This is a genomic window from bacterium SCSIO 12643 (assembly GCA_024398135.1).
Lineage (GTDB): Bacteria > Bacteroidota > Bacteroidia > Flavobacteriales_G > Salibacteraceae > CAJXZP01.
Genome location: CP073750.1, coordinates 3,575,628 through 3,633,298 on the forward strand (window position 1 = coordinate 3,575,628; position 57,671 = coordinate 3,633,298).

Below are 57,671 nucleotides of genomic sequence, written 5' to 3' on the forward strand. Positions count from 1 at the left end.
ACTCCGGACTTCATAATGTTATTGTTATGGTATCTGATAGTAATGGATACTGTTCCAAATCTGACACTATAATACTCAAAGTACGCGCAACTAATCCTCCTGATGTAACGAGTGAATTGAATTACTGTGATAATAATGAGGATGTTGTAATCAATGTTATTCCTAAACTATTTAATCCAGGGATGTCCTTCCAACAAACAAGCCTTCCTCCGTTGACGATAGCTGATACCTTACAGATCTTTAATACTAATAATCAAGGTATGTTTAACCCTTCTGTTCAAGGAATTGGTAGTTGGGAAATTAAGATTGACTTTGAAAATGTACTTGGTTGTATTGGTACGACAATAGATACAATTAATGTTTATCCAGGCATATATAATGATACGGTATTAAAAACTGATACAAACCTATTGGCAGCTTTATCAGGACATACATATCAGTGGTTGGATTGTGATAATAACATGAGTTATATAACAGGAGCAATTTCGCAATCTTTTTCACCAGCATTATCAGGAAAATATGCTGTAGAAATTAGTAACGGTTATTGTTCAGTAGTTTCTGATTGTTATCATTTTTGGCCTTTGGGAGTAGAAGATAACTTTATCGAAACTGGACTTAAACTATATCCAAATCCTACAAACGATGTTTTATACATTGATAAAGGTGTGAATGCAGAATTGAATATAGAAATATTGGATTATACAGGAAAAACCATTTACAATGCAATTTTGAGAGATCAGATAACCGAATTTAAAATGCAGGATTTAGCATCTGGTATATATTTCGTTAAATTGAGTAATGAAAATGGGAGTTTTATCGATAAAGTTGTAAAGTATTAATCGAACTTAGTTATTTAATAATGAAACCATCAGAGTTAATCTGGTGGTTTTTTTATACCCTGATTTTTAAGTTTTCATTTACATTTGACCCTCACAATAACCGAATAATATGATCAGACGTTTCTTTCGTAATTTGTCGTTGTCAACCCGAGTATTGATCGGGGTCCTATTAGGAGTCGCTACCGGACTATTTTTTGGTGAGATGGTAGGCTGGATGTCCGTTGCCGGGGATGTCTTTATTGGTCTATTGCAAATGACTGTACTTCCATACATTATGATTTCGCTTATTGTGAATATTGGAAGACTGAGCATGGAGAATGGAAAGAAACTCATCCGATATGGGTTGATGTTTTTAGGACTTTTACTTGGGATAGGCTTATTAGGTTTATTTGTATTTCCATTGGCGTTTCCGGAGTGGGGAAGTGGTAGTTTTTATTCTAATGATTTTATCCTTCCGGCACATGAGTTTGATTTTGTAAAACTATATATACCAACAAATCTCTTTGAGTCTTTAGCTCTAAATGTGGTCCCTGCTGTGGTGTTGTTTAGTATTTTCTTAGGATTGGGAATCATGAAATTACCCAATAAAGAAGTATTGCTTCAGCCTTTAGAAGTTATTAATGATGGATTGAATCAGGTAAATAAAATGGTAGTAAAAATCACTCCAATTGGTGTATTCGCTATTGGAGCTGGAGTGGTTAGTCAGCTGAGTTTATCCGATTTAAGTAGGTTACAGGGGTACTTGCTGGTTTATTTACTGGCAGTGTTGATTCTAACATTTGTGATTTTACCGTTTGTCATTTCCGTATTTACTCCGTTTTCTCCAAAAGAAGTTTTACGAATTACCAGACCTACTCTGATCACCATTTTTGCAACTGGAAAGATTATCGTGGTTTATCCGCAATTGATTGAAAACATTAAGGAAATTTTAGCTTCCAGGAATCAGGATTCTGAAGTAGCCAAATCAGAAGTGGATATTCTAATGCCTTTGGCTTATCCTTTTCCAAATCTGGGGACATTCATGATTTTCGTATTTGTCCCATTTGCGGGATGGTATACCGGACATGCTTTTATGCTCAATGATTACCCATTATTTCTGAGCTCAACCTTGTTGAGTTCATTTGTAGCCCCAATTACGGGTTTGCCGTTTAGTTTAGATCTAATGGGAGTTTCGAAAGAAACCTTTCAGCTATTTGTAGTTTCAACCGTTTTGACTGATCGAATTCGGGTGGTATTGGGAGCATTTCATTTAGTAACGTTAACCTTATTAACGATCAGCGCCAGTAATGGTTTTATGAAAATCAGGTGGGGGAAACTATCTCAAACGATATTGGTTACAGCATTAATTATGGGAGGTTCCATATTTGGTCTAAACAAAATACTGGATAAAAGTATGGGAAGTATACCAACTAACGCTGAAATTTTAGACAGCTTTGAGTTGGTAAATCATACCGTTGATTATACAGTAATAGATAAGCCTACTCGAAACCCGAATTGGTTGAGAAAGTCTGAAAATATTATGGGAAGACTTAAAAGACGTAATAAACTACGTGTTGGATATTATCCGAATAGTATGCCATTTGCCTTTGAAAATTCAAAAGGAGAACTGGTTGGATTTGGAGTGGATATGGCACATCAATTGGCTACTGATTTGGGTGTAACATTAGAGTTTGTTCCCATAGAGAAGGGAAAAATTGTGGCGTGGTTGAATAAAGATTATTATGATATCGTCATGTCAGATATATTCTTATCCAGCGAATATGCAGAGCAAATGAGTTTGTCGAAATCATATATGGAGATTTCATTGGCATTGCTTACAAAGAATGATTACAATGACTTAAATACGTTTGAATCAGCATCAGCATTAGATTCATTCACTATAGCCTATTTTGTTAGAAAGGAGATAGCAGAAGACTATGTGTCATTTTTCCCTCAGGCTGGGTTATATGATATAGCCAATTATGATTCTTTATTCAGTATATCAGATACCGATTCGATTCAGATTGATGGTTTATTGACATCTGCTGAACGTGCTTCAGCGTGGACAGTATCTCATCCGGATTATAAAGTAGTCAACCCGCTGCCATATCACTTATATAATACTTTAGTGTATCCTTTAGCCAATGATGAAGTATGGAGAGAGTATATCAATAGATGGATTGATTTTAGAAAGAATGACGGGACTTTTGATCGAGCGTATAAGCAATGGATTTTAGGAAAGGAATATCGACAAGATACAGGCGTGTGGTGTATTTACAACGATGTTTTAGGTTACGGGCAACACAAAAAACATGCTCCGGAGAATTCAAATAAATAGCAAATAAAAAAGGTCGCACAATTTGTACGACCTTTTTTAATATTCTTGAAGAAAAGAGGATTATTTACCCTCTCCACATTTTCCTTCACCACATTTGTGCTCACCTTCTGCAGTAGAGTCAGCAGAATCGCCACATTTTCCTTCGCCACATTTGTGCTCACCTTCTGCAGTAGAATCAGCAGAATCACCACATTTTCCTTCTCCGCATTTACCTTCACCACATTTGTGATCTCCTTCTCCTTCAGCGTGTGCATCTGCAGCATCAGCCTCAGCGTTTGCTTCGTCAGCAGCTGGAGCTGCCTCATCATGTTGCTCTGTGTGTGCTTCTTCACCATGAGATTCTCCACCACCTCCACAAGAAGTAAGTGCAACAGAACCTGCAAAGAATAAAGACGCAGCAACCATTGATAGTAATGTCTTTTTCATAATTAGTTGGATTTAAATTTAAATAATGGTGCAATTAACTTAAATTTTATAAAATAGAAAAGCGAAATAGTAATTATTTAATTAAATAGGGACTGTTGATAACAAATAAGCCTTATTTAAGCGCTTTAAACAGTAATTCTACGGGATGATATGCCGTTTCGTTCACCCCATCTTTTATTTGATGCCTGCAACTTGTACCAGGTGCTGCAACCACAGTTTTCTCGTTTTTATTTCGAATAGTAGGAAATAAAACAAGTTCTCCAATTTTCATAGAAACATCATAGTGCTCATATCCAAATGAACCAGCCATACCACAACATCCGGAAGGGATTGTAGAAACTTTGTATCCTGAAGGAATAGAAAGCATCTTTTTTGTATAGGTAATAGACGATAGCGCTTTTTGATGGCAATGACCATGTAACGAAATATCTAAATCAGAATCATTAAATAACTCCGAAGAAATATGACCCTGATCAAATTCATTGGCAATAAACTCATCAATCAGAAAAGAGTGCTCTTTATTGATATTTGCCTTTGATTGTAGTTCTTTCTTTACCAGTTTAGGATATTCATCTCGGAATGTAAGTAGCGTGGAAGGTTCAATACCGATTATAGGAATTTTTGATTTCGCGTAATAATAAAAAAGTTCGGTATTCTCATTTGCCAATTCATTAGCTAATTTCAGAAATCCTTTGGAAATAGCCGTACGACCGCTTTCCCTATGCTGGATGATTTCAGCATCATATCCTAATGCCCACAGTAATTGTAATGACTGGACACCTTGTTGGACATCCAAATAATTGGTGAATTCATCACAAAAAAAGAGTACTTTCTTGATGGGACTTTTCAACCATTTTGTTTTTTCAACCTGGTGATTGATTTTGTACCATTGAAACAATGATTGTTTTTGAGGCATTGGAATTTCTCGCTCTTTCGCAATCCCCATTTGTTTTTTTACCCAGTTTTTTAACGGGCCGTCAACCACCCAGTTGGAAATTGGATAAAAATTTTGGGCCAATTTCATGTTATCAGAGAAATGTGCCATTTTATGTTTGGCAAAGGAAATAGGCTCCGTTAAACTCTTCTGATATAAATATTCACTTTTATATGTAGCCATGTCCACATTACTTGGACATTCTTGTTGACAGCCTTTGCACATCAAACACAACTCCATAGACTGATTCAGTTCAGGGGAAGAAAAAGCTCTTTCTTCACGTTGTGTCATGAGTTCACGTAACAAATTCGCACGAGAACGGGTAGTGTACATCTCGTCTCTGGTAGCCATGTAAGAAGGGCACATGGTACCTCCGGTTAGTTCTGTTTTTCTACAATCCGCAGAACCATTGCACAGTTCTACGGATTCTAAAAAACCATTGTGTTTTGAAAAGTCAAATACGGTATCAACAGGTTTAGGATTTTGCCCTGGAGCATAGCGTAATTGGGTATTCATAGATGGTGAATTCACAATTTTACCCGGATTAAAAACTCCGTTTGGATCCCAAACATTCTTTAAACGTTTAAAATCATCATAAATCTCTTTCCCAACCATTTGAGAAATAAACTCGCCTCTTAATCTACCATCACCATGTTCGCCACTTAATGATCCTTTATGTTTTTGAACCAGATCGGCAATATCCTGAGCAACTGTTCTAAACAACTGATTCCCTTCTTCAGTTTTTAAATTGATCATTGGACGTAAATGCAATTCTCCGGAACCAGCATGTGCATAGTGGACACAGCTTAAGTTGCGTTCTTTAAGCTTTAGATTAAACTCTTCAATATAATCAGGTAAATCTTCTACGGAAACGCAGGTATCTTCAATTACAGGAACTGCTTTTTCATCACCGGGAATATTCGCCAACAATCCCAATCCTGCTTTTCTGAGTGCCCAAACTTTTGAAATATCAGAGGTTACCAGTGGAAAATGATATCCATAATTATTCTGATTCATTTCTTTTCGGATGTCATCTGCGACTTGTTCTAGTTCCTCATTAGAATCTGCATGAAGTTGAATTGCTAAAAGTGCCTGTGGATCACCTTGAATAAAAAAGCGGTATCTACTATATAACGGATGGTCCTTGGTACATTCCAAAATGTGATGATCCATTAGTTCAACAGCATATGGATGATATTTTAAGGCAATTAAATTGGCTTTTAAAGCTTCATTTACTGAGGTGTAATGACCCACCAATAATCCCTGAACAGAAGGGGGAAGTGGATTGATTCCAATTTTTATTTCAGTGATAAATGCAAGTGTTCCTTCGCTACCTGCAATTAGATTACAGAAGTTAAATTTCCCTGTTCCTTCGTTGAAGACTTCAGATTGCATCAAAATGTCTAGTGCATATCCTGTATTTCTTCTTTTGATTTCCGGTTTAGGGTAATTGGCTTTGATTTGTGATCTTTTGGATGAATCGCCAAGTAGATGATAAATATGTCTGTAGATATTCCCTTCTAAATTATCCTCTGGTAATGCAAGTTTTTCCTGAAACGCGTTTGCGTCTAATTCTTTAAAAACAACTTGAGAACCATCACTTAAAAAAGCTTTAACTTCTAAAAGATGATCTCGTGTACTACCGTAAACAATAGAATTTGATCCGCACGAGTTATTCCCGATCATACCTCCAATCATGGCACGATTGGAAGTGGAGGTTTCTGGGCCAAATAAAAAGCCTTTTGGTTTTAGGAAATAATTAAGCTCATCACGAATCACTCCAGGTTCTACCCGCACCCAATTTTCATGAGTATTAAGCTCTAAGATGGAGGTGAAGTATTTCGAAACATCAACTACAATTCCCGATCCTACAACCTGACCTGCAAGAGAAGTTCCAGCGGTCCGAGGAATCAAGCTGACTTTATTTTTTTGCGCAAATTGAATCAGCTTTTGAATATCTGATTCACTTTTTGGAATAGCAACGGCTAACGGGATTTCTCTATATGCAGAAGCATCAGTGGCATAAATGATTTTGACCGCTGCATCTGTATGAAATTCTCCTTGAAGTTGAGAAGAGAGTATTTCTAAATCCTCAATCAATTGGCATTTTTGATGGCACGAAGTGCTTGTAAAACATGACGCTCATTGTGATAAATATTCACGCGCAAAGCGTCTCCTAATTTAAGTTTTACAAATTTAGAAATGCTAATTCTAATTTTAGGTTTGTTAAGATTGATATTCTCTGATTTTTTGATCAGGTCCAAATATTCCTTTTGTTGATCAATAAATGTATTGATAATTTCTTTGTCATAAGAACTGTGTAGAGGGACCTTATCACCAGGAGATTGCATTTTGGTCATGCCCGGTTTATGTAACATGGAATTGGCAAACATATTCCCAATAAACCCGGATTTAAATGCTTCAACAGGAAGAGATTCCTCTTCCTGTATTTTAGATGTAATTTCAGGTAAGTAAAAATCACCGTATTGAACTAAATGGTCCAGACATTGTGCAGCACTCCACGTTTCAGGATTTGGCCTGTAATTCAAAGTATCCAAATCTTGCTTCAGAAGTTTTTTTGCTTCTTTGATGCAAAATTCGGTTTTACCCTTTAAGTCTGAGATTAATTCCGGTGTTTTAAATTTTGACATACCTTAATTCTTATATTTTACTAAATGCCTAAATCTCTTTTGATATCCTCAATTTGAGATAATAAGCCTTTTAGTAAGTGGTCGTAATCAGCGGTATTTTCCAATTTACCTTTCACACTAAAATAGAACTTGATTTTAGGTTCGGTTCCAGATGGACGGGCAGTAACTTTACTACCATTTTCCAGATAAAATTGTAAAACATTAGATGAAGGAAGAGATAGAGTAGATGTTGCTCCTGTTGTGATGTCTGTAGAAACTCCAGATGAGACATCATCCCATTTAACGACTTTATAACCACCTAATTCTTTTGGTGGATTATTTCTAAGGTCGTGCATCATTTGCGAAATTTCTTCACTACCTGATTTACCTTTCTTTACGATAGAAACTAAACCTTCATGATACAAACCAAAGTTCTTGTACATTTCTAGTAATTCTGCATAAAAACTACTTCCTTTTGATTTAGCCAGAGCTGCAATTTCTGAAACGATCATTGCTGATGAAATAGAATCTTTATCTCTTACAAAGTCACCGATCATAAAACCAAAACTTTCTTCACCACCTCCAATGAATTTCTTTTGACCTTCGTACTTTCTGATAATATCAGCAATCCATTTAAAACCTGTTAATGTAGTTTCAGTATCAACGTTATACGCATTTGCAATGTCACGCATCAAATCCGTAGTCACAATGGTTTGACAGATGAATTCTTTACCGGTTAGTTTTCCCTGTTGTTTCCATTGTTCCAAAAGGTACCAGGTCAACATAGATGCGGTTTGATTCCCATTCATAATTTGCATTTCACCCTGAGCATTTCTCACAGCAATCCCGATACGGTCCGCGTCCGGATCTGTTCCTATAACCAAATCAGCATTGATTTCATTGGCTTGATCAATCGCCATTTTTAATGCTGATGGTTCTTCTGGATTTGGTGACTCTACGGTAGGGAACGTTCCATCTGGTGTTGCTTGTGCCTCTACAATATGAACATCAGTAAAACCAGCTTTATTTAGTGCCTGTGGCAATCCATTGATAGATGTTCCATGCAATGAAGTAAAGACAATTTTTAAGTCTTCTTTACCGGCATTCGTTAAAGATTGTTGAACTACTGCATCCAGAAAAGCTTCATCTAAATCTTTACCAATGATTTGAATTAAATCTTTATTGGCCTCAAATTGAATATTTTCAATTTGGATGTTTTTGGCTCTATCAATGACCCCTTTGTCATGCGGGGGAACTAATTGTGCACCATCATTCCAGTATACTTTATATCCGTTATATTCTTTTGGATTGTGGGAAGCAGTCAATACGATACCTGCCTGACATTCTAGATGTCTTACCGCAAAAGATAATTCGGGAGTAGGTCTTAATGCTTCAAATAAGTATACATAGATTCCATTTGCTGAAAGTACGTCTGCGACTAACTGTGCAAATACATCTGAATTTTGTCTGCAATCAAATGCGATCGCTACAGAAATTCTCTCTTCAGTAGGAAAGGAAACTTTTAAGTAATCACTTAAAGCTTGTGTTGCTCCACCTAAAGTATATTTATTAATTCTGTTAGTACCAACACCCATGATACCACGCATTCCTCCGGTACCAAATTCCATATTTTTATAAAAGGCATCTTCCAGTTCAGGGCCACCTTTTTCAATGAGTTCTAAAGTTGCTTGTTGGGTGTTTTCATCAAATGGTATTTTTGTCCATTGATGTGCAATATCTATAAAGTTTTGAGGGGTTGTTACGTTCATATTTTTATTTTTAAAAAGGAGGTCAAATTTAGTTGTTTTTGTGACTTACACGAATATAATTTTTAATAGATGAGTGCTTATAAATCTTCAAGTTCCTTCAGTACTTTTTGAATTTCTTCATCGGTTTTATACAACTTGGTTTTACAGATTTTAATCAATTCAGTTGCCCTTTTAACTTTGGATGAAAGTACATCAATAGAAATGTTTTCTTCCTCAATGCCAGAAATGATATTTTCCAGTTCTGTCATTGCTTCTTGATAAGTCATTTTTTTACTCATGCGTATTCGTTTTAGTAATTTTTGATTCTACAGTACCATTATGAAATACGGTAGTAATGAGATCGCCCTTTTTGATCTGTTTTACATCGTCAATGGTTTGATGATTAATCATAGTCATACTAAACCCGCGTTTCAATGTGTTTTTAGGATCTAGGATTTGAAGTTTCGCCTGGATGTACTGTAGTTTATTTTGTTCGCCAGAGATTATAGTTTTTGTAAGATAGTTCATCTTAGGAACGATATTGAGCAAAATATTAGATTGTTCTCTGGAAATTTTAAGTTGCGTTAGTCGATTGAGGTTAGACACGTTTTTTTGAACCTTGATTTTTCCCAGGTGAAGGGGATAGGTAGCAGAGACTTTAAGCTGTTGAGATAAATCAATTAGTTTTTGTCTTTGAGGATCAATGCTGATTTCTCTGATATTCGAAATAGTATCAAAAGCATTTTGCCAATTATTTTCCAAATCTTTGAAAATATCTACTAACGTATCTGCAACAGCTGTTGGTGTAATTTTATTGGTATGTGCGACCATTTCAACCACTGTTTCGTTGGTAGAATGACCAATTCCAGAAATTACGGGGATAGGGAAGGTCGCAACAGCTTTAGCCATTTTTAAGTGGTTATAGCAATGTAATCCAACATCACCGCCACCTCCACGAATGATGAGAACTAAATCAAATTGATTAGCTTGTTCCCGAATAATTTCTAATTGTTCTGAAATGCTATTTACAGCAGTATCACCTTGCAAGATGGCTGGGAATAATTCCATATCAATATTAAATCTTGCGGCTTTAGCGTATATCGTGGTTAGGAAATCATGATACCCTTTACTGGTAGATACAGAAATGATGGCTAAACGCGATGGAAAATATGGGAAGGGTAAGAGTCTATTACAATTATATAGACCTTCCTTTTTCAAAGTATCAATAGTGTTCTTTTTTTCTCTGGCCATTTCTCCAATGGTGAAGGAGGGCTCGATATCCAGAATATTTAAAGATATTCCGTGCGTTGGAGCATATTTAACCTGTACTTGAAAAAGAACCTTCATACCTTCCTTGAGTTCTTCACCAGTTTCATTTTTGAATTTGGTAGAGATGGTTTGAAAGGTATTTCTCCAAATAGTAGATCTGATTTCAGCTACAATCTTTCCATGTTGTTTTTCAACAAGTTCAGGATAACAATGACCGCTTTTAGGATAGAAATTTACACGAGAAATCTCAGCACGTACCCAGTATGCATTTTTAAAAGTATGTGAAATAACCCGTTCTATACTTTGAGATAATTCTAGAAGCGAATGAGATTTCACAATATGATTTTAAGTTTAATGAGATTCGTTTATAAATGGTCTTCGTAATCAACTAATGCATTTTTCCAGAATTCAGGAACTTCAATGCTCTTATTATCGGTGTGGTTAAAACATACCAGAACGTTAATACCATTGGCTACTTCCATATCCGTACCATCAATGGTTCTAAATATTTTGAATTCAAATTCCATACTTTTCGTACCGATTTTTGTACATCGCATACCACATTTGGCATCATCTTTAAAAAGTAATGGTTGTATGTAATTGATTTCAGTTCTGGCCAGTAAAACACCCCATTCGTCCCAGTTGTGTCTGGCTCCAAATACTGTGTCAAAGTATCTTACACGCGCTTGTTCAACATAGGTGAGATACACCACATTATTCACATGCGCTAAAGCATCCAAATCTCTGAATCGAATATCTATCGGTGAAAAGAATTTCATGATCTATGTTTATTGATCCAATTTAGAATAAACCGAGTTTTTACTGACGTATTCTGGAACAATTTTTTTCATTTGCGATACGATATCAAAATTGTTCTGACTGTTATACAAACCAATCAGACTCTCAATTTCTGTAGAAATAATGTTGAAGTCAGCTTCACGAACTTTGGCAATCATGATCTGCGAATGGTGCGTTTTCATGGTATTTTCTTCGTTGGCCAATAACTCTTCATAAAGTTTTTCTCCCGGACGTAAACCGCTGTATTTTATTTGAATGTCACGTCCTAATGTTAGCCCGGAAAGCTTAATCATTTTTTCTGCCAGAGAAACGATTTTCACAGATTCACCCATATCGAAGATGTAAATTTCTCCACCATGTCCCATCATTCCGGCTTCTAAAACCAACTGACATGCTTCAGGAATGGTCATAAAGAAACGAGTAATATCCGGATGTGTAACGGTTAGCGGTCCACCTTCTTCAATTTGACGTCTAAAGATTGGAATGACAGAACCATTTGAACCTAATACATTTCCAAATCGCGTAGTGATAAACTTGGTTTGGCTCTGACTGTTTTTCGATTGGGTATATAACTCAGCAATTCTCTTGGTAGCCCCCATAACATTAGTAGGGTTAACCGCTTTATCGGTAGAGATCATTACGAATTTCTCAATTTCAAACTCTTCAGATAAATCCGCTATAATTTTTGTACCGTGAACATTGGCTCGAATGGCTTCAGACGGATTGTCTTCCATCATAGGTACATGCTTGTATGCGGCAGCATGATAGACAAAATCCGGGCGAAATTCCCTAAACATATTGCGCATTCGGTTTTCATTTCTAATATCTCCGATCACGATCTCGGTCATATTGGTACCATACTGTTCTTTCATGCGTAACTCCAGTTCGTATAATGGAGTTTCAGCCTGATCTAACATGATAATCTTTTCAGGAAAATACTTAGCGATTTGATCTACCAACCCAGAGCCAATAGAACCAGCAGCACCTGTAACCAATACGGTCTTACCCTGTAGCTGACTTTTAATTTTATCCTGATCCAACTGAATCGGTTTTCTGCCTAAAAGCTCTTCAATTTTTACGGACTTGATTTGTTTCGCGCTTAATTCGCCATTGATCCAATCTGTTACTGGAGGAATCACTTTGACTCCGATATTATGGCTTAGTGCCAATTCAATAATTTTAGCTTTCTTATCCTTATCTAAATTTTGAACAGCAATAATTAAATTTTTAGGAGGTGTTTCTTGAAGTAAATGTGGTAAATCATCATCCCCATATATTTTAACTCCTTCCAGAAGTTTACCTTGTTTACTGGTATTAGAGTCTATGAAAGCCATGATGTTGAATTTTGTTTCAGTCACACGATCAAAAGCTTGTTTGGTTGTTAACCCATTATGTCCAGCTCCATAAATCATGATATCTGTTTTTTCTGTAGCTTTTGAAGTAATTTCCTGAAAGATCATTTTTATTACCGTCCGAAAAGTGGCGACTAAAAAGAACGTTAGTACATATTCAAAAATGACTACCGAAAAGGGTAAAATGTAACTTGAATTGAGATAAAAAGAGATAAGATTTAGGACGACAATAACAGCGGTTCCTGTTGTTGTTGCTAAATACAACCTTTGAAGGTCCTGAATGTTCGTATGACGAATAACACCACTGTATGTTTTAAAAATATAGGAGATAAAGATTCGAACACTTAAAACAGCAACGAAAGCGTTAACGAATCCTTTTAATTCACTATCCGGAATTTCAAAATTAAATCGAAGAAGAAAAGAGACACCTAACGAGATGGTTACAATGATCACATCGATACTGAATATAATCCATTTGGGTGCATTAGACTCAAAATTTAAATATGTTTTCAAAACAAAATAATAGTTTGATATTGGGGTCAAAGATATTAGGATTTGTCATTTGATATGGATGAAACAAAGAATGTTTTCAAATACTTTATGGATAATTGTTGGGAACAACGTTTATTTGTGAAAACAATTCGAATTTATGGCAGGAAAAGGATCAAAAATTTCAATTTACGGAGCAATTTTAGCCAATTTGGCAATAGCCATATCTAAATTTTTTGCGGGTTCATATACAGGCAGTTCGGCCATGATATCTGAAGGAATCCACTCATTGGTAGACACTTCAAATGGGGGACTGTTGTTATACGGAATTAAAAGAAGTGAAAAACCAGCGGATAAGACACACCCATTTGGATATGGTATGGAAATTTATTTCTGGTCTTTTGTAGTATCCATTCTCATTTTTGCATTGGGTGGGGGAATTGCCATTTATGAAGGAGTTCATCACATTATAGAACCGGTTGAAGTCGCTAATATTAAAGTCAATTATATTGTATTGGGATTGGCTATTTTATTTGAGGGGTCATCCTTATTTGTAGCGCTAAAACAATTTAAAAAGGATCATGGGAAATTGGGACTTTTGAAGTCTATGCGAAAGAGTAAAGACTCTTCAAGTTTTACCATTATTATTGAAGAAATTGGAGCTATTATAGGATTGGTTGTGGCTATGTTAGGATTGTTTATTGGAGATATGTTTGATTGGCCCTATGCGGATGGAGTGGCTTCAGTAATTATTGGAGTGATATTAACATCTATGGCATTTTTCTTAGCTGTTGAGACGAAAGCATTGTTGATTGGAGAATCTATGGATGAAGATTCTTTAAATATACTGGATGAGGTTTTAAAATCAACAGAAAGTATACAGGACTATGGTTTGATTCGTTCTGTACATTTTGGTCCAACTGGAGTTTTAGCAGGAGTTGATGTTCATTTTGATGATAAATTCTCTTTGGAAGAAATTGAAGCAGAGATCATCAAGATAGAAGAGATCGTAAAGCAGAAAATCCCTGTGGTTAAACACTTATTTATTGAGGTGAAAGAAACGGTTGATCATTCGGTTTAAAAAAGAATAACTGGAATAAATGATTTTTTTAAAGAAAGACGAAGATTTTCCTGACACACATCTGGCAAATGAAGAAGGTATTTTGGCAGTTGGAGGTGATCTTTCTTTAAATCGACTAAAAGAAGCATATTCCAAAGGTATTTTCCCCTGGTATAATGATGACTCTCTGATTCTTTGGTGGGCACCGGACCCAAGATTTGTTTTATTCGCCAAAGATTTGAAGGTTTCAAAATCCATGAAACAAGTAATTCGTTCGGGAAAGTTTACTGTGACTTTCGATCGGGAATTTGAAAGAGTAATTCGCAATTGTAAAACGTCAAAACGTGAAGGACAAAGTGGTACCTGGATTACACAAGATATGGAGCAGGCCTACATTAATTTACATCGTCAGGGAATTGCACATTCAGTAGAGGTATGGTTTGCAAATGAACTGGTAGGAGGTTTATATGGTGTGGCTTTAGGCAAAATGTTTTTTGGCGAATCTATGTATACGCATATGAGCAATGCATCCAAATACGGGTTTATCCAATTGGTTCAAAAACTGGAAGAGAAAGGATTTGATCTGATTGATTGTCAGGATTACACCGCACATCTGGAATCCTTGGGTGCCCATGAGATTTCTCGTGATCGATTCGAGAAACTAATTTCTCATAAAATAAAACTGGAAGGTAAAGTAGGGCAGTGGAGTGATTGGTTACAATAGATTTGATTTAAAATAAAAAAGCGCCATAAATTTATGACGCTTTTAAAAAATCTATTTTTTTATTTTAGTCTTGCTTCATATGTACCACTCTTTGTGGGAATGGAATCTCGATGTTTGCAGCATCTAACGAAGTTTTAACAGCCTCTAAATTATCAAAGTATGCTGGCCAATAATCGTTAGGATCAACCCAGAAACGAACAGATAAATTTACAGAACTATCTCCAAGCTCAGCTACTAAAACCTCCTGATCTTCTGATTTAATGATTCTATCATCTTTTGCTAATTCTTTTAAGATCACTTCTCTGGCCTCTTTGATATTGGCATCATAAGCAATTCCGACAGCCAAACGAATTTGAATTTTTGCAGCTTCTGTAAAGTTGGTTAAACTACCGCCACCAATTGCACTGTTTGGGACAATGATCAATCTGTTTTCAGGTGAACGTAAGCTGGTAACAAAGATTCCGATTTCTTCTACTGTACCCATGTGACCAGCAGCATCTAGAAAATCCCCAACTTTGAATGGTCTAAAAATCAAAAGCATTACACCGCTGGCGAAGTTAGATAGTGTGCCTTGAAGTGCTAAACCAACAGCTAAACCAGCTGCACCAAATACAGCCATAAAAGACATCGTATCGATACCTACCTGATTGGCTACAACAATAAATAATGCAAATTTTAGAGTCCAGGTAAGTAAGTTAATCAAGAATGGACGAAGTGTTGGATCAATACCTCTTCGATCCATTAATTTACTTGTACTTTTAGAAATTACATTGATTATTTTTAAACCAACCCATAAGAGTAAAAGTGCAATTAAAATTTTAGGGGCGTAATTGATAACGTGATCTAGTCCAGTCTCTAAATACTTGTTAATGTCATTCATAGCATAATAGTTTTAGTTTGTAAATATTTGTGAATAACAAAAATGAATTAATTTTTGAAATAGAAAATCAAATTCAAGGAAAAGTTTGAGGTTGTCACAGTTTGGGGAAATTCTATTTTGGTATTTACCCCATTTTTATAATCCAGTACAATTCTGTCATAATGTACACTGGTAAAAGCATAATCATAGTTAAGCGAGAGACCAATTTTTTCAATAGGTCGGTAACCGATTGAAATACCTAAATTATATCCAAAACCAAAAGCCTGACCTCCTTTTTGTTTGATTTTGCCCTCAGTAGATGAGTTGTTATAAATCATTTCTATTTGAGGTAAAGCCACTCCGTTAACACTGGCTTTAGCCATAAATCTAAAAAAGAAATTACCTTCTGCATAAACAGCAGACGGTCCAATAAGTAAAGAAGTAGTATTCCAATTTGAGGTACTGGCAGAAATTATGTTTTCACCGGTGATCTCCTGAGCGTAAGCAATCATTTTTTGTTCATTGACCGGGTTACGGGTGTATTTCATTTCGATCTCAAATTCGTATAGTTCGTTTATTTGAAAACCCAAAGCCGTTTTAAGATTCCATCCAATATCTGCAAATCCATGAAACCCTTCACCTGATGGAGCTCCGGCAAACTCTCCGGTTGGGATCGAAATTCCTGTTCCAAAGTGGGCGTAGTCATGATTTTCATAGTTATGATAACTTTTCGGAGGAACATAATTCGCATACTTATAGGATTGATTGAACCCTATAAAGTGTATCATGCATATAAATATTGTAAACCCGAACCGCATAGTGATACTATTGAATGCTCTAATTTACAGTAAAATATGAGAATTCTCAATTTAATCCTCATGAAATAATAAAGATTGTCAACGAGAAGTCAGTTTGACGTAAAGATTATTCGTCTCAAATCTGCCGGATGATTTTGAAAATAGATTGTAAAGTTTACTTTTATTGGCTCATTAAATTTCAGGAATGATAGAGTTAGAAAAGGGAAAGAGAACCATCGTCCACCTATTGTCACAAGCGGCAATTACGTATAAAGATCAAAGATATGTCAGTCGAAAAACCGATAAAGGTTGGGAATCGTTGACTTATTCTGAAGTCAAACAAAACGTTGATTATTTAGCTGCATACTATTTGGATTTAGGTTTTAAACCAAAGCAAAACTTTGCCATACTTTCGGAAGGAAGCCCGATGTGGGTAATGGGAGAATATAGTGTTTTGGCGATTAATTCGGTTTCTGTTCCTTTATCGGTGAAACTCTTACCCGAAGAAATTCCGTTTAGATTAAATCACTCCAATGTTCAGGGAATTTTTACTTCTAAGAATCATTTAACTAAAGTATTGTCCATCCTGGATCAGGTAGATAATAAAGAGATGAAAATCATCTTTATGGATGAGGACTTTGAATATTTCGAGATTGAAATGAAAAAGGCCGGAATCGATCCTGAAAGAGGAGTTTTGTTTTGGGAGGCATTACGTAAAGGGAAAGAGTTACTACCCGGGTATCAGGATCAATTGGATGAAATCAAAAACAATATTGATGAACATGATATTGTAAACATTTCATATACATCCGGGACGACAGGTAATCCTAAAGGGATTATGCTGACGCATTTAAATTATTATAGCAATGCGGCTGATGGGATTTCGGTGTTTAAATTAAGAGAGAATTTTAGAACTCTGGTCATTTTGCCTGTAGATCATGCATTTGCACATACAGTAGCTCTATATGGAGCGCTGTTTAAAGCATTAGATTTGTTTTTTCTGGATACCAGAGGGGGAACAGCCAATGCGATTAAAAATATTCCGATTAATCTCAAAGAAGTTAAACCACAGTTTTTGTTAACGGTTCCGGCATTATCCGGGAATTTCATACAAAAGATGAAGGAAGGGGTGAAAGAGAAAGGTGGTTTTGTAAACGGAATTTTTGAACGAGGATTAAAGGCTGGATTTGTCAGAAATGGGGATGGTTTTACCAAGCCGGGCGTATTGACCCAAATGACCACGTGGTTTAGTGATAAATTGGCTTCATCTTTAATCTATGGAAAATTAGGTGATGTTTTTGGAGGAGAGTTAGAGTTTATGGTAGGTGGAGGAGCCTTGCTGGATATTAAGCAACAACAGTTTTATAAAGCTATTGGGACACCAATTTTTCAGGGCTACGGATTAACCGAAGCAGCGCCTATTATTTCTTCGAATACACCATTTCGTCATAAGATGGGAACCTCAGGTAATGTAATGCCGGGAGTGACGTGTAAGATTATGAGAAATGATCATGAAGAAGCGGATATAAATGAAATTGGCGAAATCGTGATTCAGGGAGAGAATGTGATGAAAGGGTATTATAAAAACCCTGAAGCCAGTGGATTGGCATTGAGAGATGGATGGTTGTGGACTGGAGATTTGGCATATTACGACAATGATAGATTTTTGGTAGTAACCGGAAGAAACAAAGCTTTGTTGATTTCAGAAGACGGTGAAAAGTATTCACCTGAAGGTATTGAGGAGGCTATTGTGAATTGTAGTAGCATATTTACACATGTGATGTTGTATAATAACCAAAACAGATTCACTACAGCGGTGGTAAGTCTTGATCCGGCAAAGAAATCTATGATTATGAAAGGATCTGGTGAAAAAGCGTATGAACTTGTTAAGGAACAGTTTATGGCATTTATGGATGATCCCACATATAAAACTGTATTTCAGAAGAAATGGATTCCAAAAGTATTTTTCATTGCACCGGAACCTTTTACCGAAGATAACTTTATGGTGAACTCTACGTTGAAAATGGTTCGATATAAAATATTAGAAAGTTACAAGCCTCAAATTGATATCATGTATGGTCCAAAAGGACACCAAAGAATTAATGAAATGAATATTAAGACACTGGAGAAGTAGGATGAAAAGAGCGGGTCTATTTGTATTTTTAACCTTATTCATATTTACGGGGTTTACTCAAAGCAATTGGGAAGTTGAATTACCTGATGTTTTAGTCGAGGGTGTAGAAACAACAATTACGCTTAAGTTAAACCAAACTATAGAAGAACCAATAAGTGAAGTATTGGTCAATGGAACCCGGTTGGCTGTAGAATCTCAAAACAAGAATCAACTTGAGGTTGCATTTACTCCTGAAAATGTAAAGAAATTAGAGATACAATTAGGCGAGGAACAGGTTACTCAAGCGATAAACCCGATACCGCTGTGGACATCAATTTTACCTCCCTTAATCGCAATTGTATTGGCATTGCTGCTAAAAGAGGTCATCTCATCCTTATTTATTGGAATTCTTTCTGGGACTTTAATCATGTCGTTCTACTCAAATGGAATGTCCGGATTGGTTAGTGGTTTTTTTAATACCATAGACACTTACATACTAAATGCATTGAATGATTGGTCACATATAGCGGTAATCGTATTCTCAATGACCATCGCTGGGATTGTGAGTATTATTTCTAAGAATGGGGGAATGCTAGGTGTAGTAAACAGGTTAGAACCGTATGCTCAAAATCCTAGAAGCGGACAGTTTGTGATCTGGTTTATGGGTGTACTGATTTTCTTTGATGATTATGCCAATACACTGGTGGTAGGAAATACTATGCGCCCCGTAGCTGATCGGTTAAAAATTTCAAGACAAAAACTGGCTTATTTAGTCGATTCCACAGCAGCTCCGGTGGCAGCTATCGCATTTATTACGACATGGATCGGAGCCGAATTGGGATATATTGAAACAGGGTTGGGGCATCTGCCTGAATTAGATGAATCACCTTATTCAGTATTTCTAATGTCACTTCAATATGCTTTTTATCCAATATTTACATTGGCATTTATGCTGATGCTAATTTACAAAGGTCGCGATTTTGGCCCCATGTTATTGGCTGAAAAGAATGCACGTAAGGGAATTGAGGCGGGGAATGAATTAAATGAAGATGATGATGAGTTTACGGCAAAAGAAGGAATTCGTCCAAAATCGTTTAATGCAGTAATTCCTATTTTAATTGTCATTTTAGGTGCAATTGCAGGAATGTACATTACCGGAATGAATGGTACATCTCAGACAGATTTAGAGGGATTGAGTTTCTTTAGAAAATTATCTGTCGTTATAGGTAACTCAGATTCTTTTACGGCCTTGTTGTGGTCTTCCATGGCAGGGATTATTGCCGCTGTTATTTTGACTGTAAGTCAGAAAATAATGTCACTTGAGGAAACTATAAATTCAGGGATTGGTGGTTTCAAAACCATGATTCCTGCAATGATAATACTGGTTTTAGCCTGGGCGTTGGCAGGCATAACTGAAGACATGCATACCGCAGTATTCTTACAAGGATTATGGTCGGATGCCTTGTCACCTATATTTATTCCTGCTGTAGTTTTTATATTATCAGGTATGGTGGCTTTTTCAACAGGTTCTTCATGGGGAACTATGGCTATTTTGTACCCTCTACTACTTCCTGCCTCATATCATGTGGCGATAGAAGCAGGGTTATCACATGACGAAGCAATGGTGATATTTTATAATGTAGTATCGGTGATTCTGGCAGGATCTGTTTTTGGTGATCATTGCTCTCCGATTTCTGATACAACAATTCTGAGTTCATTGGCAACCTCATGTAATCATTTGGAGCACGTAAAAACTCAAATGCCATATGCAGTCACAGTTGGAACCATTGCCATTATAATTGGTTCAATTCCTGCAGCTATGGGTGTTTCCTCACTAATTACATTTCCAGTGGGTCTGGCAGTTTTATATGCTATAGTCCAATTTATAGGGAAACCAATAGAAGACTAAGTTAGTTATGATGGGGCGCCTTATGTGTTAGGCTCGTGGCTACTTTAACTGCTTGCACACGATTGTTTACTTCAAGTTTGGAGTAGATGTTTTTCAAATGAGTTCCTACAGTATTCACAGATACAAATAAGATTTCTCCGATTTCACTATTACTTTTTCCCTGAGATAATTGGGTCAATACATCCAATTCTCTCCCCGTTAATGGTGTCTGTAAATAGTTATTGATTGAATCTAATTCAAAAGGTTGATTTGTAGTGTTTTTGCTTTCTTGAAGTAAGGAACTGACCTGCATTCGGAGCAGGTCCATTTCTTTTTGATACAATTCAATTTTTGATCTGTTTTCTATTTCTTCTTTGGCCTTTCGTTGCTTGAAATTATTGATGCCTAAGTAGACAATGACCAGTAATGCAATAAATAGGATGATGAGTGTAATGAAAATAATTCGTTCTGTGTTTTTTTCTTCTTCCAAATGTGTGATTTGGGCTGCCTGAAGTTCAGCCTTTTGACGAGATTGTTCCAGCGCAAATCGTTTGTCTTTTTCTACGATTAGTTTCTCAATTTTATTTTCTGATAGACTGTCTTTTAATTGATTAGATACCTGAAGAAGTTTATAGGCTTCAGTAGATTGACCTTGTTCAAATAAAACTTCTGATAGGGAACGACTTACACGTTCAATGTTAACCAAATGTTTGATTTCTTGATAAATGTTTAAAGCTTCACGGAGATATTTACTGGCTTGAGGATAATCATGTAATTCACGATAAATATTGCCTTTTCTATAGAGATTTAGTGCGTAGAATGTAGGAAACCCCACTTTATCCCCATTATCTAATGAAAGATTGATATAATGCAGGGCTTTGGTATAATCACCCAGGCAAGTGTATTGTTGCGCAATATTGGATTGACACATTGGAATTACCCAGGGACTCATTTGATTTTCTATAACCAGGTTCAGTGATTTTTGATGAAATTCTAGACTCTTGCTGCAATTGTTTTGAGAAGAATATAGATTGGCCTTTCTGTGGTAAATTTTCGCTTGAATCTCAAGATTCCGTAATTCATTATTCAATTTTTGAGCATCATCAAAATACTTTAAAGCAATATCCGGTTTGGATTGTTCACCATAAATAGCACCAATTTGAATCAGAGTTTTAGCCTCGTTTACTTTATGGTTTAAATCTTTCTGAATTTCCAGACTTTGATCTAAATAGAGTAGGGTCTTATCAATATTACCGAGTTTATTATTTCGGTTGGCTAATAATCTGAGACAAGCGGCTTTCCAATAGGGTGAATTTTGAGTATTTAAAATATCCAACGAACGCTCATACAAAATAATAGCCGTGTCGGTCTTTCCTTGCGTTATACTATAGGTTCCAATAGTGATTAGGTCAATTGCGGATGCCAGAGAATCGGTTGCGAATTTTTTGTGTTCCAGAGTTTTATTTAAAATGGACTGAACAGAGTCCATTTTTCCATTTTGATGATAAGCATCTAATAAATTATTCAATAGCTCGGCTTCGGTTGTAGTGCCTTTAAGGTCTGATAAATATTCTAATCCTTTATTGGAATATTTCAACGATTTTGGAATACTCGAATGATCTGTATACCATGTTGCCAGAGCTAAATGGCATTGGGCATTGCGTAGATTGGCTTCTTCTGTTTGGATTTTTTTATGGTAGGAATCATTTTGAATGCGCAATAATGCTTCATTAAACAGTAATAAAGCACTGTCTTCGTTTTGAGATGGGATGTTTTGGAAGATTTGATAGTAATCTGAAAAATTATTTTGCGCAATTGAAGTAGAAAGAAATAGTGTATGAATGAGAAAAATAAGAACGAATCGAAATGAGAAGATAAGATATGGAGTTGGTGAGATTTTGAATAGAAATGAGGAGGAATTCATTGTAAATGGTACTTGATCGGTGATACTTTTCATTTAATTAGAGAGGAATATGTGTTTCGCCTGCTAACATAAAAAATTAAATAGGTGAAAAGCGGATTTTTTTATGGATGGTGATAAATAGTTTTAAGCTTTTGAAAATGAAAATAGTAATTGAAAAAAACGATGAATTTGATTGAAAAATAGCCTCACCTATATAGGTGAGATTGGCTACATGTTGCTTGAAATCACTAGAATACGTGAAGGAATACACGAATTGGTTTTAGGATGTTTGAGGAAATTAATTATTCATCTAAAATCATTTATTATGAAAAAAAGTTTCAAAGTATTATTCGTATTAGTAGCTGTATTCATGGCATGGGGAGAATCTCAAGCGCAAACTGAATTGGTTATAAAGAATTTAACAGATTGCAAATACGAAGTTGAAGTTTTTGTTGCAGGTATGGGAACTTGTACCGCACCTTATCCGGCAACAACAGTTTTTGTTCCGGAAAACTCTACAATTAATTATGTATGTCCTACGGGATTATGGGTTGTAGGTGCGCATCTGGTAAATTATGGTATTGGTCTTTCAAGTCCAATACCTGGTCCGTGTATAGGGTTCCCATCAAATGCGACCTTTATGAACTTCTGTACTTATCTGACCAATGCACAATATGTACAAGGCCCTCCTGTACCTTATGCTACGCCTGGAGCTAGTCCTTCAATTTTATATCTCTGGTAGAATAATACTTCGTGAATTATAGAGGGCAGGAGCTGATGTTATGGGAGTAACATCAGCTTCTTTTTTATTCGACTATTTGTACTAAATCATGAGATTGCTACTATTTCTATTATTTGTATTGGTGTATAGTAATATACATAGTCAATATAGATTGAGTGGTAGTTTATATGATGATACAAAAAAACCATTGCCTTATGCTACGGTGTTAGTGTTTAAACAAGCAGATTCAAGTTCTGTGGCACATGGAGTTACTGATTTAAATGGACGATATCAAATCAATATTCAGGAAAATGGAGCGTATCGTTTGAAGTATTCATATATGGGGTTTTCTGATAAAATCATTTCCTTAAACATTTATGAAGATTCCAATGATATAGAGATCCAGGATATGTTTTTAGAGCATTCCCCGGTGGAGTTGAAAACTTTAAACGTAATTTCAGAGCGTGTACCTGTTAAAATAAAGGGAGATACCATTCAATACAATTCTGAATCATTCAAAGTATCAGCAGGTTCTGATGTAGAACAATTATTGGAAAAACTTCCGGGTTTTGAAATAGATTCAGAGGGAAATATTATGGTGCATGGCAAAAGAGTGGAAAAAGTACTTGTGGATGGTAAAGAGTTTTTTGGAAATGATTTGAAAATTGCGACAAAGAATCTGGAAGCGGAAGCAATTCAATTTGTTGAAGTAACAGATAAGAAGTCCGATGAGGCCTTATTTACTGGATCAGAAGAGGACAATGAGATTAAAGTGGTGAATTTGACCTTAAAAGCACCCTATAAAACCGGAGCTTTTGGAAAAGCATCCGTAGGTGTTGGAACAGAGAAAACCTATCAAGGAAAAATTAATTACCATCAATTCAATCAAAATTCACGTTTGAGTATTATCGGTCATGTGAATAATGTCAATGAACGCATTTCTCCTAATCTGGGAGCTATTAAGAGTTATAGGTTTAACGCATTAAGAGGAATAGCCTCGAATGAAGGGATTCGAAGTTCATTATCACCAGGTTTAAATCTAAACCAACAACTAAGTGAAAAAGTAGAACTACAGATTTCTTATCATTACATAGAAGACCAAACCAAATTGGTAAAAGGTATAGCGTCTGATAACTTCTCTGGAGATACAACATACCAGTCTTATGAAGATATTTTAATGGACGAGATAAGTAAGAATCATGTGATCAAAACGAAATTAAAATGGAACCCAGGTACCAGAACTTTAGTGAGTTTAGAGAATGACATGGTACTATTTAGAAAGCATTTTGGAGGAGATTCCAGATTCCGTTATCCGGATGGAATGACAAACATTTTAAGTTTTACGAGAAATCTATCTCATACCACTTCAAATGGATTTGGAGGTTTATCACGATTATCTGTGACACATAAATTCAAAAAGGAAGGTAGAAACGTCAATCTGGTTGGGAATTTGAATGTATATCAGGAAAATAACAAATCACGTATACATAATTATCTCATCGGAGGTGAGCAATATCAAACGCAAAATTTTAATGGAAATAAAAGAAAATGGAGTATTGAAGGATATTTTACAGAACCGATTAATGGTTTTTGGAATGTCCGATTGGGGCAACAGTTTTTTCAGGAAAATGAATTACAAAATAGAAGTTCGAGTACCAATGAAGTTATAGATTCAACCGATTTTCAAGAAGGGAGCGGAACTATAAGAACGGTAACTGAAAATAAATCGTCAATAGACCTGAGCAGTACACACAAGAAGGTGCGTTATTTCATGGGGGTGTCAGTATCTGATATACAATTAAAATCATTGGAGGTATCCAGGAGTTTTCAGTTTGTATTACCTAAGTTCTCCATAAAATACTATTTAAAAAGTGCGCAGTATGTAAAGCTGAATTATCATACCAATAGTGTAATACCGCGTTTGGAGCAGTTAATAGATGCACCGGATAATACCAATTTACAAAGGAGTTATATAGGAAATCCGAATTTAAGACCTGAATATGGACATAATTTGAGCTTAAACTATTTCTATTTGAATCCGATTAAGGCTTACAATGTTTTCGTAGGTGTACAGGCGAGCCAGATGAATCATAAGATCATGAATCAAACTACGGTTAATTCGGATTTAACAACGCGTATCTCTGCCATTAATTTAGGAACTTATCAAAACATTGGAGTAATAGGAGGAATTTCAGGACCTATAAAAACACTAAAAGTAGCATATAATATAAGCCCTAATTTCAGCTGGAGCCGGAGTCACATATTATTGAATGGACAAAAAGTCGCAGTGAATACATCGAGTTATTTTACAGATATAAGTATTAAAAGACTTAAAAAAGATAAATGGGACTATAAGATTGGAGCGAGTTGGAATAATAACGAAACTAGATATCCATCAGAACGCAGTATGGATAGAAAAATTCAGAGCTATAGTTGGTACGTAAATTTGGAATATGAGTTTTTTCAGGGTTTTATATTTAAGTTAGACTACAAATTCAGAAAGTTTGTCACCATAATTTCGGAAAGTGAAACAGAGTTTCACTACTTAAATGTGCGTTTAAAAAAGACGATAAAGCATAATTGGACGTTATCTGTTATCGCAAATGATATACTCAATCAAAATACGGGGATTCGAACCAGTAGTAATTTAAACCAGATAAACACAGTACAGTATAACTCGATTAACCGTTATATAATGCTAGCTGTAGAGTACAAGTTGAGAAAGAATAAAACATCGAAACACTAATTATTCTATTACTATGTCATACTTATTCAACAGCCCTATTAACCCATCTTGTGAAAATTTGGCATTTCGGATTTGATTTTGATCCAGATCGATAGAATAGTGAATAGCTGTTCTGAAATCCGTAGATTCAAGATTAGAATTTTCAAACTGAGCTTGTTGTAAATTGCATTCATGAAATGAAATTCCACTTAAGTTAGATCCAGTAAAATCAGCTTCTTGTAATTCACACTCTTCAAAACCGGAATTTTTCAAATCCAATTGATAAAAAGAACAGAAATTTAATTGAGATTCTGAAAAATGGATAGCCAGTAAAAAAGTATTACAAATACCAAAATCCACCCCAAATATTTTGGACTTTGAAAACTGAACATCCTTTAAAGCCGTTTGGTTAAAGTTGACATTACTGAGATTGCAATTTTCAAATTTACATTCCAAAAAAGAGCTATGAGATAGGTCTGAATTTGAGAAATCACAGTTTTTAAAATAACAGTTATCGTATTCGGCTTGAGGAAGTTTCTTTTCGGTATAGTTCTGATTTATAAAATCTTCACTTTCAATATATTTCATGCGATTTGGGATGAGTTGATATGCGATGTATATTTAACGAAATTAACCGATAAAATGAGATGTTCTAAATTAATTATCGTTTTAGGAAGTTTTTTATTCTTTTTATTTATTGGATTTGCCTGTCAGAATAAAACCAATCAAAATCCATGTTATGATGAGTCTTTGGTACATAACAATCCATGTACTATGGATTGCCCGGGATTTGAAGGATGTGATGGACATATATATTGCAATGAATGCATTGCTGCCAGAAATGGAATTGGTCCAAAGAAGTAAGTAAATTTGTTTCAAAATTGACGTAATAAATCTGGTTCATTAGGTGGAATGTAAGAATCAGGTACACAAATGAAAAAGATTCATTTAGATAAAAATTGGGGAGTATTTGTTGGAAGTTTTGAAGATAATAAGTTACACCGACATTACGCTATTCAGCTGAGCATTAGGATTCATGACGAGATTAAGGTTATTGATTCTAAAGGAAAGGAGTTTATCGGTGAGTTTCTGGCAGTAAAGGATAACGACCTACATCGGTTAGAATGTAGTGGAAACCATATTTTAATCCTATTCAATCCATTTTCAACTTTAGGACATTATATTCAAAATCAGATCCGTGATTCGATTGAGATATTAGAATTAGATTGGAGTAAAGAAATAAAAACCTGGGCTGAAATGGTTATTTCTGACCATATGAGTTTTGACGAATTGATAGATAAATTGAATACTATCTGGAAGCAATTAGATTGTTCCTGTGAAAATGAAAATCATGTCTCGGATTTAAGAATTGCAAAAGCTATTGCATATATAGAAAAACATAGTTTAAAGATCATATCTGTGAATGAAATTGCGGAACATGTGAATTTATCCACTGATAGATTTTTGCATTTATTTAAAAACGTCACAGGAATGAATTATAGAAGGGCGCAGCTATGGAATAAGATACAAGGTTCATTACCCGACCTTAGAGAACATTCTATTACCGAAACTGCTTATAAGAACGGATTTTCGGATAGTGCACATTATACCCGAACGTTTAAAGAAAATTTTGGTTTCTCTCCAAAGTTTATCTCTAAAATATAGCCAGTTTATTCAATTTTTTAAGGATGCAGCTCAGCAGTTTTGTATCTAAAAAATGGAAAAGTATTTGGAAGAAACGGCATTGCTAAATTTCTCGCATCATTCTATAGAAGCACTGATTAAATCTAAAGAGTGGGATCAATTAAACGAATTCGATAAAGTTCAGAAGGTATACAATTTTGTTAGAGATGAAATTAAATTTGGGTATAATACCGGAGATGATATTCAGGCTTCAAGAATTTTGGAAGATGGCTATGGCCAGTGCAATACAAAATCAACTTTGTTAATGGCATTACTGAGGGCCATAGAGATTCCAAATAGAATACATGGATTTACGATTAATAAAGCACTACAAAAGGGAGCCATTACAGGAATTTGGTATCAGATTGCACCTGAAAATATATTGCATAGTTGGGTAGAAGTGTGGTTAGATGGAAAATGGTATTTTTTGGAAGGAGTTATATTGGACCGGGATTATATAAGTGTTGTACAGCGTGAAAACAGAGAAACATCAGGGGCATTTTGTGGGTATGGAATCTACACTGAAGAATTGCAAAATCCGGCAATAGACTGGAATAAGAATCATACGTTTATTCAACGTATGGGAATTAATAATGATTTTGGTGTTTTTGATTCACCGGATCAGTTTTATGAAAAACATCATCAAAATTTAAATCTAATAAAGAAATGGTTTTATGAAAATGTAATCCGACATTTGATGAATAGAAATGTGAACAGTATTAGAAATAAATCTGATGTTACCTGAATAGTATGATAAGAACTGTAGGAAAGCAAGATGCTAAGAGTATCGCCAGGATTTACAATCATTATGTAAAGTATTCAATTGTTACGTTTGATGAGTATGAGATTTCAGCAGATGAAATTGAAAAACGAATTGAGCATTGGGATAAGAAGTATCCCTGGTTCGTATTGGAACATGATGGAGAAGTAGTCGGATATGCGTATGGAAGTGAATGGAAAAAGAAATCAGCTTATCGGTCATCTGTAGAAACTACGGTTTATTTGGTTCATAATGTTATTGGTAAGGGTCTGGGGCATCAGTTGTATTCAGCTTTAATTTCAGAATTAAAAGAAATGGGATTCAGGATGTTGATAGGGTGTATTTCTTTACCTAACCCTGAAAGTATTAGATTACATGAAAAATTAGGATTTGAAAAGAAAGGGCAACTAGATCAAATGGGATTTAAACTCGATCGTTGGATTGATGTAGGATACTGGCAATTGAAAGTGAATTAAACCAAAATAGATTTAAGCTTGATCAAGGTAATATCTCATGAGTTCCTGAGCCCCGGCATAAGGCGTTTTTTCACCTGAAATCACCTCATTGATAATTTTATCTAATGAACTTTGAACCCTTGGATGCTTATAAAAGTGATCATTTAATGAAAAGCCTACCAAATCCATTAACCAGGTTTTGGCCTGGTTTTGACGTCTTTGATAAAACCAATTGTTATTTTGTTGTTGCGTCTTAAAATCTTGAATAATACGCCATACTTTTTCAATTCCTTCGTGTTGAATGGCTGAGCAAGTGCCCGTTTGTGGAATCCATTCATCTTCTCTAGGAGGGAAGAGGTGGAGTGCATTTTGGTAAGCTTGTGCAGCTTTGCGAGAAGCAACCTCATTTTTTCCATCTGCTTTATTTACGAATAAAGCATCAGCCATTTCCATAATACCACGTTTGATACCTTGAATTTCATCACCTGCACCGGAAAGCATTAATAAAAGGAAGAAGTCAACCATATCCTTAACGAGATATTCACTTTGTCCTACACCTACGGTTTCTACAATAATCACTTCGAATCCAGCTGCTTCACATAAAAGTACACTCTCGCGAGTCGCATTGGCGACACCTCCTAATGTACCCGAAGAAGGTGAGGGACGTACAAAAGCCAATGGATGGGAGGACAAAGTTTCCATTCTTGTTTTATCCCCAAGAATACTTCCTTTATTGATATTAGAACTCGGGTCAATGGCTAACACAGCGACTTTAATTCCTTGAGCAGTAAGATACTTACCGAAGGCTTCGATAAAAGTGGATTTTCCCACACCAGGAACTCCGGTTATTCCAATACGAATAGATTTACCACTATGGGGTAAGCATTTGTGGACAACCTCAGATGCCAATTGGGTATGAGATGAATGTGTACTTTCCAGCAATGTAATTGCTTTAGCGAGAATTTGTTTATTCCCTGCAATCACCCCAGAAACAATTTGTTCAAGATCTAAATCTTTTTTTTGTGATTTAATAAACCTTTCAATAGCCTTGTTTTTGGCTTTGTGCATTGAAGATTCTCCCATGATCCAATAACTCTAGAAATTCTATTTCTTTAATTTCTGATCCCAATCAATAATTTGATCTTCACAGTTCCCCGTACCTTCTACTTTTTTATGAACTGTCCCGGTATAGATATTTCCTTCCTCAATATGGTTTCTGACCACAAAGTCTACATCGGTTTTTACATCTCGAATTTCAGCAAAAGTGTGCGTACCTTCAGCATATTCAATGTTTCCATCAAAATCTACCAGGACGATATACATGTTTTTATCGTGGGGATCTTCAGAAACATCAATGATACGCATGTTAAACTTTTCCTGAGTATAATCACATGGACCTGAATTCGTGTTATTACCACAAGAAACAAGCATTCTAAGGCTTAAAAAAACAAACAGAGATGCAATAGAAAATTTTGTCATGAAATTGTCGTTTAATTTTGAACCGCAAGTTAAGAATTATCTGTGTTTTAAATAATCATTAAGAGCGGTTATTTGCGCTGTAAATTCATTAAATTTGTAGTTTATCTTTTGGAGAAATCCGTGCGAGAAAATGTCTGATCAATCATCAATAAAAAGCAATATGGGGAATCGTATGATCCGTCATCCACGTAATGTTTGGGTGGTTAGGATACTTGCGGTATTGGTGATTTTGTCTACTTTAGAGGTTGATAGTTCATATGTGCAAAAACATATGCCACATCGAGGAAGTATCTGGGCGGAAAATTGGATTGCGGAAAATGGGTTGGATTTACCATTTGTGGACCTTGTGGATTTTCCTGTTTTAATGGCTGAAAATCTAACTGAAGATGATGAGGTGACACCCGATTTGAAAACCACCGTTATTCGTAAATCAAATAGTATCGAAAATACCTCGCAAAAGGTGGATGTACCGGATATATATGCTTCTAATCAGACAGATGTTAGTATAACTAGAGAAGAGGAGCGTATGTATTTGCTAGCAATGGTTCAGGATTTAAAGTTAAATAATCCAGATGTTTTTGAAACGTCCATTATAGCTAGAGAAAAATCACAAGAGGAATACGAATCTGATTTACAAAAAGCATATGCGCAATCAGCAACTATTGATGCGTTTGAAATGGATAAAATGAATAAACCTGTATCGTGGATGGCTCAGGGTGCCGTTGGCCCTCAATATTCCTCGGGAATGATTGGACAACCAAGTGGAGAAGCATATGCAGGCGCAAGTAATATTGATAATTTAGTTGCACAGCAACAAGGTGTTGGGCAAAGTATCTCAAATCAGGCGTTCACAGCAATGTTAAATGTGGGGGTGACTTTAGGAAGTCAGTTTGAGTTATTATCCGGTGTAAACTTTACACAAATGGATGGTTCACATGATACGTATTATGACTCTCAGGTGGAGAAAACGCAAACTATATTTACCTCTACTGCTGATGGAAATAACAATGGAAATAAATCGGTAGAAACAGTTCAGGAGCAGGTGACTTATACCAATTATTTTTCTGATACGTTAAGAGCAAATTACAGAATTTCAAGTTTTGAAATTCCATTGGTATTGAGATATAATTTTGGAAAACAAAAAGTTAATTATTTCCTTTCTTCCGGGATTTCGACCAATATTGGAAACTATTATTCTGCAAGTTATCAATCTGGTGAAATTGGTACAGGAAATATTAATGAAGTGGGATATGGGGTGCAAGCTGTAAACCTATTGTTGGGAATTGGAATCCAGTATAAAGCTTCGCAAAATATCAGTATTCAATTATCTCCAGGTTACAAATACGGAATCCCTGTAGCGCATAGAATCTATCAAACCCCGGTTTCTTCTTTAGGGTTATTTACAGGTTTGAATTATTACTTTTAATTCATTCTTTACATTAGAAAATCGTTGTAACAACTTTTCCTTTCAATGTACTTCCAATAGTAGGATTATTTTTCGATTTTGATTTTAAATCATTAGATTTTACAACCCAATCGGTATCTGTATCAAAAATGGTAAGATTGGCTTTCTGATCAGTTTCAATCACACCTACTTGTTGATTGAATAGTGCTCTTGGTTTCTCTGAAATAGCGCTTACCCAGGTTTCCAGATCAATTTGTTTAGATAAATGGGTATGATACAAACTAAATGCAGTTTCGATACTAGATTGACCATATCCAGCTAAATCAAATTCACACTGTTTTTCTTCAATATTTTGCGGCATATGATTCGTTGAAATACAATCGATAGTGCCATCTTTAATTCCTTTTACTAAAGCTTTACGATCCGCTTCCGTACGTAAGGGAGGAGTCACTTTGAAATTAGAATCGAATTCTGTTAAAACGGTATCATTCCAGATCAAATTCGCAATTGCCACATCACAAGTTACTTTTAAACCACGCTTTTTAGCACGTTTAATTTGATCTACTGCGTTTGCGGTGCTGATATGCATAAAGTGAATGGCTGCATCACAATACTCTGCTACAGCCAGATCTCTTGCCACACGAATTTCTTCGCTTAAAGAAGGTATAGATTTTAAACCTAAGCCCGTACTTACTTCACCTTCATGAACTACTCCGTTTTGCGAAATTCTCGTGTCGTTAGGATAAACGATAACTTTACCATCGAACGTTTTGCTATATAATAATGCACGTTTTAATAAATCCGGATTTTCTATAGAGTGGTGTCCATCGGAAAACCCAACAGCACCGGATAAATGTAAATCGTACAATTCAGAGAAATTTTGTCCTTTTAATTCTTCGGTTAGCGTAGCAAAACTTTTGATTTCCGTAGCGAGTCCTTTAGCCTGATTTTCAATAAATCTAATTTGTGCTTTATTATCTGTAACCGGATGATTATCTGCAGAAATAACCACGGTAGTAAACCCTCCATTTTTTGCAGCTAATGCTCCCGATTTTAAATCTTCTTTATGCTCAAACCCAGGCTCATTAAATTGTGCATGTAAGTCTATCCATCCCGTTGATACATGTAAATCGTTTCCCTCGATGATATTTTTTGCCTTCGTAGTGATGTTAGATTTAATCGCTGTGATTACACCTCTTTCAATCAGAATATCTTTTTGAGATAAATGATGAGAACTTTGTGCATTTACAATTCGTGCGTTTTTTATTAATGTGCTCATAATACCGAAGGTTTAAAATATCTAATCAGAATAATTTCTATAGCCAGAAATAGTAAGGCGAGTAGAATAAACCAGCGCCATAATTCTATTCCGGTTTCACGTTTTTCAAATTCGTCAGAAAAGTTTTCAATAGAACTATCAAAAACACTAAAGTTAGTAAGGTTCAGACTATCAATTATACTTTCCAAATCAGAGTTTGAATAGCAATCAGGATTTGATTCGATTCTGGAATAATTGAAAGAGAGTAGGCCAACAATACTATCAGGAGTTTGAAGTGTATAATTCCCAGCTTGTTTAATTGCATCGTGAAAAATGAGTTGCACTCCGTTGTTGGTTGGATATTTTTCAGGTATAATATCCAGGTTCTGATCTACAATGTGATATAGAATGTCATTATGCGTTTCAGGTTGTTTAATTGTTACGTATTGATCTTCGCCAATAGTTTGATATAGATTAAACTGCGGAGAACTATTAAATGCAATTTGAAAAAATGTGGGAAGAAAAATACTGTGGATTCTAAAATTACTGAACGAAGCGTTTAATGGTAAGCTAAACAAGAATACCTGACCTTTCTCTGCTTTCCAGGTAGATAATATGGGATGTTGGTTTACTGTTTTCAATAAGACATCTTGTTGTGAATTTGATGACAACGTGAAGTGTTGGTATACATCGGGTAGATTAATTTTCTCCTGGTTATGCGTGAATACATCCTGATAAATATGATGATTTAAGTTGATGAAATTGACACGTGTAGAATCATTATCAATACCGGTAATAACTGAACCTTTAAGTGAGGTTAGGAGCGTATTTAATTCAATTTGATTTTGATCCGAAGAAGGAACAACAATTAAGTGTCCACCATTTTTTACAAATTGCTGTATCGAAGCAATCATCCCTGAGCTAAAATGATTGATTTCATTTAAGATGACCAAATCTTGCAACATAATGGAATTGAAATCCAGCTTGGATTGATGACTTTCATGGAATTCAAAATAAGGTTCTGTAAGGAAAGCAGTTTTTATATTATCGGAACTTTGATCTGATGAAATAGATAATACTTTGATCTTATCCAGTACATTATAACTGAAATAGAAAGCATTGTCAAAAATGATAGGCCGATCATTGATCTGGATCATTCCTTTATGCCACCCGGTAATTTTTGAATTGAACACTAAAAACGTATCTATTTGCGATTTTGCCGGAATATCAAAATTTCCAAAAGACCTTTGCGTGCTATCAATGAATAGAGTGGTGCGCACACCTTCAATATTCTTGGAACTATGATTGGTTAATCTAAAGTGAATCTCTTCAGGTGTATTGGTACGATGAACCGGGTTTTCAAACCAAACAGAATCTACAGATATATTTTGTGATAATATGGGTTGAATTGGAATCAGAGTGTAATTGATTAATGTATCTGTTGGTACAGATGAGAAATCAAATTGTGATTTATGAAAATCAGAAATAATAAAGCTATTATAGGCAGATTCTGAAAATGCAGAAGCCTGTCTTTTTACAATATGATCCAGAAGTTGTGTTTTGTTATTGATTTCAAGCTCCTGAAGTTTTTTAGTAAGTTCTGTGGTCGGATATAAATGTTGTTCTGCTCCCGTAAAATTATTTGATAGTAGTTGATGATTGACATGTTGAGGAAGTTGATCAACCAGTTGGTACCCAATTTCTCTGGCTACATCAAAAACACGTCCTTCTGCATTTTTATTTTCGGTACTAAATGAGTTGTCAATATATATCGTAGAAGATACCTTCTGACTATTCGAATTTTGATCTGATACGGGTATAAAAGGTTGGGCAAACACCAAAACCACTGCAGTTATTGCAAGCATCCTGCTCAAGAGGATCAGCAAGTGTTTAAGATTAGATTTTGCTTTAGTAGAATGTTTAACTTCCTTTAAAAAAGCAACATTACTGAAGTAAACCTTTTTGTATCTCTGAAAATTAAATAGGTGTATTATTACGGGGATTAAAACCGCTATAAGTGCTAAAAGAAACTGCGGATACAGAAAACTCATTAAAAGGCAAATTTATATAAGCCGCTCGTATTGGAAGCATAAGACTAAGGATTTATTTTAACAATTTGGAAGTAAAATGCTAAGAGGTTGAATGCTAAAAAAATGTGAAATGTGGATTAAAAGTGAGGAAAATCACGAAGATTTGTATTTTTAAGCACCACCTTTGTGTCATTAAATTATCGAAGTTATTGTTGTATGGGGTATAACATCAGTAATAACAGACTTAAATTTTTATAAAATATGTACGTAGAACAATTGTATACAGGCTGTATAGCAGTAGGAACTTATTATATTGAATCAGAGGGCGAAGCAGCAATTATTGATCCATTAAGAGATCCAGAGCCATATATGGTAATGGCTGCCGAAAGAGGTGTAAATATTAAATATGTATTTGTTACACACTTCCATGCAGATTTTGTTTCAGGTCATGTGGATTTAGCAGAAAAAACAGGCGCAACAATCGTATTTGGACCAACAGCAAAACCAGGGTATGATATTCATGTTGGTGAAGACAATGAGATATTTAAAATTGGAGGAGTAGAGTTAAAATTGTTACATACTCCTGGGCATACCATGGAATCATCTAGTTTCTTATTGTTTGATGAAAATGGTTTGGAACATGCAATTTTTACAGGTGATGCACTGTTTTTAGGAGATGTAGGTAGACCGGATTTAGCAGTAAAGTCTGATTTAACTCAAGAAGATTTAGCAGGAATGTTATTCGATTCATTGAGAAATAAAATTATGCCTTTACCAGATCGTATTTTGGTATACCCAAATCATGGCGCAGGATCTGCTTGTGGTAAGAGTATGAGTAAAGACACAGTGGACACTTTAGGTAATCAGAAACTGACGAACTATGCACTCCGTGCGGATATGACCAAAGAGGAATTCATTAAAGAGATTCTTACTGGTTTAACTCCACCACCACAATATTTCCCCAAAAATGCAATGATGAATATGAAAGGAACAAATCATTTTGATGATGTTCTGGCAAAGGGAATGAGAGGTTTGTCTTGTGTTGAGGTTCAGGAAAAAATGGCGGAAGGTTGTTTGGTTTTAGATACCAGATCACACGCAGACTTCCAATATGGTTATATTCCAGGGTCTATGAGTATCGGATTGGATGGAAACTTTGCCATGTGGGTTGGCGCATTAATTGAAGATATCAATCAGGAAATCGTAATCATTACGGAACCAGGTAGAGAAAGAGAAGCGGTAACACGTTTATCCAGAGTAGGGTATGATAACTGTGTGGGTTATTTGATTGGTGGTTTTGATGCATGGAAAACTGCGGGTAAAGAAGTAGAAACAATCAATGTGGTTCACCCGAGAGATATCGAGTTTATTAAGGAAAGAGAGAATGGAATTAATATCATTGATGTAAGAGCTGAAGGGGAGTGGGAAGCACAACATTTAGTAGATGCAGAGCATTTCCCATTGGCAAGAATACATTATAACCTAAATCAATTGGATAAGGATAAAAAGATGTATTTCCATTGTGCTGCAGGATACCGTTCAATGATGGCCATTACCATTTTGAAGAACTACGGATACAAAAATGAGAATCTGGTAAATATTGATGGAGGGTTTGATGAAATCTTAAAATCTGATTTAGCTGTTACTGATTATGTATGCCCGACTACAACAATGGCTACATAAGAAATAAAAGATCAATAAAAAAGCCGGGTAAATCCCGGCTTTTTTATTGATCAATGTTTTGATTAGATATATGCTTCAATATAATCTAGAATTTTTTGCATTAAGTGTACACGGTCTTTACCATATACGTTGTGTTCATGTCCAGGGTATTCAAAGTAATCTACTTGAACTCCATGTTTAATACACTCTTTTAAGAATAAATCAGAATGTTGTTTTACGACAGTTGGATCCACAGTTCCGTGAATGATCAATAATTTATCCTTTAAATCCTTCGCACGCTCTAAATTTGAAGTCAATTTATAACCTTCAGCGTTGTCTTCAGGAGTATCCATATAACGTTCTGTATACATGACTTCGTAGTATTTCCAATCCATTACCGGACCTCCGGCAGCACCTACTTTGAAAAGGCCTGGGTGGGAAGTTAATAAACTGGTCGTCATAAAACCACCATAACTCCAGCCATGAACGGCAACACGTTTAGCATCTATATAACTTAGGCTTTTGAGGTAGTCTAAACCCGCCAATTGGTCTTTCATTTCAACTTGCCCCAGATTTCTAAAAGTAGCTTGCTCAAATTCGATACCTCTGTTGGTACTTCCGCGACCATCCACCGTAAAAACAATGTAACCTTTATTGGCAAAATGGTGCATCCACAAAGGAGCACTACCCAACCATGAAGAGTGGAGGAGTTGTACTCCGGGACCGTTATATACATAGATTAATACCGGATATTTTTTGGACTCATCAAAATCATATGGATAAATAGTTCTGGTATGCAGAATAGTTTGTCCGTCATCGGCTTTAATGGTTCCCATTCTGGTTGCTCCAATTTTATAATCTTTTAATGGATTTTCAGCAGTCATTAAGTTTGATACCGAATGATTGTCTAACTCAACCAGATCATAGGAGGTAGGAATGGTAAGAGAAGAACTCTTTGTGATCGCATATTTGGTATTTGAATTAAACCAAACGTATGAATGATAGGCATCCCCTTTTGTAATTTGAATAGGTTCAGAATTTCCACCATCAGTAATAGCGACTTCAAAAAGATGTTGATCTATTTTATCTTTATGGTTCCCCATAAACCATAATTTTCTGGATTTTTCATTATAGCCCACATATGAGCGTACCAAAATATCATCGGTATTGATGTGCCAATTGGTATTTCCACCAATATTGTAAAAATAGAATTGGTTTAGACCACTTTTTTCGCTCATCCATAAGAAGTCTTCTTTTCCGATGAAATACATCGGATGCATTGGATGCACATATTTTTCATTTTTCTCAGATAAAATCTCTTTTACGAAATCTCCGTTTTGTGCATTGTATTGCTTTAAATGAAGCTCCTTTTGGTTTCGACTTAAATTAGCCGCATATATGTATTTATCATTCGGACCCCAGGATAATGAAGTTAAATAGTCTTCAATATTGTTTTCAGATTTTAAATAAGTCACCCCTTTTTTACCCACATTAAAGATTCCAATTTTCACCTCTTCACTGGCCATTCCAGCCATTGGGTATTTGGTGTTTTTCAATTGCGCAGGTCTGGATGTATAATCTACTAAAGGATAGTCGGTAACTTTTGACTCGTCTTTTTCATAAAATGCCAGAGATTTACCTGATGTACTCCAAATCACTCCTTGAACAATACCAAACTCCACACGACTCACTGTTTGTCCAGCCACAATGTTAGGATCAGTATGGTTCGTAATTTGTACTTCCTCACCATCTATTATGGCAAATAGATTATTGTCTTTAGTATAAGACATATCAGCCGAATTTGGTCTGAATTCGATATTGGCAGCTCCTTTAGGAACAGCGTACAGTTTGGTCGCTTCTTTGGTTTTAGTGTTAAAACTAAAAACCATACCTGTATAAACAAAGTACGCTTCAGATTTGTTTAACCAGTGGAAAGTTGGAATTCTGGTCATGGCCTTTTTTACTAAAAGCTGAGCCGATAGTTTGTTTTTGGTAATAATTTCAGTTTTTGAAAAACTAGAAGCATCTACCATAACCAAAGTCTGAGTACCTTCATTTTTTTCTACGTAGGTATAAGAATTGGTATTCGGAATCCAGTTGATATTGGATAATCTTTCCGGAGCTAGATTCCGTCTTCTTCCCATAACAGCTTCCTCAAGAGTGAGCTCTTTTTGAGCTATTGAAAAAAGTGGAGCCAGTACAAATAGAGCTAATGTAAACTGTAATAAAAACTTTTTCATTTGGACATATTTTAATGTGATGATTATATCTTAATCATTGGCGTAAAAGAATCAAATTCGAGTGATTTGCGCAAGGTAATGATTCGTTTCTTCTTCAAAGATTTTAACAGCTTTGAACCCAGCTTGCTCGGCTTCGTATTGTAGGGAACCAAAATCAATAAAAAGCCAGGGAAAAGGGGTTCCTTTTTCTCCATTGAATTCCATTTGGTAGTTGATTTCACCATAATAAGGACCGTTGAGATCTAACAATACACTCCCGTCTTCTTCCTGATAAAGATGAATCAAATCACTGCTATCTACGATGATTTGGCCATTTGGAGTTAGGACTTCTTTAGCTTTGTCAAAAAAGCGCTGGACAAATTCCATTTTACCCATCACACCAAAACCATTCATGAGCATTAATAGTGTATCGTATTTTTCATTTTCGATGGTAAAGAAATCCTGAAGAAATACATTTTGAATCCCCTGATTTTTCATAATCTCTACAGCACCTTCTGAGATATCTATGGCTGTACAATCCTGATTTCTATTTTGAAGTTCTTTCGTATGGATTCCAGTTCCTGCACCAATATCCAGAATCCGACCTTTACACAGATCGAGTGCAATGTTTTCTAATTCAGGAAATTGTTTTGAAGATCTGAAAAACCATGATATCGGATAGTGATCGGTTTCTGCAATATCAGAATGAACGAGGATCTCCTGTTTGCCAGGGTTGGCGTGGTAATTCAACAATGCTTTGCCGTAAATATCATTGACCAAGTCGTGATTGTTATTTTTCAATGCCTTAATTTTGTGTTTCATCACAAAAGTATTGAAGTATAAATTATGGCGAGTAGAAGATTTTTGAAAAAGGTAATTAATTCGCAAATTGCGGATGTAATTGATCATTGTTATGATGTTATTGCAGTATCACCGGACAAAGAAGCAAAAATGAATGAGATCATTGATGCATCGGTGGAGTTGTATGATGACTTGATTGAAGCCGTAAATTCTTATAGATCAGCAGAGAATAAGTCCGCTTATTTTTCTGAAATAGAAACGAAATTGGTTAAGGAAGTTGAGACTTTAAATCAAAAAGTAACAAGTTTATAGTTGCTTTAAACTAAAAAATGAAAGGGAGTAGTGTTTTTTTGTTCAGCGTGATGGCTATTGTAATTGTATTACTGGGCTATTATAACTTTGAGCAACAAAACACTATCGAACTTTTAAATGAAGAGATTCTCCAACAGGCGAGAAGAAGACATAACCTGATTCTGGAAAAGCATGTTTTGGAACAGAAGAACTTAGAGTTAATGGAAGCTGATTCTTTAAGCCAGACTAGTCAATCGCAATAAACCTTCTTGCGAATTCGATTATTTTTTCCGTTTTACTTTTATCTATTGGCTTAACCAGATATTCCTGAACAAAAGGATAGTCTAAGCATTCATTTTGATGTACTTCTAAGATAGAAGAACTCAACATAAAGGTTGGAGGTTCGAGTTGGTTTTCACCAAGTTTACGTAAGAAACCAATACCATCTAACTCAGGCATATGGTAATCCAAAATAATAATGAACTTCTCAGAACGGCTGGTTAATATCTCGTAACCCATTTTACCATTCTCAGCTGTGATTATGGAACCTTTAAACCCTAATATCTCTAGATTTCTTTTTGCAAGCATTCTTGCAATAGGATCATCATCGATGATCAGAATATTCATTGAGGAGCATGAATTTATCATGATCCAAATATAGATTAGTATGCCAACATACAAGTCTATTATTGAGCTAAATAATAACCAAGGGTTGTTAATAAAGTTGGCATCATTATTCTGGCATAAAGTAAATTCCAATCAATGTGAAAATACCAGCAATGGCATTATATTGGCTGAAGTCACCAGGTAATAAGATAATATAGGGAACAATGTTTCCCAGAACTACACTTCCTATCCAAAACAGGTTTTTATAATCGTATTTAAAGTTTCCTCTCAGTAAGTGAATTTTCTTAATTCTGGGTGCGTTAATAAAGTATACAATTATGGATAGGAAGAAATTGGCAAATAGTGTAAACAACATGGTGAGATATGAAAAATGTTGCCAACTTTCATCAATGTCAATAAAAAATCCTAAAATACTGTAGGTCGAAGCACCCGCTAAAAAGCTAAGATTGAATAAGTAAACGGAACCTATATAAGATTTCCAAAATAGTTTCGTGTGCCCAAGGGCGGATAAAAAATTATGACTAATAGAAATAATAAACGCAACCAGTGAGGTGAGATAAAAGAATATTGTAGCTATGAAGCTCCAGTTTAACCAATTAGATAAAATATAGATGACGATAAATAGTCCATATATAAGAAGCATATATGAGGACAATTTTATCCGTGTACTTTGGGATGAGTGATGTATGAAATTCTTAAAATGATGTAGGTTTTTAAATCCGGATAAAATGACAACGATAGAAGTTAACCATGCGATCAGGCTAATTAAAACACCTAGATTTAATGTATGATTTCTAATGGAAGCCAGATTGTAAATTGAGGCAGTAAACAGGAGCAAAAATACACCTGTTGAAATGGATTTGGTGAGTAGGTAGAGTGCGTGTTTATAATTGGGATCCTCGTGGGTATAATCCTGTCTGTTTTCAGGAGTTGAAAGGGTGAAAAAGTCAAATAAGTTATTTTTTATTTTGCTAAAATAAAATTTAGATTTATATAAATTATCTAGTTTTAAGTGGTTTGTGTTTGTTTTTGTTGTGAGATATAGAGTGTTACTTTTTTTTGATTGAAAAGCCCATAGTCTATAAAAGAAAGACATAATTAGCGTTAAAACATTCGATTTCCTATATTGGAAATGAGCGTTTTTTTGAGCTTTAACGCTAATGTTTTGATTCATCTGATTGAAGTTAATTTGAATTCAAATTTGATGAAATAAGGATTGATTTTATACCTGAATTCTTAAACAAGAAGCAGGGTCTTCATTATAAAAACGTTCAATGTCTTCCTGATTAATTCGAAGCGCCCATTCCATTTTATTTGTGGTCATGATTTCACTAAAAACGAATACGGTCTTGGGGGAATCTTCTGAAAGAACACATCTGTCAAAAACTTCCGGATCTGTAGAAATGAGAATGAAGTCATTCTTCAAAGCATAGTTCCATACTTCTAAATCAGAGTAGTTGGAAAGTTGAGTTCCGGTAATATGTAGTGAACCTGGAAAAATATCAGAGATACTATCTATAATTCGCTTAGAAATATTCTGGTCGATCAGTAATTTCATTGGAAACGAGTAATTACGAAGTAAAACTTAGTTTAAGTTCTCTGTTAGCAGCAAAAGATAAACAAGCGTTAATATGTTCTTCATTTAGTTCTGCGTAATCGTTAAGTATATCTGATTTAGACATTCCTGAAGCCAACCAGTTTAATACATCATACACAGTAATCCTCGTACCTTTAATAGTAGGTTTACCAAATCTTTTCTCCGGTTTAATCTCTATTAATTCCATACGCTTTGTTTTATTATGAGTGGTGTAACAAAGAAAGCCAAAATGTTGAGTTTTAAAGGGTAAAGAGGATATAATTTTTATACAATTTATTAACCATGTAAATAGGCTTAGTTTTAAATTGATTTAGTCAAGTGAAATAAATATAACACGGACTACATTGAGTTTTTGTGATATGTTAATCATTGATGGTCAAATCTTCTTTTTAATAAGACATTTTACTTAAAATAAATTCGGATTTTGAAAGAAAATAAGGTTTATTTGAATACCTGTTATCAGATCAATATTTATCAGAGACTTGAAAAAGAATTTAAAAGAATATATACTTCTAGCACTGTCTGTTTTTAGTTTTAACCTATTGATATTTTCTCAGTTAAGTGTTTCTGATAGTGTGTTTGATGAGATTAAGGTACACGGAGCAGATATCGTATTAACCGGAATATCTGAGCCTAAAGTACATTTTGACTCTTTAGATATTGCGGTGATTGATTTTGCAATTAAATACAGCAGAGAACATGGATTAAATGAGCATTTAGCCAGATTATACATTCAAAAAGCGAAATTTAATTTAGAACAGGATAAAATATCAGAATGTATCTTTTATTGTTTAGAGGCTTTAGAATTGTGCAAAAGCTATAATATCTCGTTAGACTTAAAGAAATCTGCATATATCACTTTATCAAAAGGATTTCAGGAAATGGGTGCATTTGATGAATCCATTGGCCATAGGAATAGTTATTTAGAGCTTGCAAACGGGGAAGTTTGGGATGAAGAAATTTCTAATTCATTAAGTTTTATTGGGAATTTATATCTAAGAAAAAAGGATTATGATTCAGCATATCATTTTTACGATAGGGCCAGGATATATTCCGAAAAATTTAATCAACAACGAAGTACTGCTGAAGCTTTAAATAACCTTGGGTTAACGGTATACAAGATTCCGGAGTTTGATTCTGCAGCTAATTTCTTTGAAGCGGCTTTAAAAATATATAGGACAAAACACACACCGGAAGATAGTTTAAAAGTGGGAATAATTACAGGTAATTTGGCCATTTGCTTTCATCTTAGAAATGAAAAAGAGAAAATAATTAGACTAGTGAATGAGCAAATTCAAATTACCAAAAGGTATAAAGATTATGACGCACTTTCTGTAGCTTATTTTGAAATGTGTAATACCTATTATAATCTTCAGGATTATAAGAAAACACAGATTTATTTAGATTCCGTATTGGCTACTAATCTGTTAAGAAAACAGAATGAAGCGGCCAAATTTCAAAGGTTAGGTATATATGGGTCTTATGGTCATATAACCAGGTTGTTGAGGGATTTTGATAAAACGATGTATTACCATGATTTGTATTATGCGATATATGATTCTTTATATGGAGCAAGTGTAACAGAGGAATTGGTGAAGAGTGTTACTCAATATAAAGTTTCAGGTATTAAAAGTGAATTAAAACTTAAAAAAGCACTTTTACAACAAAGTCAAGATGAGATAAAGGCGATGGAACAGGAGAAGAATTTATCCACATTAAAAGTAGTTTTTGGAAGTGTAACAGGGATATTATTATTAGCTATTGGAGGAATTGTTTTCAATAAAATGAAGTCTGAGCATAAAAGAAAACTTGAGATAAAAGAACTTAACCAGCAAATTCTTGAAGCGACTGTAAAAAACAAAACAGATCGATTAACTCAGTCTGCATTGAGTATGACCAGAAAAGTTGATTTTTCAAAAGAATTAATTAGTAAACTATCTAAGATAAAGGGTATAGAACCAAAGGATTTATCTCCAATCAAAGTTTTTATATCAAATGAGTTTAGAATGGATGAATCTTTTTTGGAAATGGAAAATTATATTGCTGAATTAAGTGAAGATTTCTTTTTGACGCTTAAAATTAAGTTCCCTGAATTGACAGAAAATGAAATTAAACTGTGTGGTTTGATTCGTTTGGGGTTATCCAACAAAGAAATTGCGGTGATTAAAAACAACACACTGAATACTATAAAAGTAGCTAAGACGAGATTGAGCAAAAAACTGAACCTGGTTCCAGGGGCAAGTATTTTAGAGTTTTTAAAATCTATTTAGATCACATATAAAAAAGCCTCGAAGAATTTTTCTTCGAGGCTAGGTTTTAACAAATCTAAAAGCAATAAAAATGTACCTCTGTGATGATGTTATTTATTGATTATGAGGTTCCAGAGGTTGATTTGTTAAAAGAGGTTTAGATTATGGATAAATAACCTCAATAGATTTATTGAACAAGGATTTTGTAGATAGCTGTCTTTTCATCCTTTTGGACTTCCACAAAGTATATTCCTGGAGCAACATTCTCTAATGAGATTTCTTTAATCATTTCACCACTGATACTCTGGAAAGTATCATAATATAGGATAGAGCCATTCAAATGGATGACCTGAATCTCCATATTTGAATTTTGACCAGATTCTATGGAAATGTTAAACTGGCCGTTATTTGGATTAGGATATACTGATATTCCGGTCAATGGATCAATTTCAGAGATACTTACAAGTTTGCCATACCTCACTTGAGAGTCAACCATAAAATCATCAGTGCAACTATTATAAGCCGTTAATTTAACTGAGACAATAACAGAATCTGAATTTGTCCAGGGATAAATATGTATCGGGTGAATATCTGTAGATGTGGTTCCATCTCCAAACTCCCATAAATATGAAGTCGCATTTTGAGACGTATTGGTAAACGCCACTGTGTATGAAGAAGAGGAATCGGTGAAAGATGCGATTGGATTTAGAATTTCTGAAACAAAAACAGAATCAGATGAAATACAATTTTGATCGGTTACTGTTACCGATACCATTCCCGGAGTATTTACAGAAAGTGTTTGATTTGTAGAACCATCATGCCATGCATAAGTACCCGTGATATTCGCATCAATGACCACATTTGACCCTTCACAAAAAGTTGTAGAATCAACCAATGAAACATCTGTGCTTTGTGTAATCTGAATGGTATCCGCGGAGTGACACCCATTGGAATCAATAACAGAAATGCTCACGGTTTGCGCTGAATCAACTGTTATTGATGAACTTGTTGATCCCGTACTCCATAAATAAGAACCATTATTGATGTTGGCAGCTAACTGTGCTGATGTGCCTTCACATAAATTGGTGTCATTGATAACTACTGTTTCCTGCGCAATAATGTCAAAGTTTGCAGACCCTGTACCGCATAAACCAATGACACTAATTTGTTGTGTGCCGTGTGTGGTAAAAACATGAGTTTTATTGGTGTCCACGTTATTCCAAATTACGGTATCAAAATAGAGTTGTGTCAATGTTAAAGTATCTCCGGTACACAAAGTATGGTTTAAGTTTTGGCCCAATACTGAAAGCGCCATAAACTCATCCGCTCCAATGCATGGAATCGCTTGACGTGCTTGTCCACTAAAGTCTGTATTGATTCCTAATATTGGTGAGCCTTTAGCATATAGATCAATAGTACAGACAAGTAATCTGGTTGTATCCGTATACACTGAATCGACACTTATTGAATTGGCATCCAGTCCTGATGCAACTTGCCAATGATTAATGGAATCATGAGACGTTCCATTGATCCAGCCAACTCGACCGGTTGAATCAGGAACGCTTAGGTTGTTGTAGTCACATTCTGCTACAGATGATCCTGCAATTCGAATGGCGATACCTGAATTTCGAACCTGAACATTATTATTTTTCAAAGAGACATATCCAGGTCCGTTGATATTGATTCCTCTATTGGTAGAGTTTGTACCTGATTTATATATGGAATTGAATGTGTATGCGACAAACAAGTTATCGATAATGCTTAATGCATTTGTCGATGCATTTGCAGGCATGTATATTCGGTTATTAGATACCTGAGTCATATTATTTAATGTCCCTCCAATACCATTGAATTTCATTCCTTCTTTTGGAAAGTGTGTACGACCTTCGATGTAATTATTTTTGTACGAACCTCCGAAATTGGCTTCAAATGAAAATGCGATACCCGATGGGTAGGTCGTATTAGAAAAGATATTATTCCTCTCAAATTGAATATCTTTTTGATTGGTAATAACGGCTCCATATGACCTTTGATGTCTAAACCTGTTTTGTGTAAAAACGTTACTATCTGCCAGATTTCCTCCTGGAGCTTTAAATAGTATACCGTAAGAACCTCGCATGATCGTATTGTTAGTGAATTTCCAATGAGAATTGTCCCCAGTATTCATGTATACTACCGCATTATTGGTGGTGGTATATGTAGTGGTGGTGGAGGTCAATAAGCAATTTTTAATGGTAATACTTTTATTAGAAGCACCTGCTGTGACTAATGCTCTGGAATATGGTGCACCAAGAGCTTTTATAGCAATATTGTCAAATATGATGTTCGAAATATTTTTAAGCTTAACCACATAATTATTTCCGCTATTTGATGGATTGTATTTGATTACAGCCTTTTGATTACCGTTTGGTTGCGTTCTAAAGGTCACTGTATTCGTATCCGAAATACCATGAATACCTGAAACTTCTATTTGCTCTGTATAATTGGTATCGTACACATCAAAGATAACTGGTCCACATACTCCATAGGTTTGCATGGCCTCAATTGCTTCTGTAAAATTATGATAGTAACCAGTTCCTGGAGTAGGGTGGATACTATATGTGCCGGATAAAGAACTATGAATAATTTTGCTAATCGTGTCGTTAATATTCATGCTATCTACCCCCCCATTTGGGTTAGAGGTCCATACTTTAAGAACATCGTTATCAGAGAAGCCGCCAATAATGGTGCCTAGAGTTACAGTGTCATTATCAAATTGTGCAATAGATCCGTTCCATTGGAAAGCAGTTTGAAGAGTTCCATTAATAGACCAATTAATATCTACAGAATTCAAATTCGCTGTACCAGCATTATGGAGTTCTATTTTAACCAATGAATCCACTATACAATTTGGGAAAGTTGGATTAATTAATGACTGTACAGATGCATCGTTAGTGAAAATAGGCGTATTATCGATTCTTATGTTAGGTCTTTTATTCGTTAAAGAACCATTACCAAGCGAACACCCCACATCATTGTCTTTATATTTACCTCTAGACTTGTTTGCCGCATTAGAATATCTAACACCAGTTGATGTACCCCATGAGGTATTGTCAAAGCATACTTCAACAATGATTCCATCACTACCATTCCAGTAAAATGGCGATTGAAATGAATATTGATTCCATCCCAGAGTTGGAGTTATAGGAGTAGATGAACTATAGACAATAGTTGGATTTGCAGCCCACCCAACGGGTATTGTTGTCGTAGTATTGGGTACAGTAGAAAGTTTAATTGTAAATCCATTTAAAGGCACACCGCTGGCTGAACCCACATTAAAACCCAGACTCCAAATCATACCTGCTACAGCTCCATTATTTATGAGTTGTTGTCCTGTATATAAGTATTGGTGTCTTGCATCATGATAATACGTGCTATAAGGTGTTGCAACCGATGAAGTCGTGTTATTTGTTCCCCCTCCAATTGTTACATAATTCTGAGAGAATAGTGAATTGGAATTCATCCCTATGAATAGAATGAATAGCAATAATAATTTTTTCCAGGTTTTGTTTTTCTTCATATTATATCGAAATATTTAATTGTTTCTCTCAAATATATTGGGCGAGAATATGAATGAGGTTAAAAGTTTGGGTAAAAAACGAGGAGACGAAATTAGTTGCGTATGTCTTTGTTTTGACTCAAAATTATCTTTGGATTAAGACTCGTTTTTTTAAATGGAAAAGCGGTAAAAGCTTGATTTTATTGGCCTATAATGAGTGTTTTATTTAAGAGGGAAAACGAAGCAATAAAACTTTGTATGTGTATTGAAAATGAAGGTGGTATAATCATGCTTACCTATTGCTTACCATAGTAAAATTGAAAATAGATGAAATGGAGGTGGATTTTTGATGAGGGCTTGAATAAAACGAAAAAGATTAGTGAATAGATGTAACGTTTTTTCCAAGTTTCAAACGTGTATTTTCCTCGTCTTGCATATTTTTATTGGGAATACGCTTTTGAGAAATAATCTCCAGACTATAATAATCAAATTCTTCGACAACTTTACCATGGAGTAAATAACTACCTGTACCTGTAAAAGGGTATTTGGAAGCAACTAGTGGAAAACTTACGGTATCTAACCATTGTCCTTTAAGGTCAATAAAAGTGCCGAAAAACATTCCTTTCTTATTTCGTGTCTTAATGCTTTTGACGTGAATAAGATAACCTACAATAGTAATGTTTTGATTAACGTATTGGGGTAACATTTCAGCTGTGATAGAAGAGGAGGGAATATGGGATGAGAGCTTAAAAGGTGAAATACTTATGGGGAATCCAAAAAGTTCAATTTCATCAAAGGCATCCTCAAGATCATGTTTCCACAAGGTAGGGAGTTCAAATTTTTTTGCTTTAGGTTGAAATAAAGACAATGTTTTGGGTTTCTTTTTTTGTTTATTCAGAAGTAGATGCGCATCCCATAAAAGGGTCTTTTTCGTTTGTTTGGTAAACTGAAAAGCATTGCTTCGAATAAGAATCATTAATTGTTCCAGAGAGACAGGAACACGTTGAACAAAGTCCCTAAACCCACTTAAAAACCCAAAACGATTCCGTTCCCAGAGGATTGCTTTGATGGTTTTAGCTTCTAAACCATGAATAAAATTAAACCCCAAATAGATTTCAGTACCATATAATACGGTAATTTGTTCACTTTGATTAATACAGGGCAAATGAATTTTTCCTCCGTGTTTTTGGGCTTCATAAATATAGAGTTGACGAGAGTAGAAGCCCCCACCATTGTTAATGGTGGCGACTAAAAACTCAAGTGGATAGTAAGCTTTCAGATATAAGCATTGATAGCTTTCAACGGCATAACTCGCAGAATGCCCCTTGGCAAAAGCATATCCTGCAAAACTTTCGATTTGATACCAAACTTCTTTGACATGAGCCGGATCATAACCTTTGGTTTTACAGTTATCAAAGAATTTCCTTTTGACTTGTTGAAATTCATCTCTGGAACGATATTTTCCACTCATTCCACGTCTTAATACATCTGCTTCTGCCAGTGAAAGTCCGGCAAAATAATGTGCAACCTTAATCACATCTTCCTGATATACCATTACACCATAGGTATCTGGCATTAAATCATATAGGATTTTTGATTTTTGTCGGGCCAATTCACGTTTTTCAGGATTTCGATGACGGATAATGTATTCACGCATCATCCCACTTTGCGCAACCCCTGGACGAATCACTGAACTTGCGGCTACAAGATCTAAATATTTACTCACACGGAGTTTTCGCAGGAGCATGCGCATCGCAGGAGATTCAATATAAAAGCATGCAATTGCATTTCCCTGTCGGAGTAAATCATTTGATTTTTGATCTGTTTTTAGACTTTTAATATCATGGATATCTAATGTCGTATTTTGGTTAGTGTCCCGAATAATTTGAAGGGCATCTTTAATCTTAGCCAATCCTCGTTGCCCTAGAATATCGAATTTATATAGGGAAATATCTTCGGCCGTATGCATATCAAAATGTGTGGTAGGGTAGCCTTTGGGAGGCATAAACGTAGCCGAAAAATAATGAATAGGACGATCGGAAATAATGATTCCCGAAGAGTGAACGGTTAAATGGCTGGGAAAACCGTGAATAAGTGAACTGTATTTCAATACGATTTTGCCAATTTCATCTGCTTTCTGCGGATAGCGTTGTAGTTTGTCTATTTCATGATTTGGGAGCCCAAAGACTTTGCCCAGTTCTCGAAGTACCGATTTTTGTTTGTAAGTGCTATATGCGGCTAAAAGTGTGGCATTCGGAAATCGTTCGAAAATGTATCGGGTAATATCTTCTCGATCCTTCCATGAAAAGTCAATATCGAAATCGGGCGGATTTTGTCGGAATAAGTTGATAAATCGCTCAAAATAAAGATCTAATTCCATGGGGTCTACATCGGTGATTCTAAGTAGATAAGAGATGATGCTGTTAGCTCCGCTACCACGGCCTACATAGTAGTATCCTTTACTTCGTGCATATTTCGTGACTTTCCAGGCAATCAGGAAGTAAGAAATAAACTTCTTTTTTCGGATGACGTCCAGTTCCATATTAATTCGATCATATATATCATCATCTATTGTATCGAATCGATATGCCAGATTTTTAAATGCAAGATGTTTGATAAATCGAAAGTCAAGTTCTTCATTTCCGGTATAATGGCTGAGGTTATTATGACCGTTTTCATTTTTGAGATCAAAATGGATATGACAAGCATCTAATAGATCATGAGTATTTTGAATGATTGTAGGGAATTCTGCGAATACTTCTTTAAGATCGTCCGGACTATAAAAAATGTCTTTCGGGTCAGCTTCTTCTGTTTTAGAAAGTTTACTGAGTAGGGTGTTATTAGCTATAGCACGTAAGAGTCGATGTGCATTAAAATCACGTTTATTTCTAAAAGTCACAGGCTGTAAAATCACCAGTTTATCTTGATGGTATTTGAGTTTCCCTAAACGCAGTTCATGAATTTGTGAAGCTTTCACCCCAATAAATTCGTTTTCGTTTAATGCAGAAACGGGTTGAGTCCCTAATGGATAAATGGTAAATGCATTTTTGAAAGGAGGAGCCTGAGGTGGGATGGGTTGGTCCAAATGATTGTAATAGGATAGATGTTGGTTGATTTCCTGAAATCCCTGATTGTTTTTGGCTAAAGCTACAAATTGTTGTTGTGCCCCATTTCTAAAATCAATACCTGCGACTATTTTGATGAAATGTTTTTGAGTCAGCCGTAAAAAGTCCAATAGCGCGGTGGTGTTGTTGATATCTGTAATCGCAAAAGATTTCACTTGAGCATCCAGCATTTGATGGAGCAATTCCTTGGGAGAAATCGTTCCAAATTTTAAACTGTAATATGTGTGATTATTAATATACATACATCTTTTGCGTGCACTAGTTAGTTTAGATAATCCGAAGTGCTGTAAATGCAAAGTTGAATAATATATTTAACAGTTGTTGTTAATATATTTTACATATGTGGATGTTGTATGAATATCTCAAATTAGTCTATTCATTTTCTGAGTTTTGATTGATTTTTTAGGTCGATTATATGATAAAACAAACCTACTTTTGCAGAATAAAATTTCAATTTTGAAAGGTTAAAAACTCTAGCGTATCACAATCCTTGTTCATGAAAAAGATAGTACTATTTATAGTGCTTATAGCCAGTTTAGGCTTACAAGCGCAAACCACCCATACTGTAATAAATACTAATGACTCGGGCTTAGGTTCCTTAAGAGCGATAGCGGATAGTTGCGTAGCGGGTGATACCATTCGTTTTTCTCCATCTTTAATTGCTTTAGGGTCTGATTCCATAGTTTTAACTACTGGTGAAATAGCTTTTGATACTAATGGTGTAGTGATAAAAGGTTTATATACAGTTACGGATACATTGTTTATATCAGGAAATAATAATTCCCGGATTTTTTCATTTAATGGAGCAGGTAGAGTTGTTTTAGATTCTTTGGTACTTGTAAATGGCAATGGTAATGGTGTCAGTTCTGGGAATGGAGGGGCAGTTTACAGCTATTTTTGCTCTGATACGTTATTTGTAAAAAACTCTAAGATATCTGGAAATACAGCTAATCAAGGAGGAGGAATTTGTTCCACTGTGGCTACTTCATTTGTGAGTTTAATAAATACAACAATATCGGGAAATGTTGCTTCTAGTAAAGGAGGAGGAGTTTATCTATATTCTAATATACCATCTCCTATAAGCATCTTAGATTCTAAGGTTTTAGGAAATACGTCAGCGAATGGAGGAGGGGTTTATTGTTTATCTAATAATTCTATTTTTTATTTTATTATAATAGAAAACAGTATTATATCTGGAAATAATGCATCTAATTTGGGAGGAGGGATTTATTGTTTTTCTAATTCGGGTTCTATTAGTTTAATTAATTCTACTTTACAGGGAAACACCGCTTTTGAAGGTGGGGGGGTTTACTCCAAGACAAAATCATCATCTATTGATATAATGAACTCTATGGTTTTAGGTAATTCTGCTTATAACGGAGCGGGAGTTTTTAGTTTTTCTGCTGGTTTTCAATTTGATTCTTGTTCTTCTATTATGAATGTAACGAATTCAACCATATCAGGAAACGTTGCTTCTAATTGGGGGGGAGGAATTGTTTCATATTCTCGTTATTCATACAATTATGCGTCTCATGGGTCTACTTCATCTTCTTTTGTGAATGTAGTAAATTCCACGGTATCTGGGAATTCAGCCCCTTCTGGAGGAGGGGGGATTTATTCAAATTCGTATTCTTCTTGTCCTTCATTAATAAATTCTTCTTGTTTGGCATCGTCCCAAGTTAGTCTTACAAATTCTACAATATCTGGAAATTCTGGAACTTCAGGTAATGGGGCGGGGGTTTATTCAAAGGCCTATTCTACTTATACACCTTTTTATTCTCCATCTTCAATACATACAACAAGTACTATAATAGCAGAAAACGGTATTAATTCTAGTGGAATATATAACAGTACTGTTCCTACAGTTATATCAAATGGATATAATATTTTTAGTGATGCACCAACGGGAACGATAAGCTCTGATAGTATAAATATTACTACTTCACAATTAAATTTGTTGCCTTTAGCATTTAATGGAGGGACTACACAAACAATGCGACCTGGCCCTGGTAGTATTGCCGTAGATAATGGAAATCCAAACGACAACTCTGATGCACAAAATGCACCAATAGTAGGCACAAGAGATGTGGGTGCAACAGAAGGGTGTTTTGCATTACCCTCTTCCATTTCAATAGCTGCTTGTAATTCTTATACTGTACCGAGTGGAAATAATACATACACACAGAGTGGCATATATAAAGATACGCTTACAACTAATTGTGGAGCGGATAGTATAGTAACTATTAATCTAAGTATTGTTAGTCAATATTTAAGTGTTGATACAATTGTAGCCTGTAGCAGTTATACCTGGATAGATGGAATTACATATACATCCAATAATAATACCGCTGTAGATACTTTGCAGAGTAGTGGAGGTTGTGATTCTATTGTGACTTTGGATTTAACTATTTTACAACCTTCTTCAGGCATAGAAATGGTTACGGCTTGTGATAGTTATATTTGGAATGGGGTTACCTATAATTCAAGTAATAATACGGCCTTAGATACGTTAGTGAATGCTGTCGGGTGTGATAGTATAGTTGTACTTGATCTAACAATATTAAATTCAACAACCTCAACAATAACAACAGCTGCTTGCGATAGTTATACTTCTCCAAGTGGAAATTATATATGGGTAAGTTCTGGTACTTATATGGATACGATCCCGAATTCAGTAAATTGTGATTCTATTCTTACGATTAATTTGACCATTAACTACTCAAGTCATCATACGGATACAGTTACAGCTTGTGATATTTATACCTGGATAGATGGAATCACATATACTTCAAGTAATGATACGGCAACACAATTATATACAAAATCGAACGGCTGTGATAGTATCATTACACTGGATTTAACGATTAACACCACTCAATATGTCACAGATACAATTATGGCTTGTGATAGTTATACTTGGGTTAATGGGGTTACATATACTTCAAACAATAATGCCGCTGTAGATACTCTTGTAAGTACATCTGGATGTGATAGTATTGTCACACTTGATCTGACGATATTAAATTCGACCACTTCAACAATTGCGATAACAACATGTGATAGTTATACTTCTCCAAGTGGAAATTACGTATGGACAAGTTCCGGTACTTATATGGATACAATCCCGAATTCAGTAAATTGTGATTCTATTATCACTGTAAATTTGATAATTAATAATTCAACAACTTCAACACTAACGGTAACAACATGTGATAGTTATACTTCCCCAGGTGGAAATGTATGGATGAGTTCAGGAACTTATTTGGATACGATACCGAATTCAGTAAATTGTGATTCTATTATAACTATTAATTTGACTATTAATACTACTCAATATGTAATAGACACTATTGTAGCGTGTGATAGTTATACCTGGATAGACGGAATCACATATACTACGAATAACAATACTGCTATAGATACTCTATTGAGTAGTAGTGGTTGTGATTCGATTATTACTTTAGACTTAACGATTAACACTACTCAATACACAACAGATGTAATTTCGTCTTGTAGTAATTATACCTGGATAGATGGAATCACATATACTTCGAATAATAATACCGCTGTGGATACTTTGTTAAGCAGTAGTGGTTGTGATTCTATTGTGATTTTAGATTTAACTATTCTGCAGCCCTCTTCAGGTGTAGAAGTGGTTACAGTCTGTGATAGTTATACCTGGAATGGAATTACGTATACTTCGAGTAATAATACGGCTTTGGATACGCTAATCAATGCAGTAGGATGTGATAGTATCGTCACACTTAACTTAACGATCAACAACACGCAATACGTAACGGATATAGTTTCAGCTTGTGATAGTTATACCTGGATAGATGGAATTACGTATACTTCGAGTAATAATACGGCTTTGGATACGCTAATCAATGCAGTAGGATGTGATAGTATCGTCACACTTAACTTAACGATCAACAACACGCAATACGTAACGGATATAGTTTCAGCTTGTGATAGTTATACCTGGATAGATGGGATTACTTATACTTCAGATAATAATACGGCAGTAGACACATTGATAAGCAGTAGTGGATGTGATTCTATTGTAACACTAGATTTAATGATTTTAAATTCTACTTCGTTTACTGATGTAATTACCTCATGTAGTCCAATTGTTTGGATAGATGGAGTTACATATAATCAAACAACGAATGGTCCTACGTATACATTAATGAATAGCCAGGGGTGTGATAGTATAGTCACACTAGATTTCACATTATTGGATGTGGATACGTCAGTAACTCGAAATAATTTAACATTAACCGCACAGGCTACCAATGCTATATATCAATGGATAGATTGTTTGAATGGCCCCATAGTAGGCGCCACAAACTCGAGTTTTACAGCAATTGCGAATGGAAATTATCAGGTGGAAGTATCGCAGAATGGGTGTGTAGATACTTCAGCATGTTTTTCGATTACGAATGTGGGTATACAGGAAGCAGAACTGATTGGAGTGAAATTATACCCAAATCCAACAAGTGATGTTTTGCATATTGATAAAGGAAGTCATCAGTCTTTAGAAATTACACTTACCAATAGTGCCGGAGCGATAGTATATCAATCCACTTCGAAAAAACAAATTACCTCAATAGACATGTCTAAAATGGCTACAGGAATGTATGTAGTGACATTGAAAAATGAGTTAGGGGTAAAGGTGGAGAAAGTGGTGAAGAGGTAGAGCAAATATTCACTTCGGCTCGGCTTAGTGAACAGAATATGCTTTGATTTATAGTATCCTGAGCGAAGTCGAAGGGTGCTGAACATATTTTGTTTACATGAACATTCTGTAATCAATAGAGTTTAGCCTTTGCCATAGACTTTAGCTTTAGTGTTTTCTAACCCACACAAAAAATAATCCTACAGTCAGACAAAAAGCTATTCCAACCCATAGAAAAATATTAGTTTTCGCCAATAAAAACCAAACAAGTGAAACGTATATTTATTGGGTTGATTCTGATTCCGGTAATGGCATTATCTGTCATTATTCTAGTAGCATATCTGAAACAAGATGCTATAGTACAGTCACAAATAACCAGCTTAAATGCTACCTATACCGGCAAAATATCGGTTGGAGATGTGCATTTGGCTCCCTTTGCCAATTTTCCGGATATCTCATTAAAGGTGGATGATGTCCATATTTATGAAACCAAAGAGGAGAATGCGGCACCTATTGTTGAAGTGGCAGATATTTACATGGGGTTTGGGCTATTTGATATTTTATCTGGCTATTATGATATTCATTCACTGGTAGTAGAAGATGGTTTTATTGATTTGGTATTACATACAGATGGTAGAACTAATGTGGAAAATGCTTTGGCTATTTCTTCGAGTAGTGAAGAGGGCGAGCCTATAGATGTCCACTTGCGTAAAATCGAGTTTCAAAACATAGATATTCACCAGCGAGAAGAAGCCACCAATTTGGATATTGAAACATTGATTTACTGGGCCAAAGGTGGATTTAATACCAAAAGCGATCAGATAGCAGCGCATATTGATAGTCAATTTGAATTGAATGTGATGGATAATGGAGATACCACTTATCTGAAGCATAAACATTTTGAGTTCCATACCGATTTGGTGTTTAATGAAACTACCGGAATGTTGAGTTTTAAACCTTCAGGAATTACCATGGAACATGGTGACTTTGAACTGGAAGGAAGTATTGATACCAAAAACGAAATGACTCTGGATATTGCGTTAAAAGGGGCCAAACCAAACTTTGATATGTTTATAGCATTTGCTCCCGAAGAGGTCATTCCTGTTTTAGAGCGCTATGAGAATGCGGGTAAGATTTACTTTAATGCGGTATTGCAAGGCCCAACTACAAATGGTCGTCAGCCTTTTATTGATGCTAAATTTGGAGCCTCAGAAGCTTTTTTAGAGAATTCTACAGAAAAGAAGCGAATAGACCATATGGGATTTTCCGGACATTTTACCAATGGCGAAAAACGAAACTTTGAGTCTATGGAGTTCTCACTTACCGATATGGTAGGGAACATGGAAAAAGGAAAGTTTGTGGGCAATCTAGAAGTTAAAAACTTTGAAGCGCCTGAGATCAATATGCAATTAGAGGCGGACTTTGATATTCCGTTTCTTGTAGGGTTCCTGAATCTGGAGGATGTGGAAGATGCCAATGGAAGTGTTGAGATGATGCTCAAATTTCATGATGTTATTGATTTGGATCATCCGGAGAAGGCATTGAGTGAATTAAATCAAGCCTATTTTGCAGAACTTAAAATTGAAGATTTAACTTTTAATGCCAGTGATTTACCGGCTCCGTTAAAAGATTTGGATGTGCATATTGAAATGAACGGAAAAAAGGCGGATTTGGATCAGTTTTATTTGGCTATGGGAAATTCGGATATTTCCTTATCAGGAACGCTTTCTGATTTGCCTGCCATTGTGCATCATACACCAACACCTGTAAAAGCTCATTTGGATGTTCAATCTACTATGCTGGATATAGCTGAGTTAACACAGTTTTCAGAAGAAGATTCGACAGGGGTAAATGAACAAATAGAAGATTTGAGTATGGCTTTTTCGTTCAATGCATTGGGAAGTGCCTTTACCGAATTTAGACATTTACCCAAAGGAGAGTTCTTTATAGATGATTTTTATGCGGATTTAAAGCACTATCCACATACATTACATGATTTTCATGCAGATGTTTTGATTAAAGGTGATGACCTGAATATTGTAGACTTTAAAGGAGAAATAGATTCCTCAGATTTTCATTTTAATGGTCTCATTCATGATTATAGTTTCTGGATGCAGGAACAATTAAATGGCGATGTGGACCTGGATATCACGTTTAAATCTGACTTATTGAAATTTGATAATCTCTTTGCTTATCAGGGAGAAAACCATGTGCCTAAAGAT

The 57,671-nt window shown here is 35.3% G+C and carries 42 protein-coding genes and 1 pseudogene (2 of these 43 cut by a window edge); 19 read left to right on the forward strand and 24 right to left on the reverse strand.

Annotated features, from left to right (window positions below; translation table 11 throughout):
- Both KFE94_15730 and KFE94_15735 read left to right on the forward strand, forming a co-directional pair.
- On the forward strand, positions 1-839 hold the end of the coding sequence (locus KFE94_15730) for a T9SS type A sorting domain-containing protein (protein UTW66085.1). The gene continues 3,148 nt to the left of window position 1, outside the view; the window shows 839 of its 3,987 coding nt (coding positions 3,149-3,987); its start codon lies off the left edge, out of view; its stop codon occupies positions 837-839.
- A 109-nt stretch (positions 840-948) separates the two neighbouring features.
- Positions 949-3,156 (forward strand): cation:dicarboxylase symporter family transporter, encoded by a 2,208-nt coding sequence (locus KFE94_15735; protein UTW66086.1) that lies wholly within the window; start codon positions 949-951, stop codon positions 3,154-3,156.
- A gap of 60 nt (positions 3,157-3,216) precedes the next feature.
- On the opposite strand, the pseudogene KFE94_15740 reads toward KFE94_15735, so the two are convergent.
- The 8 genes and pseudogenes from KFE94_15740 to KFE94_15775 all read right to left on the reverse strand — a co-directional run bounded on the left by KFE94_15740 (position 3,217) and on the right by KFE94_15775 (position 12,826).
- Positions 3,217-3,372: pseudogene (locus KFE94_15740) on the reverse strand (EF-hand domain-containing protein).
- A gap of 322 nt (positions 3,373-3,694) precedes the next feature.
- A complete protein-coding gene (locus tag KFE94_15745; protein ID UTW66087.1) occupies positions 3,695-6,616 on the reverse strand; it encodes an FAD-binding protein in 2,922 nt (973 codons plus the stop codon).
- A complete protein-coding gene (locus KFE94_15750; protein ID UTW66088.1) occupies positions 6,613-7,167 on the reverse strand; it encodes a DinB family protein in 555 nt (184 codons plus the stop codon). Before KFE94_15750 ends, KFE94_15745 begins: the two co-directional genes overlap by 4 nt.
- A 20-nt stretch (positions 7,168-7,187) precedes the next feature.
- Positions 7,188-8,915 carry a phospho-sugar mutase gene (locus KFE94_15755; GenBank protein ID UTW66089.1) on the reverse strand — a complete coding sequence of 576 codons (1,728 nt, stop codon included), beginning with the start codon at positions 8,913-8,915 and terminating at the stop codon, positions 7,188-7,190.
- A 77-nt stretch (positions 8,916-8,992) separates the two neighbouring features.
- Positions 8,993-9,193: an exodeoxyribonuclease VII small subunit gene (xseB, locus tag KFE94_15760; protein ID UTW66090.1), complete on the reverse strand. Its 201-nt coding sequence runs from the start codon at positions 9,191-9,193 to the stop codon at positions 8,993-8,995.
- Positions 9,186-10,499: an exodeoxyribonuclease VII large subunit gene (gene xseA, locus KFE94_15765; protein ID UTW66091.1), complete on the reverse strand. Its 1,314-nt coding sequence runs from the start codon at positions 10,497-10,499 to the stop codon at positions 9,186-9,188. Before xseA ends, xseB begins: the two co-directional genes overlap by 8 nt.
- Positions 10,500-10,528: 29 nt before the next feature.
- Positions 10,529-10,942: an acyl-CoA thioesterase gene (locus KFE94_15770; GenBank protein UTW66092.1), complete on the reverse strand. Its 414-nt coding sequence runs from the start codon at positions 10,940-10,942 to the stop codon at positions 10,529-10,531.
- Between the two features lie 9 nt (positions 10,943-10,951).
- Complete coding sequence (locus KFE94_15775) at positions 10,952-12,826, reverse strand: polysaccharide biosynthesis protein (protein UTW66093.1); 1,875 nt, start codon at positions 12,824-12,826, stop codon at positions 10,952-10,954.
- A 136-nt stretch (positions 12,827-12,962) separates the two neighbouring features.
- On the opposite strand from KFE94_15775, the gene KFE94_15780 reads away from it, so the two are divergent.
- Complete coding sequence (locus KFE94_15780; protein ID UTW66094.1) at positions 12,963-13,883, forward strand: cation diffusion facilitator family transporter; 921 nt, start codon at positions 12,963-12,965, stop codon at positions 13,881-13,883.
- 19 nt (positions 13,884-13,902) lie between these two features.
- Positions 13,903-14,586, forward strand: coding sequence for a leucyl/phenylalanyl-tRNA--protein transferase (gene aat, locus KFE94_15785; protein ID UTW66095.1), 684 nt, complete (start codon positions 13,903-13,905; stop codon positions 14,584-14,586).
- A 64-nt stretch (positions 14,587-14,650) separates the two neighbouring features.
- On the opposite strand, the gene KFE94_15790 is transcribed toward aat, so the two are convergent.
- Positions 14,651-15,466 carry a mechanosensitive ion channel gene (locus KFE94_15790; protein UTW66096.1) on the reverse strand — a complete coding sequence of 272 codons (816 nt, stop codon included), beginning with the start codon at positions 15,464-15,466 and terminating at the stop codon, positions 14,651-14,653.
- A gap of 47 nt (positions 15,467-15,513) precedes the next feature.
- Positions 15,514-16,233, reverse strand: a complete 720-nt coding sequence (locus tag KFE94_15795; GenBank protein ID UTW66097.1) for a hypothetical protein — start codon at positions 16,231-16,233, stop codon at positions 15,514-15,516.
- A 214-nt stretch (positions 16,234-16,447) separates the two neighbouring features.
- Between KFE94_15795 and KFE94_15800 the strand changes: the two genes are divergently transcribed.
- Positions 16,448-18,376, forward strand: coding sequence for an AMP-binding protein (locus KFE94_15800; protein UTW66098.1), 1,929 nt, complete (start codon positions 16,448-16,450; stop codon positions 18,374-18,376).
- Between the two features lies 1 nt (position 18,377).
- Positions 18,378-20,264, forward strand: coding sequence for a Na+/H+ antiporter NhaC family protein (locus KFE94_15805; GenBank protein ID UTW66099.1), 1,887 nt, complete (start codon positions 18,378-18,380; stop codon positions 20,262-20,264).
- 1 nt (position 20,265) lies between these two features.
- Here the strand turns inward: KFE94_15805 and KFE94_15810 are convergent, their stop codons facing one another.
- Positions 20,266-22,200, reverse strand: coding sequence for a tetratricopeptide repeat protein (locus KFE94_15810; protein ID UTW66100.1), 1,935 nt, complete (start codon positions 22,198-22,200; stop codon positions 20,266-20,268).
- 271 nt (positions 22,201-22,471) lie between these two features.
- Here KFE94_15810 and KFE94_15815 point away from each other — a divergent pair, with 271 nt between their 5' ends.
- Entirely contained in the window at positions 22,472-22,888 is a 417-nt protein-coding gene (locus KFE94_15815; GenBank protein UTW66101.1) for a hypothetical protein, read from the forward strand.
- A gap of 88 nt (positions 22,889-22,976) precedes the next feature.
- A complete protein-coding gene (locus KFE94_15820; GenBank protein UTW66102.1) occupies positions 22,977-25,613 on the forward strand; it encodes a TonB-dependent receptor in 2,637 nt (878 codons plus the stop codon).
- On the opposite strand, the gene KFE94_15825 is transcribed toward KFE94_15820, so the two are convergent.
- Complete coding sequence (locus tag KFE94_15825) at positions 25,614-26,180, reverse strand: pentapeptide repeat-containing protein (GenBank protein ID UTW66103.1); 567 nt, start codon at positions 26,178-26,180, stop codon at positions 25,614-25,616.
- Positions 26,181-26,234: 54 nt separating this feature from the next.
- Here KFE94_15825 and KFE94_15830 point away from each other — a divergent pair, with 54 nt between their 5' ends.
- The 4 genes from KFE94_15830 (at position 26,235) to KFE94_15845 (ending at position 28,511) form a co-directional block, all read left to right on the forward strand.
- A complete protein-coding gene (locus KFE94_15830) occupies positions 26,235-26,456 on the forward strand; it encodes a hypothetical protein (GenBank protein UTW66104.1) in 222 nt (73 codons plus the stop codon).
- Positions 26,457-26,525: 69 nt separating this feature from the next.
- Entirely contained in the window at positions 26,526-27,257 is a 732-nt protein-coding gene (locus KFE94_15835) for a helix-turn-helix transcriptional regulator (protein ID UTW66105.1), read from the forward strand.
- A 52-nt stretch (positions 27,258-27,309) separates the two neighbouring features.
- Positions 27,310-28,020 carry a transglutaminase family protein gene (locus KFE94_15840; GenBank protein UTW66106.1) on the forward strand — a complete coding sequence of 237 codons (711 nt, stop codon included), beginning with the start codon at positions 27,310-27,312 and terminating at the stop codon, positions 28,018-28,020.
- 5 nt (positions 28,021-28,025) lie between these two features.
- Entirely contained in the window at positions 28,026-28,511 is a 486-nt protein-coding gene (locus tag KFE94_15845) for an N-acetyltransferase (GenBank protein UTW66107.1), read from the forward strand.
- Between the two features lie 12 nt (positions 28,512-28,523).
- Here the strand turns inward: KFE94_15845 and meaB are convergent, their stop codons facing one another.
- On the reverse strand, positions 28,524-29,558 hold the full coding sequence (meaB, locus tag KFE94_15850) for a methylmalonyl Co-A mutase-associated GTPase MeaB (GenBank protein UTW68297.1): 1,035 nt from the start codon (positions 29,556-29,558) through the stop codon (positions 28,524-28,526).
- A 36-nt stretch (positions 29,559-29,594) separates the two neighbouring features.
- Positions 29,595-29,969, reverse strand: coding sequence for a hypothetical protein (locus KFE94_15855; protein UTW66108.1), 375 nt, complete (start codon positions 29,967-29,969; stop codon positions 29,595-29,597).
- Positions 29,970-30,129: 160 nt separating this feature from the next.
- On the opposite strand from KFE94_15855, the gene KFE94_15860 reads away from it, so the two are divergent.
- A complete protein-coding gene (locus tag KFE94_15860; protein ID UTW66109.1) occupies positions 30,130-31,395 on the forward strand; it encodes a hypothetical protein in 1,266 nt (421 codons plus the stop codon).
- 13 nt (positions 31,396-31,408) lie between these two features.
- Here KFE94_15860 and KFE94_15865 read toward each other — a convergent pair whose 3' ends face one another.
- Together KFE94_15865 and KFE94_15870 are read right to left on the reverse strand one after the other, a co-directional pair.
- Positions 31,409-32,653 carry a dihydroorotase gene (locus KFE94_15865; GenBank protein ID UTW66110.1) on the reverse strand — a complete coding sequence of 415 codons (1,245 nt, stop codon included), beginning with the start codon at positions 32,651-32,653 and terminating at the stop codon, positions 31,409-31,411.
- On the reverse strand, positions 32,650-34,683 hold the full coding sequence (locus KFE94_15870) for a BatA domain-containing protein (GenBank protein ID UTW66111.1): 2,034 nt from the start codon (positions 34,681-34,683) through the stop codon (positions 32,650-32,652). The genes KFE94_15865 and KFE94_15870 overlap by 4 nt, the downstream gene beginning before the upstream one ends.
- Before the next feature lie 240 nt (positions 34,684-34,923).
- Here KFE94_15870 and KFE94_15875 point away from each other — a divergent pair, with 240 nt between their 5' ends.
- Positions 34,924-36,345, forward strand: coding sequence for an MBL fold metallo-hydrolase (locus KFE94_15875; protein UTW66112.1), 1,422 nt, complete (start codon positions 34,924-34,926; stop codon positions 36,343-36,345).
- A 62-nt stretch (positions 36,346-36,407) separates the two neighbouring features.
- On the opposite strand, the gene KFE94_15880 is transcribed toward KFE94_15875, so the two are convergent.
- The gene (locus KFE94_15880) at positions 36,408-38,564 is read right to left on the reverse strand and encodes a DPP IV N-terminal domain-containing protein (protein UTW66113.1); all 2,157 of its coding nucleotides are present in this window, start codon (positions 38,562-38,564) and stop codon (positions 36,408-36,410) included.
- A gap of 51 nt (positions 38,565-38,615) precedes the next feature.
- Positions 38,616-39,365 carry a class I SAM-dependent methyltransferase gene (locus tag KFE94_15885; protein ID UTW66114.1) on the reverse strand — a complete coding sequence of 250 codons (750 nt, stop codon included), beginning with the start codon at positions 39,363-39,365 and terminating at the stop codon, positions 38,616-38,618.
- A 24-nt stretch (positions 39,366-39,389) separates the two neighbouring features.
- On the opposite strand from KFE94_15885, the gene KFE94_15890 reads away from it, so the two are divergent.
- Both KFE94_15890 and KFE94_15895 read left to right on the forward strand, forming a co-directional pair.
- Entirely contained in the window at positions 39,390-39,656 is a 267-nt protein-coding gene (locus tag KFE94_15890) for a hypothetical protein (protein UTW66115.1), read from the forward strand.
- A 17-nt stretch (positions 39,657-39,673) separates the two neighbouring features.
- Positions 39,674-39,898: a hypothetical protein gene (locus KFE94_15895; GenBank protein UTW66116.1), complete on the forward strand. Its 225-nt coding sequence runs from the start codon at positions 39,674-39,676 to the stop codon at positions 39,896-39,898.
- Here KFE94_15895 and KFE94_15900 read toward each other — a convergent pair.
- The 4 genes from KFE94_15900 to KFE94_15915 all read right to left on the reverse strand — a co-directional run bounded on the left by KFE94_15900 (position 39,882) and on the right by KFE94_15915 (position 42,046).
- On the reverse strand, positions 39,882-40,262 hold the full coding sequence (locus tag KFE94_15900) for a response regulator (protein UTW66117.1): 381 nt from the start codon (positions 40,260-40,262) through the stop codon (positions 39,882-39,884). The two genes, KFE94_15895 and KFE94_15900, sit on opposite strands and share 17 nt — an antisense overlap.
- Before the next feature lie 106 nt (positions 40,263-40,368).
- Positions 40,369-40,905, reverse strand: a complete 537-nt coding sequence (locus KFE94_15905; protein ID UTW66118.1) for a hypothetical protein — start codon at positions 40,903-40,905, stop codon at positions 40,369-40,371.
- Between the two features lie 579 nt (positions 40,906-41,484).
- Complete coding sequence (locus tag KFE94_15910; protein ID UTW66119.1) at positions 41,485-41,820, reverse strand: DUF5615 family PIN-like protein; 336 nt, start codon at positions 41,818-41,820, stop codon at positions 41,485-41,487.
- A gap of 13 nt (positions 41,821-41,833) precedes the next feature.
- Positions 41,834-42,046: a DUF433 domain-containing protein gene (locus tag KFE94_15915; protein UTW66120.1), complete on the reverse strand. Its 213-nt coding sequence runs from the start codon at positions 42,044-42,046 to the stop codon at positions 41,834-41,836.
- 295 nt (positions 42,047-42,341) lie between these two features.
- Between KFE94_15915 and KFE94_15920 the strand changes: the two genes are divergently transcribed.
- Complete coding sequence (locus KFE94_15920; protein ID UTW66121.1) at positions 42,342-44,129, forward strand: tetratricopeptide repeat protein; 1,788 nt, start codon at positions 42,342-42,344, stop codon at positions 44,127-44,129.
- A 166-nt stretch (positions 44,130-44,295) separates the two neighbouring features.
- Here the strand turns inward: KFE94_15920 and KFE94_15925 are convergent, their stop codons facing one another.
- Both KFE94_15925 and KFE94_15930 read right to left on the reverse strand, forming a co-directional pair.
- The gene (locus KFE94_15925) at positions 44,296-47,667 is read right to left on the reverse strand and encodes a T9SS type A sorting domain-containing protein (GenBank protein UTW66122.1); all 3,372 of its coding nucleotides are present in this window, start codon (positions 47,665-47,667) and stop codon (positions 44,296-44,298) included.
- 355 nt (positions 47,668-48,022) lie between these two features.
- Positions 48,023-51,013 (reverse strand): DNA polymerase III subunit alpha, encoded by a 2,991-nt coding sequence (locus KFE94_15930; GenBank protein UTW66123.1) that lies wholly within the window; start codon positions 51,011-51,013, stop codon positions 48,023-48,025.
- A gap of 254 nt (positions 51,014-51,267) precedes the next feature.
- Between KFE94_15930 and KFE94_15935 the strand changes: the two genes are divergently transcribed.
- Positions 51,268-55,470: a T9SS type A sorting domain-containing protein gene (locus KFE94_15935; GenBank protein UTW66124.1), complete on the forward strand. Its 4,203-nt coding sequence runs from the start codon at positions 51,268-51,270 to the stop codon at positions 55,468-55,470.
- Between the two features lie 233 nt (positions 55,471-55,703).
- Positions 55,704-57,671, forward strand: the 5' portion of a protein-coding gene (locus KFE94_15940; protein ID UTW68298.1) for an AsmA-like C-terminal region-containing protein. Its footprint extends 1,218 nt past the window's final position; the window shows 1,968 of its 3,186 coding nt (coding positions 1-1,968); the start codon lies at positions 55,704-55,706; its stop codon lies beyond the right edge, outside the window.

Coding starts and splice junctions, on each gene's coding strand:
- KFE94_15805 (UTW66099.1), top strand. CDS start 18,378: ATGAAAAGAGCGGGTCTATTTGTATTTTTAACCTTATTCATATTTACG.
- KFE94_15770 (UTW66092.1), bottom strand. CDS start 10,942: ATGAAATTCTTTTCACCGATAGATATTCGATTCAGAGATTTGGATGCT.
- KFE94_15930 (UTW66123.1), bottom strand. CDS start 51,013: ATGTATATTAATAATCACACATATTACAGTTTAAAATTTGGAACGATT.
- KFE94_15905 (UTW66118.1), bottom strand. CDS start 40,905: ATGCTTCTTATATATGGACTATTTATCGTCATCTATATTTTATCTAAT.
- KFE94_15875 (UTW66112.1), top strand. CDS start 34,924: ATGTACGTAGAACAATTGTATACAGGCTGTATAGCAGTAGGAACTTAT.
- KFE94_15935 (UTW66124.1), top strand. CDS start 51,268: ATGAAAAAGATAGTACTATTTATAGTGCTTATAGCCAGTTTAGGCTTA.
- KFE94_15735 (UTW66086.1), top strand. CDS start 949: ATGATCAGACGTTTCTTTCGTAATTTGTCGTTGTCAACCCGAGTATTG.
- KFE94_15780 (UTW66094.1), top strand. CDS start 12,963: ATGGCAGGAAAAGGATCAAAAATTTCAATTTACGGAGCAATTTTAGCC.
- KFE94_15790 (UTW66096.1), bottom strand. CDS start 15,466: ATGAATGACATTAACAAGTATTTAGAGACTGGACTAGATCACGTTATC.
- KFE94_15870 (UTW66111.1), bottom strand. CDS start 34,683: ATGAGTTTTCTGTATCCGCAGTTTCTTTTAGCACTTATAGCGGTTTTA.
- KFE94_15865 (UTW66110.1), bottom strand. CDS start 32,653: ATGAGCACATTAATAAAAAACGCACGAATTGTAAATGCACAAAGTTCT.
- KFE94_15810 (UTW66100.1), bottom strand. CDS start 22,200: ATGAAAAGTATCACCGATCAAGTACCATTTACAATGAATTCCTCCTCA.
- KFE94_15755 (UTW66089.1), bottom strand. CDS start 8,915: ATGAACGTAACAACCCCTCAAAACTTTATAGATATTGCACATCAATGG.
- KFE94_15925 (UTW66122.1), bottom strand. CDS start 47,667: ATGAAGAAAAACAAAACCTGGAAAAAATTATTATTGCTATTCATTCTA.
- KFE94_15800 (UTW66098.1), top strand. CDS start 16,448: ATGATAGAGTTAGAAAAGGGAAAGAGAACCATCGTCCACCTATTGTCA.
- KFE94_15820 (UTW66102.1), top strand. CDS start 22,977: ATGAGATTGCTACTATTTCTATTATTTGTATTGGTGTATAGTAATATA.
- meaB (UTW68297.1), bottom strand. CDS start 29,558: ATGCACAAAGCCAAAAACAAGGCTATTGAAAGGTTTATTAAATCACAA.
- aat (UTW66095.1), top strand. CDS start 13,903: ATGATTTTTTTAAAGAAAGACGAAGATTTTCCTGACACACATCTGGCA.
- KFE94_15895 (UTW66116.1), top strand. CDS start 39,674: ATGAAAGGGAGTAGTGTTTTTTTGTTCAGCGTGATGGCTATTGTAATT.
- KFE94_15885 (UTW66114.1), bottom strand. CDS start 39,365: ATGAAACACAAAATTAAGGCATTGAAAAATAACAATCACGACTTGGTC.
- KFE94_15825 (UTW66103.1), bottom strand. CDS start 26,180: ATGAAATATATTGAAAGTGAAGATTTTATAAATCAGAACTATACCGAA.
- KFE94_15815 (UTW66101.1), top strand. CDS start 22,472: ATGAAAAAAAGTTTCAAAGTATTATTCGTATTAGTAGCTGTATTCATG.
- KFE94_15835 (UTW66105.1), top strand. CDS start 26,526: ATGAAAAAGATTCATTTAGATAAAAATTGGGGAGTATTTGTTGGAAGT.
- KFE94_15795 (UTW66097.1), bottom strand. CDS start 16,233: ATGATACACTTTATAGGGTTCAATCAATCCTATAAGTATGCGAATTAT.
- KFE94_15880 (UTW66113.1), bottom strand. CDS start 38,564: ATGAAAAAGTTTTTATTACAGTTTACATTAGCTCTATTTGTACTGGCT.
- KFE94_15890 (UTW66115.1), top strand. CDS start 39,390: ATGGCGAGTAGAAGATTTTTGAAAAAGGTAATTAATTCGCAAATTGCG.
- KFE94_15915 (UTW66120.1), bottom strand. CDS start 42,046: ATGGAATTAATAGAGATTAAACCGGAGAAAAGATTTGGTAAACCTACT.
- KFE94_15830 (UTW66104.1), top strand. CDS start 26,235: ATGAGATGTTCTAAATTAATTATCGTTTTAGGAAGTTTTTTATTCTTT.
- KFE94_15750 (UTW66088.1), bottom strand. CDS start 7,167: ATGTCAAAATTTAAAACACCGGAATTAATCTCAGACTTAAAGGGTAAA.
- KFE94_15845 (UTW66107.1), top strand. CDS start 28,026: ATGATAAGAACTGTAGGAAAGCAAGATGCTAAGAGTATCGCCAGGATT.
- KFE94_15860 (UTW66109.1), top strand. CDS start 30,130: ATGGGGAATCGTATGATCCGTCATCCACGTAATGTTTGGGTGGTTAGG.
- KFE94_15900 (UTW66117.1), bottom strand. CDS start 40,262: ATGAATATTCTGATCATCGATGATGATCCTATTGCAAGAATGCTTGCA.
- KFE94_15910 (UTW66119.1), bottom strand. CDS start 41,820: ATGAAATTACTGATCGACCAGAATATTTCTAAGCGAATTATAGATAGT.
- KFE94_15840 (UTW66106.1), top strand. CDS start 27,310: ATGGAAAAGTATTTGGAAGAAACGGCATTGCTAAATTTCTCGCATCAT.
- xseB (UTW66090.1), bottom strand. CDS start 9,193: ATGAGTAAAAAAATGACTTATCAAGAAGCAATGACAGAACTGGAAAAT.
- KFE94_15855 (UTW66108.1), bottom strand. CDS start 29,969: ATGACAAAATTTTCTATTGCATCTCTGTTTGTTTTTTTAAGCCTTAGA.